This window comes from Mesorhizobium quangtriensis (assembly GCF_040081925.1).
GTDB classification, from domain to species: domain Bacteria; phylum Pseudomonadota; class Alphaproteobacteria; order Rhizobiales; family Rhizobiaceae; genus Mesorhizobium_K; species Mesorhizobium_K quangtriensis.
On record NZ_JBEBMF010000004.1, the window covers coordinates 112046 to 169716 of the forward strand.

At 60.1% G+C, this 57671-nt stretch carries 47 protein-coding genes and 3 tRNA genes (2 of these 50 running past the window's edge); 24 read left to right on the forward strand and 26 right to left on the reverse strand.

Going from position 1 to position 57671, the window contains the following annotated elements; genetic code table 11:
- A protein-coding gene (locus ABMA32_RS20160) for an ArsR/SmtB family transcription factor (RefSeq protein ID WP_349015598.1) crosses the window boundary here: on the forward strand, positions 1 to 41 show its end. Its footprint begins 289 nt before the window's first position; only the last 41 of its 330 coding nucleotides appear in the window; its start codon lies off the left edge, out of view; its stop codon occupies positions 39 to 41.
- The gene (locus tag ABMA32_RS20165; RefSeq protein WP_349015599.1) at positions 38 to 490 is read left to right on the forward strand and encodes an SRPBCC family protein; all 453 of its coding nucleotides are present in this window, start codon (positions 38 to 40) and stop codon (positions 488 to 490) included. Before ABMA32_RS20160 ends, ABMA32_RS20165 begins: the two co-directional genes overlap by 4 nt.
- Positions 491 to 497: 7 nt before the next feature.
- On the opposite strand, the gene ABMA32_RS20170 is transcribed toward ABMA32_RS20165, so the two are convergent.
- The gene (locus ABMA32_RS20170; protein ID WP_349015600.1) at positions 498 to 1562 is read right to left on the reverse strand and encodes a LacI family DNA-binding transcriptional regulator; all 1065 of its coding nucleotides are present in this window, start codon (positions 1560 to 1562) and stop codon (positions 498 to 500) included.
- Positions 1563 to 1753: 191 nt separating this feature from the next.
- Here ABMA32_RS20170 and ABMA32_RS20175 point away from each other — a divergent pair, with 191 nt between their 5' ends.
- From ABMA32_RS20175 to ilvD, 3 genes are all read left to right on the forward strand, one after another.
- The gene (locus ABMA32_RS20175) at positions 1754 to 2080 is read left to right on the forward strand and encodes a MoaF-related domain-containing protein (protein WP_349015601.1); all 327 of its coding nucleotides are present in this window, start codon (positions 1754 to 1756) and stop codon (positions 2078 to 2080) included.
- Positions 2081 to 2127: 47 nt separating this feature from the next.
- Positions 2128 to 2565 (forward strand): hypothetical protein, encoded by a 438-nt coding sequence (locus ABMA32_RS20180; RefSeq protein WP_349015602.1) that lies wholly within the window; start codon positions 2128 to 2130, stop codon positions 2563 to 2565.
- A 254-nt stretch (positions 2566 to 2819) separates the two neighbouring features.
- A complete protein-coding gene (gene ilvD, locus ABMA32_RS20185) occupies positions 2820 to 4655 on the forward strand; it encodes a dihydroxy-acid dehydratase (RefSeq protein WP_349015603.1) in 1836 nt (611 codons plus the stop codon).
- A 51-nt stretch (positions 4656 to 4706) separates the two neighbouring features.
- Here ilvD and ABMA32_RS20190 read toward each other — a convergent pair whose 3' ends face one another.
- The 4 genes from ABMA32_RS20190 to ABMA32_RS20205 all read right to left on the reverse strand — a co-directional run bounded on the left by ABMA32_RS20190 (position 4707) and on the right by ABMA32_RS20205 (position 8486).
- The gene (locus ABMA32_RS20190; RefSeq protein ID WP_349015604.1) at positions 4707 to 5633 is read right to left on the reverse strand and encodes a heme-dependent oxidative N-demethylase family protein; all 927 of its coding nucleotides are present in this window, start codon (positions 5631 to 5633) and stop codon (positions 4707 to 4709) included.
- 64 nt (positions 5634 to 5697) lie between these two features.
- Positions 5698 to 6354, reverse strand: coding sequence for an aminotransferase class IV family protein (locus ABMA32_RS20195; protein WP_349015605.1), 657 nt, complete (start codon positions 6352 to 6354; stop codon positions 5698 to 5700).
- Positions 6303 to 7481 carry an aminodeoxychorismate synthase component I gene (locus tag ABMA32_RS20200; protein WP_349015606.1) on the reverse strand — a complete coding sequence of 393 codons (1179 nt, stop codon included), beginning with the start codon at positions 7479 to 7481 and terminating at the stop codon, positions 6303 to 6305. The genes ABMA32_RS20195 and ABMA32_RS20200 overlap by 52 nt, the downstream gene beginning before the upstream one ends.
- Before the next feature lie 6 nt (positions 7482 to 7487).
- Positions 7488 to 8486 carry a KpsF/GutQ family sugar-phosphate isomerase gene (locus ABMA32_RS20205; protein WP_349015607.1) on the reverse strand — a complete coding sequence of 333 codons (999 nt, stop codon included), beginning with the start codon at positions 8484 to 8486 and terminating at the stop codon, positions 7488 to 7490.
- A gap of 149 nt (positions 8487 to 8635) precedes the next feature.
- On the opposite strand from ABMA32_RS20205, the gene ABMA32_RS20210 reads away from it, so the two are divergent.
- Positions 8636 to 10207, forward strand: a complete 1572-nt coding sequence (locus ABMA32_RS20210) for an outer membrane beta-barrel protein (protein WP_349015608.1) — start codon at positions 8636 to 8638, stop codon at positions 10205 to 10207.
- Positions 10208 to 10209: 2 nt separating this feature from the next.
- Here the strand turns inward: ABMA32_RS20210 and galU are convergent, their stop codons facing one another.
- On the reverse strand, positions 10210 to 11112 hold the full coding sequence (gene galU, locus ABMA32_RS20215; protein ID WP_349015609.1) for a UTP--glucose-1-phosphate uridylyltransferase GalU: 903 nt from the start codon (positions 11110 to 11112) through the stop codon (positions 10210 to 10212).
- 199 nt (positions 11113 to 11311) lie between these two features.
- Between galU and ABMA32_RS20220 the strand changes: the two genes are divergently transcribed.
- Complete coding sequence (locus tag ABMA32_RS20220) at positions 11312 to 12532, forward strand: lytic murein transglycosylase (protein ID WP_425475569.1); 1221 nt, start codon at positions 11312 to 11314, stop codon at positions 12530 to 12532.
- Positions 12533 to 12541: 9 nt separating this feature from the next.
- Positions 12542 to 15127 carry an SGNH/GDSL hydrolase family protein gene (locus ABMA32_RS20225; protein WP_349015610.1) on the forward strand — a complete coding sequence of 862 codons (2586 nt, stop codon included), beginning with the start codon at positions 12542 to 12544 and terminating at the stop codon, positions 15125 to 15127.
- 9 nt (positions 15128 to 15136) lie between these two features.
- Here ABMA32_RS20225 and ABMA32_RS20230 read toward each other — a convergent pair whose 3' ends face one another.
- Both ABMA32_RS20230 and gltB read right to left on the reverse strand, forming a co-directional pair.
- On the reverse strand, positions 15137 to 16591 hold the full coding sequence (locus tag ABMA32_RS20230; RefSeq protein WP_349015611.1) for a glutamate synthase subunit beta: 1455 nt from the start codon (positions 16589 to 16591) through the stop codon (positions 15137 to 15139).
- A gap of 115 nt (positions 16592 to 16706) precedes the next feature.
- A complete protein-coding gene (gene gltB, locus ABMA32_RS20235; RefSeq protein ID WP_349015612.1) occupies positions 16707 to 21431 on the reverse strand; it encodes a glutamate synthase large subunit in 4725 nt (1574 codons plus the stop codon).
- A gap of 346 nt (positions 21432 to 21777) precedes the next feature.
- Here gltB and ABMA32_RS20240 point away from each other — a divergent pair, with 346 nt between their 5' ends.
- The gene (locus tag ABMA32_RS20240; protein WP_349015613.1) at positions 21778 to 22827 is read left to right on the forward strand and encodes a threonine aldolase family protein; all 1050 of its coding nucleotides are present in this window, start codon (positions 21778 to 21780) and stop codon (positions 22825 to 22827) included.
- A gap of 67 nt (positions 22828 to 22894) precedes the next feature.
- Here the strand turns inward: ABMA32_RS20240 and ABMA32_RS20245 are convergent, their stop codons facing one another.
- The gene (locus ABMA32_RS20245) at positions 22895 to 23359 is read right to left on the reverse strand and encodes an Hsp20 family protein (RefSeq protein WP_349015614.1); all 465 of its coding nucleotides are present in this window, start codon (positions 23357 to 23359) and stop codon (positions 22895 to 22897) included.
- A 456-nt stretch (positions 23360 to 23815) separates the two neighbouring features.
- Between ABMA32_RS20245 and ABMA32_RS20250 the strand changes: the two genes are divergently transcribed.
- Entirely contained in the window at positions 23816 to 24781 is a 966-nt protein-coding gene (locus ABMA32_RS20250) for an alpha/beta fold hydrolase (protein ID WP_349015615.1), read from the forward strand.
- Between the two features lie 9 nt (positions 24782 to 24790).
- Here the strand turns inward: ABMA32_RS20250 and hisN are convergent, their stop codons facing one another.
- Both hisN and ABMA32_RS20260 read right to left on the reverse strand, forming a co-directional pair.
- Positions 24791 to 25597 carry a histidinol-phosphatase gene (gene hisN, locus ABMA32_RS20255; RefSeq protein ID WP_349015616.1) on the reverse strand — a complete coding sequence of 269 codons (807 nt, stop codon included), beginning with the start codon at positions 25595 to 25597 and terminating at the stop codon, positions 24791 to 24793.
- A 260-nt stretch (positions 25598 to 25857) separates the two neighbouring features.
- Complete coding sequence (locus tag ABMA32_RS20260) at positions 25858 to 26748, reverse strand: N-formylglutamate amidohydrolase (protein ID WP_349015617.1); 891 nt, start codon at positions 26746 to 26748, stop codon at positions 25858 to 25860.
- 190 nt (positions 26749 to 26938) lie between these two features.
- Here ABMA32_RS20260 and cpdR point away from each other — a divergent pair, with 190 nt between their 5' ends.
- The 6 genes from cpdR (at position 26939) to ABMA32_RS20290 (ending at position 32283) form a co-directional block, all read left to right on the forward strand.
- Positions 26939 to 27301 (forward strand): cell cycle two-component system response regulator CpdR, encoded by a 363-nt coding sequence (cpdR, locus tag ABMA32_RS20265; protein ID WP_121580006.1) that lies wholly within the window; start codon positions 26939 to 26941, stop codon positions 27299 to 27301.
- 139 nt (positions 27302 to 27440) lie between these two features.
- A tRNA-Val gene (locus ABMA32_RS20270) sits at positions 27441 to 27515 on the forward strand.
- A 100-nt stretch (positions 27516 to 27615) separates the two neighbouring features.
- The gene (locus tag ABMA32_RS20275; RefSeq protein ID WP_349015618.1) at positions 27616 to 28599 is read left to right on the forward strand and encodes a site-specific integrase; all 984 of its coding nucleotides are present in this window, start codon (positions 27616 to 27618) and stop codon (positions 28597 to 28599) included.
- A 243-nt stretch (positions 28600 to 28842) separates the two neighbouring features.
- On the forward strand, positions 28843 to 30411 hold the full coding sequence (locus ABMA32_RS20280) for a hypothetical protein (protein WP_349015619.1): 1569 nt from the start codon (positions 28843 to 28845) through the stop codon (positions 30409 to 30411).
- A 346-nt stretch (positions 30412 to 30757) separates the two neighbouring features.
- Entirely contained in the window at positions 30758 to 31627 is an 870-nt protein-coding gene (locus ABMA32_RS20285; RefSeq protein WP_349015620.1) for a hypothetical protein, read from the forward strand.
- A gap of 104 nt (positions 31628 to 31731) precedes the next feature.
- Positions 31732 to 32283 (forward strand): recombinase family protein, encoded by a 552-nt coding sequence (locus tag ABMA32_RS20290; protein WP_349015621.1) that lies wholly within the window; start codon positions 31732 to 31734, stop codon positions 32281 to 32283.
- A 20-nt stretch (positions 32284 to 32303) separates the two neighbouring features.
- On the opposite strand, the gene ABMA32_RS20295 is transcribed toward ABMA32_RS20290, so the two are convergent.
- The 3 genes from ABMA32_RS20295 to ABMA32_RS20305 all read right to left on the reverse strand — a co-directional run bounded on the left by ABMA32_RS20295 (position 32304) and on the right by ABMA32_RS20305 (position 36098).
- A complete protein-coding gene (locus ABMA32_RS20295) occupies positions 32304 to 33128 on the reverse strand; it encodes a DNA adenine methylase (protein ID WP_349015622.1) in 825 nt (274 codons plus the stop codon).
- Positions 33128 to 35425: a DGQHR domain-containing protein gene (locus ABMA32_RS20300; RefSeq protein WP_349015623.1), complete on the reverse strand. Its 2298-nt coding sequence runs from the start codon at positions 35423 to 35425 to the stop codon at positions 33128 to 33130. The genes ABMA32_RS20295 and ABMA32_RS20300 overlap by 1 nt, the downstream gene beginning before the upstream one ends.
- Positions 35426 to 36022: 597 nt before the next feature.
- Positions 36023 to 36098, reverse strand: a tRNA-Val gene (locus tag ABMA32_RS20305).
- A 205-nt stretch (positions 36099 to 36303) separates the two neighbouring features.
- On the opposite strand from ABMA32_RS20305, the gene ABMA32_RS20310 reads away from it, so the two are divergent.
- Both ABMA32_RS20310 and ABMA32_RS20315 read left to right on the forward strand, forming a co-directional pair.
- Positions 36304 to 36380: transfer RNA gene (locus tag ABMA32_RS20310), tRNA-Asp, on the forward strand.
- Between the two features lie 123 nt (positions 36381 to 36503).
- On the forward strand, positions 36504 to 36968 hold the full coding sequence (locus tag ABMA32_RS20315) for a hypothetical protein (protein ID WP_349015624.1): 465 nt from the start codon (positions 36504 to 36506) through the stop codon (positions 36966 to 36968).
- A gap of 59 nt (positions 36969 to 37027) precedes the next feature.
- On the opposite strand, the gene ABMA32_RS20320 is transcribed toward ABMA32_RS20315, so the two are convergent.
- Together ABMA32_RS20320 and ABMA32_RS20325 are read right to left on the reverse strand one after the other, a co-directional pair.
- Entirely contained in the window at positions 37028 to 38938 is a 1911-nt protein-coding gene (locus ABMA32_RS20320; protein WP_349015625.1) for a L,D-transpeptidase family protein, read from the reverse strand.
- A gap of 197 nt (positions 38939 to 39135) precedes the next feature.
- Positions 39136 to 39789 carry a glutathione S-transferase gene (locus tag ABMA32_RS20325; RefSeq protein ID WP_349015626.1) on the reverse strand — a complete coding sequence of 218 codons (654 nt, stop codon included), beginning with the start codon at positions 39787 to 39789 and terminating at the stop codon, positions 39136 to 39138.
- Between the two features lie 102 nt (positions 39790 to 39891).
- Here ABMA32_RS20325 and ABMA32_RS20330 point away from each other — a divergent pair, with 102 nt between their 5' ends.
- Positions 39892 to 41106, forward strand: coding sequence for a polyhydroxyalkanoate depolymerase (locus ABMA32_RS20330; protein ID WP_349015965.1), 1215 nt, complete (start codon positions 39892 to 39894; stop codon positions 41104 to 41106).
- Between the two features lie 139 nt (positions 41107 to 41245).
- Positions 41246 to 41596, forward strand: coding sequence for a DUF423 domain-containing protein (locus ABMA32_RS20335; RefSeq protein WP_349015627.1), 351 nt, complete (start codon positions 41246 to 41248; stop codon positions 41594 to 41596).
- 5 nt (positions 41597 to 41601) lie between these two features.
- Here ABMA32_RS20335 and ABMA32_RS20340 read toward each other — a convergent pair whose 3' ends face one another.
- Positions 41602 to 41745 carry a hypothetical protein gene (locus ABMA32_RS20340; RefSeq protein ID WP_349015628.1) on the reverse strand — a complete coding sequence of 48 codons (144 nt, stop codon included), beginning with the start codon at positions 41743 to 41745 and terminating at the stop codon, positions 41602 to 41604.
- 150 nt (positions 41746 to 41895) lie between these two features.
- On the opposite strand from ABMA32_RS20340, the gene ABMA32_RS20345 reads away from it, so the two are divergent.
- A complete protein-coding gene (locus tag ABMA32_RS20345; RefSeq protein WP_349015629.1) occupies positions 41896 to 42960 on the forward strand; it encodes a LacI family DNA-binding transcriptional regulator in 1065 nt (354 codons plus the stop codon).
- Positions 42961 to 42968: 8 nt separating this feature from the next.
- Here the strand turns inward: ABMA32_RS20345 and ABMA32_RS20350 are convergent, their stop codons facing one another.
- The 3 genes from ABMA32_RS20350 to sthA all read right to left on the reverse strand — a co-directional run bounded on the left by ABMA32_RS20350 (position 42969) and on the right by sthA (position 45867).
- On the reverse strand, positions 42969 to 43400 hold the full coding sequence (locus ABMA32_RS20350; protein WP_349015630.1) for a VOC family protein: 432 nt from the start codon (positions 43398 to 43400) through the stop codon (positions 42969 to 42971).
- Positions 43401 to 43484: 84 nt separating this feature from the next.
- Positions 43485 to 44465 carry an MBL fold metallo-hydrolase gene (locus tag ABMA32_RS20355; protein ID WP_349015631.1) on the reverse strand — a complete coding sequence of 327 codons (981 nt, stop codon included), beginning with the start codon at positions 44463 to 44465 and terminating at the stop codon, positions 43485 to 43487.
- A 13-nt stretch (positions 44466 to 44478) separates the two neighbouring features.
- Positions 44479 to 45867: a Si-specific NAD(P)(+) transhydrogenase gene (gene sthA, locus ABMA32_RS20360; RefSeq protein ID WP_349015632.1), complete on the reverse strand. Its 1389-nt coding sequence runs from the start codon at positions 45865 to 45867 to the stop codon at positions 44479 to 44481.
- 187 nt (positions 45868 to 46054) lie between these two features.
- Here sthA and ABMA32_RS20365 point away from each other — a divergent pair, with 187 nt between their 5' ends.
- The 3 genes from ABMA32_RS20365 to ABMA32_RS20375 all read left to right on the forward strand — a co-directional run bounded on the left by ABMA32_RS20365 (position 46055) and on the right by ABMA32_RS20375 (position 48360).
- Positions 46055 to 46519: an RDD family protein gene (locus ABMA32_RS20365; RefSeq protein WP_349015633.1), complete on the forward strand. Its 465-nt coding sequence runs from the start codon at positions 46055 to 46057 to the stop codon at positions 46517 to 46519.
- Positions 46520 to 46648: 129 nt separating this feature from the next.
- Complete coding sequence (locus tag ABMA32_RS20370) at positions 46649 to 47404, forward strand: arginyltransferase (RefSeq protein ID WP_349015634.1); 756 nt, start codon at positions 46649 to 46651, stop codon at positions 47402 to 47404.
- A gap of 50 nt (positions 47405 to 47454) precedes the next feature.
- Positions 47455 to 48360, forward strand: coding sequence for a DMT family transporter (locus ABMA32_RS20375; RefSeq protein ID WP_349015635.1), 906 nt, complete (start codon positions 47455 to 47457; stop codon positions 48358 to 48360).
- Between the two features lies 1 nt (position 48361).
- Here the strand turns inward: ABMA32_RS20375 and ABMA32_RS20380 are convergent, their stop codons facing one another.
- From ABMA32_RS20380 to ABMA32_RS20405, 6 genes are all read right to left on the reverse strand, one after another.
- A complete protein-coding gene (locus tag ABMA32_RS20380; RefSeq protein ID WP_349015636.1) occupies positions 48362 to 48850 on the reverse strand; it encodes a CAP domain-containing protein in 489 nt (162 codons plus the stop codon).
- A gap of 29 nt (positions 48851 to 48879) precedes the next feature.
- Positions 48880 to 50073 carry an AI-2E family transporter gene (locus tag ABMA32_RS20385; RefSeq protein WP_425475576.1) on the reverse strand — a complete coding sequence of 398 codons (1194 nt, stop codon included), beginning with the start codon at positions 50071 to 50073 and terminating at the stop codon, positions 48880 to 48882.
- Between the two features lie 117 nt (positions 50074 to 50190).
- On the reverse strand, positions 50191 to 53325 hold the full coding sequence (locus ABMA32_RS20390; protein ID WP_349015638.1) for an efflux RND transporter permease subunit: 3135 nt from the start codon (positions 53323 to 53325) through the stop codon (positions 50191 to 50193).
- Positions 53322 to 54524, reverse strand: a complete 1203-nt coding sequence (locus ABMA32_RS20395) for an efflux RND transporter periplasmic adaptor subunit (protein WP_349015639.1) — start codon at positions 54522 to 54524, stop codon at positions 53322 to 53324. The genes ABMA32_RS20390 and ABMA32_RS20395 overlap by 4 nt, the downstream gene beginning before the upstream one ends.
- 7 nt (positions 54525 to 54531) lie before the next feature.
- Positions 54532 to 55236, reverse strand: a complete 705-nt coding sequence (locus tag ABMA32_RS20400) for a TetR/AcrR family transcriptional regulator (protein ID WP_349015640.1) — start codon at positions 55234 to 55236, stop codon at positions 54532 to 54534.
- A 271-nt stretch (positions 55237 to 55507) separates the two neighbouring features.
- Positions 55508 to 57671 carry the 3' portion of a DNA topoisomerase IV subunit A gene (locus ABMA32_RS20405; RefSeq protein ID WP_349015641.1) on the reverse strand. The gene runs 191 nt beyond the window's last position, so the window shows 2164 of its 2355 coding nt (coding positions 192-2355); the start codon falls outside the window, past its right edge; the stop codon is at positions 55508 to 55510.

The window sequence follows — 57671 nt, forward strand, 5'->3', positions numbered from 1 at the left end:
TTGATATGCTTGGGCAGTTTCTTGAAAGGGACACGCAATGACCTCGCCAACGCACGACAGTTTCACCATCGAGCGCATCTATCCCAACTGCCGCGAACATGTCTGGTCGGCATGGTCGACAGCGGCCAAGAAGGCGAAATGGTTTGGCGGCGAAACTCACAGCATGGACTTTCGCGTGGGAGGCCGCGAAAGCGCCGCGTTCAATGACAAGATGGGCGAGCATGTCAATGAAACCCGCTATTTCGAGATCGTCGAGAATGAGCGGATCGTCATGGCCTATTCCATGGCCATGAATGGACGCGTCCACACTGTCTCTCTCGCCACCGTCCAATTCGCAGACAGGGATGGCGGCACCCGCCTCATCTTCACCGAGCAGATGTGCGTTATTCCACCGAGCGACGGCGTCGAAGGTCGCCGTCACGGCTGGGGCGAGCTTCTGGGCGGGCTGGAAAGCTTTCTCGTTTCCGACCGGCGAGAAACCTCGGCCTAGATACCTTTTAGCATGACCGAAAAGCTGTCAGGCGCGAGCGTGGCTCGCCCGTCGAGCCGCGCACCACCAGTTCCACCGGCATCACCATCTGGCGCGGCTTTCCGTTTTCGAGCACCATTTCGGCGGCCAGCCGCGCCTTGCCGGCGATATCGTGCGCGACCGTTGTCAGCGGGGGCATAGTGCGTGCCGCTTCGGCTGTTCCATCAAAGCCGACCACCGAAACATGGCCCGGGATAGCGATGCCGCGCCGCTGTGCCTCGTCGAGCACGGTAATCGCCTGCCAGTCGGACATGGTCATGATTGCAGTGGCTTCCGGGCAATGATCGAACACCGCCGCCCCTGCTGCCGGGTCGCCCGGTGTCGTCTCGATGACGGGCACGTCCTCAATCGAAAGACCTGCCTCCGCCAACGCTTCGTCGAAGCCTTGCAGCCGCTGGTGGTCGAGCGCGAAACCGGCCAACAGCGCACGATCGGTCACACCAGGCATATGCACGATCGCAGGTCCGACCGTGCGGCGGATCGAAAGAATCACGAAGCGCTTATGGCCCAAACCGGTGAGATGGCGCACGGCAGCAACCGCACCGCTGCGGGCATCGATCCTGATCGAGTTCACATCCGGCCCCGCGTCGCTCTCGAGGATCGCGAATGGCAAGCGGCGTCGCTTTACGGAAGCGATTACGTCGATGTCGACGACATTGCCGAGGATAAAGCCGTCCACCAGCGCTTCGCGGATACTCGCCGCGCGCGTCTCATCGGTCCCGTTGACGAGGCTCAGCGTCGCGCCTGCCGCATCACACGCGCTGGCCGCCCCCATCAACAACTCGCGCCCGTAGGGGCTGCGCACCATTTCGGCAATCGCATAGGCGCCCGGCGGCATGAAGCCGATCGCGTTGAACTTGCCTTCCTTGAGCAGCCTTCCCTTTGGGTCAGGGCCGCCGTAGCCCAGCGAGCGAGCAGCCTCCTGGACACGTTCGCGCAATTCCGGCCGCACCAGTTCCGGCCGGTTGAATACGTTTGACACTGTCCCGCGCGACACTCCTGCGGCGCGGCCTACGTCATCGAGAGTTGGCATTCGGCACCTGTCATCAGCCAGTCTTAGACCGCTTTTTGGAGCGCTCCAATATTTTTCTTGACTTCGCCGCGAAATCGCTCAATTGTAGCGTTGGAGCGCTCCAATCTTGGTTTTAACACTTCGCGTTCCTGAAACTCGCATGCATTGATTCTTGATGAGATGTGCGGCCCGGCCGTGCACAAGGAGGATTTATGGAAGCGACAGTCACCTCGCCGGCAGGACTTGTCGGCAAGACCTTCGATTGCGATTTCGGTTCGTTTGTCCCGCGCCTCACATTCCGGACGGCCGACGAAATTCGTGTCCAGGCGAAACTCGGTGACGTGAACATCGACCAGACCGTCCGCGCTGATGTGTCGGGCGTGCGTCAGGACGTTTTCATCGTCAGTTGGGTGGAAGACAACGGCAACTTTGTCGTCCAACTGCAGGACCATGCAAATGGCGTCGTGCACAATCATGCTCGGCTTGCCGACGGTCAGGTCTTCCGTGCCGAAGGCCGGCTGCAACCAGTTGGCGCCTGAGCAACCTGCGTCCACCAACCTGCTTTGACCAGACAGGGGCAACCTCAATGGAAATCGCTTACGAGAGCCATCTGCTTGCACGCGTTCTCCTGACCGTCGCAACGCTCGGATATGGTCTTGTCACCATGAAAGCGGATTTCAACGCGACCCATGCCACCAATCCGCTATGGACACCGCACGCGCGGTTCCATGTCGTCTGGCAGGTCCTGAGCTATTCCGGGGTCGGCCTGATCGCGCTCGGACTGATCTGGATCGGCGGGCCGATGCAGACAGAGCGGCTTTACCTTGCCGGTCTGCTGGGCGTCGCGATGTACGGCGCATTCTTCGCCGCACTCTTTTCGCGACCGGTCTATGGCGGGCTGCTTTATGACGACAACGGATACCCGCCGTTTAAGGCGCCAGTCGGTCCCGGCAAATGGGACGTCAACGTCACCGCTTTCACGCTGATGACCACCTTCTTGGTACTTGGATTGATCGCCATCTAGCCATGGAGCTCAACCGGAACCGTGAGCTGATCGGTAACGGTGCCCATCCGGCGAAGAAGCCCAGCTGGGAATGCCTCTCCGTACGGTCTGGGCTGTTTTGCAAGGCATAACCTCTCCCGGTGCCTCGCGGTATTGTGAACCGTACCGTACCGTACGGTACGGTTTTTGGTTGCCCCTGGGGTGCTTTCGTATTAATTACGCCTCAACAGCCGAAGGCATAAACCGCCGAGAAGCCAGTATCCGAGGAAACGACAATGCCCGCCTATCGTTCACGCACCACCACCCACGGCCGCAACATGGCGGGCGCGCGCGGCCTCTGGCGCGCCACCGGCATGAAGGATGGCGACTTCGGCAAGCCGATCATCGCGGTGGTGAATTCCTTCACCCAGTTCGTGCCGGGACACGTCCACCTCAAGGATCTCGGCCAGCTGGTGGCGCGCGAGATCGAGGCGGCAGGCGGCGTCGCGAAGGAGTTCAACACCATCGCCGTCGACGACGGCATCGCGATGGGCCATGACGGCATGCTCTATTCGCTGCCGTCGCGCGAGGTCATCGCTGACGCGGTCGAATACATGGTCAACGGCCACTGCGCCGATGCCATGGTCTGCATCTCCAACTGCGACAAGATCACGCCCGGCATGCTGAACGCCGCGATGCGCCTGAACATCCCGGCAGTCTTCGTCTCCGGCGGGCCAATGGAGGCCGGCAAGGCGCTGGTGCGCGGCAAGCTGCAGGCGCTCGACCTCGTCGACGCGATGGTCGTCGCAGCCGACGATAAATACACTGACGAGGAAGTGCAGACGATCGAGGAAGCGGCGTGCCCGACCTGCGGCTCGTGCTCGGGCATGTTCACGGCAAACTCGATGAACTGCCTGACCGAGGCGCTCGGCCTGTCGCTGCCCGGCAACGGTTCGACGCTCGCGACCCATTCGGACCGCAAGCGGCTGTTCGTGGAAGCCGGCCACCTGATCGTCGATCTCGCCCGCCGCTACTACGAGCAGGACGACGAGACGGCCCTGCCCCGCAACATCGCTACCAAGAAGGCGTTCGAGAACGCCATGGCGCTCGACATCGCCATGGGCGGCTCTACCAACACCGTCCTCCACATTCTCGCCGCGGCCTATGAGGGCGGCGTCGAGTTCACGCTGGACGACATCAATGCGCTGTCGCTGCGCGTGCCGGTTCTCTGCAAGGTCGCGCCGGCCAAGAATGACGTGCACATGGAAGACGTCCACCGCGCTGGCGGCATCCCCGCGATCCTCGGCCAGCTCGATCGCGCCGGGCTGATCAACCGCGAGGAACCGACCGTCCATGCGGTCACCATGGGCGACGCGCTGGACCAGTGGGACATCTCGCGCACCAACAGCGACAACGTCCGCGAATTCTTCAAGGCGGCGCCCGGCGGCGTGCGCACCACGCAGGCTTTCTCGCAGTCCAGACGGTGGGAAGAACTCGACCTCGACCGTAAGAGCGGCGTCATCCGCTCGGCGGAGAACCCCTTCTCAAAGGATGGCGGCCTCGCCGTGTTGAAGGGCAACATCGCGCTCGACGGCTGCGTCGTGAAGACGGCAGGCGTTGATGAATCCATCCTGAAGTTCACCGGCCCGGCGGTAGTCTATGAAAGCCAGGACGCTGCGGTGAAAGGCATCCTGTCCAATGAGGTCAAGGCCGGGGACGTCGTCGTCATCCGTTACGAAGGCCCGAAGGGCGGTCCCGGCATGCAGGAGATGTTGTACCCAACCAGCTACCTGAAATCGAAGGGGCTCGGAAAGGCTTGCGCGCTTCTGACCGACGGACGGTTCTCCGGCGGCACGTCCGGTCTCTCTATCGGACACGCCTCGCCTGAAGCCGCACTCGGCGGCGCGATCGGTCTGGTCCGCCAGGGCGACATGATCGAGATCGACATTCCCAACCGCACGATCAATCTTCTGGTCGACAAGGACACGCTGGACGCCCGGCGCGCCGAACAGGACCTCAAGGGCTGGAAGCCTGCCGAAAAGCGCAAGCGCAATGTCACGACGGCGCTACGCGCCTACGCTGCTTTCGCCACCAGCGCCGACAAGGGTGCAGTCCGCGTCGTGCCGGAATAAGGGCACCACTTCATTGGAGCTTGGAAAAGGGCCAGATTTTCCGGCCCTTTTTTATGAACGTGCGATCTCTCGCAGAAGATCGACAAGCCGGTCGCGATCCGCAGTCATGCCCTTGTAGTCGAGCTGCTCCTCACTGAGCGCAAGAAGCTGATCTGCAAAGGAGGCCGCGAGGACCGCCCGATCCGTCCGCCCCCTCAGCAGCGCGATCGGGTCCATGTGAATGCGGATCGTAAACAGGATATCGCCCGACGCAGGGAGTTTCCGCAGCGTCTGCCGCTCGACACGGATGAAGGCGCGCGCAGCATCCTGCTTTTCTGGAAAGCGCGCCGGCCTGCCCGTGACATGATCGATCCGTGCAGTATTCGACAACGGATGATAGAGCGCGTCGCCCGCCTGTATCGACCAGTTGAACCGCTCGACCGGCTGGACGACCTGCAACCTGTCGAACATGCGATCGATCAAATCGGCGTTGCGTGTGCCTGGGCCGAAGCCCGGTACCGGCTGGTGGATGGTCGACATCGGCTTGCCGAACTTTTCCGTGAGCACCCAGGACGACGGGAAGCACAGCGCGCCGGCGGCGAGCCGCCAGCCGTCCTCACCCCTGCGCATCAGGATCAGGTCTTCCTGTACCAGCAGGGAGGCCTTCTGAAGCGGCGTCAAATCACTCGCTAAAACTACGTCCAATTCCGGATGGCCAGCGACCGTCAGAACATCGCCGCCCCATCGGTAGCGACGCGGAAAGCGCGCCGGCAGATGATCGGCCAGTAGGGCAAGCACCTCGGCCTGCGCGTCGCCGGTATCGACCTCCTGCACGAAAACTTTCGGACCATGCACGGCATGGATCCGCCGTTTTTCCGCAAGCTGGAAATCGAAGGCGTCGTCGATCTCGATCCAGCTAGCAAGATCGAGCTGCTTCAACCCGATGGCGAAGAGCTTTGACGAGCCGTCATAGGGCGTATGGAGCGGATATTGAGACAAGGCCGGCCTTCAGTTTTGTACGGTCGCGATAGCGCGGAAGATGGTGCGCTTCAACGGCCGACCGCTAGGCCAACCGCGCACGGACAAGTCCTCGTAGCGAATTGCCGACGAAAATCGTCTGCGCTGAGCGCAGGTCGGCTTCGGTAACCGCAACCTCACGCGCGGCGCCCGCGTCCAGCATCGAACCACGAAGCACGCCCGCGAGCAGACCAGAGGTCAGGGGCGGCGTAACGAGCACCGGATCGCCAACACTGATGAAGAGGTTGGTGATGGTACCCTCGCATATCTCGCTGCGCTCGTTGAGGAGCAGAACCTCGTCGGCCAGTTCGCGTGGAAATTCAGCGCGCGCAGCGTCGTAGATATGTCTGCGCGTCGTCTTGTGGCGAAGCAGAGGATCGGTCGAATCGAGCCTCGTCTGTGCAATCCGCAAGGTCCATACGGCGTCCTTCGCCAAAGGCTCGAGCGGCGTTATCGTCGCTTCCGCGGCGCCGTCGCGTGACAGCGCGAGCCGGACGCGGAGCGCAGCATCGCCCCGGCATTTGCCCAACGCCCCACCGATAGCATCAGGATCAGCCGCGAAGCCCAGGGCGGTGGCCGACGAATAAAGCCGCTGCAAGTGGCGGTCGAGGCGCACGAAGCCATCGGCGGGTTGCCAGCGCAGCGTCTCGATCAGGTCGAAGTCGGCGGTCGTCCCGTCGCGTATCGCGCCTTCAGCAGGCATTCGGCGTATTCCTCCTCGGCCGTGGAATCGAACACCACGCCGCCGCCCACATTGTAGACCGCTTCGCCATCAGGAAAGAGCGTGATCGTGCGGATGGCGACGTTGAAGCGCATCCTACCGGATGGGGCGATCCAGCCGATCGCGCCGCAATAGGCATTTCGCGGCGCGCTTTCGAGATCTCGCAGGATTTCCATTGCGCGGATTTTTGGCGCTCCGGTGATCGAGCCGCATGGGAACAGCGCCGTGAAAATGTCGCGAATTGTCAGGCCAGGCAGCAGTTTCGCACGGACCCTGCTAACCATCTGGTGTACGGTGGCAAAGCTCTCGATCCGAAAGAGCTCGGGTACGTCCAGCGTACCAACTTCCGAGATCAGCGAGATGTCGTTACGCAGCAAGTCGACGATCATGCGATTCTCGGCCTGGTTCTTAGGGTCGTTGGCGAGAAAACGCTTTTGCCCTTCGTCTTCTTCCGGCGTCGCGCCTCGGGGAGCGGTTCCCTTCATCGGGTGTGTTTCGATCCAGCCGTCCCCGTCTATCTCGAAGAAGAGTTCCGGCGACCGCGATAGAATGACCGGCCCACCAAGAGCGGCCAGCGCGCCGTATTTCACCGCCTGCCGAGCGCCCAGTGCATCGAAGGCCGACAGCGGATCGCCCGACCACTTGGCCTCCACCGGAAAGGTGAGGTTCGCCTGATAACAGTCGCCCTGCCTCAGATGCTGGTGCACCTGATCAAAACGGGTCTTGTAGTCTTCATATGACCATGTCGCGCGCACACCAAAGATGGGCCCGTTGGTCGTCGGCCGCTTCCGCTCAAGCCTCTTATCGGAAGGACCGTCGAACACGCCCATGATCATCAGCGGCGTGCGCCGCCCCTCGGGAAGGATGCCTCTGAGCTTCGGTTCCAGAAGATAGCCTGCTTCGTAGGAGAAGTAGCCGGCCAGCCACTTTCCCTCATCATGAGCCCGCTGCACGATTTCCAATGCCGGAAAGAAATCATCCGCCTGTTCGGCGACGACAATTTTTTCCGCTAGGTCGAAAAGCGTCTCCTCGCCCGAGAAATCGTCGCGAAAGAGAACGAAGGGCGACGGGGCCGCCCCGTGCGAGTCAGGGCTGTAGGGCGGCGCCATTTCGGTTCAGGCCACCCCGACCTTGAGAAGATCGTGGAAGTGGACGATCCCGACTGGCCTGTCTGCCTCGACCACGACAAGGGCGCTGATCCGTTTTTCGTCGAGGATTGCGATCGCCTCGCCGGTCAGCGTCTCCGGATCGATCGTCTTCGGTGTCTTGGTCATGATGTCATCCACGACCAGCGTGCCGAGATTCCTGTCCAGGTTGCGGGCGAGATCGCCGTCGGTGACGATGCCGGCAAGCCTTCCGTCGTTATCGACGACACAGACGCAGCCGAAACGCTTGTTCGACAAGGTAACGATGGCGTCCCTGAGCGAACTGCCGGCAGTCGCCAGCGGGAGCCGATCTCCCTTGTGCATGATGTCGCGCACTTTCATCAGCTTGGCGCCAAGCTGGCCACCGGGATGAAAGGTGCGAAACTGGTCCGGCGTAAACTCACGCGCTTCCAGAAGTGCTATCGCAAGCGCGTCGCCAATGACCAGTTGCAGCAGCGTCGAGGTGGTGGGCGCGAGCCCGTGCGGGCAGGCCTCGGGCACACGCGGCAACGCCAGCACCACGTCGGCTTCACGCGCCAGCGCCGAGTTCTCGCCGGCGGTGATCGCAATAAGCGGTATGGAGAAGCGCCGCGAATAGGCAACAATGCTGTTCAGTTCAGCGCTCTCGCCAGACCATGACATCGCCACGATGACGTCGTCCTTGGCGATCATGCCAAGGTCGCCATGATTTGCTTCTGCCGGATGCACGAAGAAAGCCGGTGTGCCCGTCGAGGCGAGCGTGGCGGCGATCTTGTTACCGATATGCCCGCTCTTGCCGACGCCGGTCACGATGACGCGGCCGCGAATGGCAGAAAGCACGTCGATCGCCTGCGCGAAAGCAGCGGAAAGCCCATTATCAAGCGCAGCCCCAAGTGCGGCCAAACCGGCCTGTTCGGTCGTGACCGTGCGCAGGGCGGAGGCTATGGACGCGGCCGCGTCGGGCTTTGTTTTCAAGGGCAGGCCATGCATGACCAAGCGATTAGCGCTTTGGCGGCTTCCTGTCCACTTTCGTGCGGACTGAAAGCGGCCGCTTTCAACTCTCCATTAACCATAGGCCTTTACGGTTCAGTAAGCATGGCGCCACGCGCCTTTAAATCGTTCTAGTCGAGATACAGCGGGTGCGAACCTACAGTAAGATATGTGCCGGTTCGGGTTCGCTGAGGACGCTTCTGCTTGCCAGCGCGGCCGTCGGACTTGCCCTGACGGCTCAGGCTGTCGCGCAGCAAGCCGCTGGCCTGCGGGGCGGATTGTCTGCGGGAACTCCCGAATCGATCCTCGTACCGGACAACGGACTGCCGTCCCCGACCTACGTGCCTGTCAGCCCGGGCGCAGTGCCGGACGGAGCTGCAATACCCGATACGTTTGACGAAGGGCCGACCGCTGCAGAACGTCCGCCATCGCAGGCCAACGCACAGCGCCAAACGGCGGAAGAGACCGACGATACAACGACCGGCACCGTTCGGACTCCAACTGTCGACTCGCAGGGAAACCTGCCTATCGATCCCGGCGCCCAGGCCGCTCAGCCAATCGAGGGACTAAACAAGCCGGCCGACGACAATCCCTTCGCGGCCGTCGGCATTCGTTGGGGTACTTTCATCCTGAAACCCACCCTGGAAACCGGCATCACCGCGACGACGAACGCCGATTCCTCAGTCGATGGCTCTTCAGCCTTGCTCTCTGAGACGACACTGCGCCTCAACGCCGTATCCGACTGGGCAAGCCACCGCGCCTCGATCGATGCCTTCGGCACGTTCACCGACACTCTGTCCGGCGAAGAGGTCGATCGCTTCGAAGGTGGCGTGGACGCTGAACTTGAACTCGAACTTGGTACCGAGTACCGCGCAAAGAGCACTTTCACCTATTCCGCAGAACCCGAATCCGCAGCCTCGCCGGTCGTCACCCCCGATACCATAGAGGAGCCTATGACCCAGACGGTGGGGGGTACGCTCGGCCTGGAAAGGGACGTCGGCAAGGCGACCTTCGGGGTCACCGGAGGCATTTTGCATGATACCTACGGCGACGCCGATCTGGTAGGCGGCGGCGTGCTTTCCCAGAAAGATCGCGACTCGACGCTCTACAGCCTGTCTCTGCGCGGCGGCTACGAGATGTCCCCGACCCTGACCCCGTTCCTGGAAACCGAGATCGGGCGCAACCAATACGATCAGGAAGTCGACAGCGCCGGCTACCAGCGCTCGGCCGACCTCTACGCCGTCCGCGCCGGCCTGGAATTCGACATGGGCGAGAAATTGTCCGGAGAGGTCGCGGCGGGCTGGGTCAGCGAGAGTTTCGACGACGCGAGGCTGGCGACGCTCTCGACGCCGACCTTCGAAGGAAATGTCCTATGGTCGCCGCTGCGTGGCACGAACGTGCGACTTTCGGGGTCGACGGAACTGGAAGGAACGACCACCCCCGGCGAAAGCGGTTCGGTACTCTACTCGACCGGCCTTGCAATCGAGCGCCAGATGCGCGCCAACCTCACAGGCGACGCGATCCTGGGTTACGGCTACCGCAACTACGCAGAGTCGGATGGCTACGACGTCATCTGGAACGCGTCTGCAAGCCTGACCTGGTGGTTGAACCGTTATGCCGGCGTCGTCGGGCGGGTGAGCTACGAAGACGTGTCGAGCAACCTGCCGGATCGCGACAGCGACAGCAGCAGCGTCTTCCTCGGTCTGAAGCTGCAGCGCTGAGCCTACCCGGCGCTGGGGGCCTTGCCGGAAGACCTGTCCCCCAGCAGTTCCTCGATCGCGCCTGCCATTTTTGCGGAGAGGTCGTGGCGGGCGAGCGCGAAGGCGACGTTGGCCTCGACAAAGCCCTCCGGCGAGCCGCAGTCGAAGGTCCGGCCCCGGTAGTGATAGCCGAAGAAGCGCTGGTCCTGCTCAAGACGCAGCATCCCGTCCGTCAACTGGATCTCGTTGCCCGCACCGCGCTCTTGGCTTTCCAGGATCGCGAAGATCTCCGGCTGCAGGATGTAGCGGCCGTTGATGAAGAGGTTCGACGGCGCCGTGCCCTGCTTCGGCTTCTCCACCATCGACGTGATGCGGAAGCCGTTGTGTGTCTCCTCGCCCCGGCCCACGATGCCGTATTTATGCGCCTCGGCCGGATCGCATTCCTGCACCGCGATGATGTTGCCGCCGGTGTGGTCGTAAAGCTCAACCATCTCCTTCATGCAGCTCTTTTCAGACTGCATGATCATGTCGGGCAGCAGAAGAGCGAACGGCTCGTCGCCGACCAGTTCGCGCGCGCACCAGACCGCATGGCCCAAGCCCAGCGGCTCCTGCTGGCGGGTAAAGCTGGTCTGCCCCGGCAGCGGCTGCAGCCGCTGCAGCTTGGCAAGCTGGTCGTCCTTGCCGCGCTGGGCGAGCGTGTGGTTCAGCTCGAACTGGATGTCGAAGTGATCCTCGATGACGGCCTTGTTGCGGCCGGTCACGAAGATGAAGTGCTCGATGCCAGCCTCGCGCGCCTCGTCGACCACATACTGGATCACCGGGCGATCGACGACCGTCAGCATCTCCTTCGGGATCGCCTTCGTCGCAGGCAGAAACCGCGTCCCCAATCCTGCTACCGGAAATACCGCCTTGCGGACTTTTTTCATTTCGCCTCACCCCACGCTGGGCTACCTGACGCCAGGTCATTTTGATGCCGAATTTCACAATTAAGGAAAAGGCTCACGGATTCGTGTCCGGCATAAAAGCCACATATTGCATTTTCGTTCCAACGGTGGGGCATGGTAAACCAATTCATAACCGGCAGAGGCGATGAATCGTCTTCCTGAAAATTCCAAGGAGGAAATGATGCGTCCAACTCCAGGCATCCGGCGCCTCGCAAGCGTTGCCACGGCAGCGATCTTCGGCCTCGGTCTTTTTGTGTCCCCTGTGCTCGCCGAACCCGGCTTCGAGCGCTGGGTCGCAAGCTTCCGTCAAACGGCCGCAGAAAACGGCATTTCGCGTTCGACTTATGACCGCGCCTTCAAGGGCGTCGATTCGATCGACCCGGAAGTGCTTGAAAAGGCACGCTTCCAGCCAGAATTCACGGCCCCGGTCTGGGATTATTTCGACAACCGGGTGCATGAGGACTCGGTCGCGAACGGCCGCGCCATGGCGAAAAAATACAAGGCTACGCTGGACAGGATCGAGAAGCGCTTCGGCGTCGATCGCTACATCCTGCTCGCCATCTGGTCGATGGAATCCAACTACGGTGAGATTCTCAAGAACGACAAGGTTATGCGCAACGTCGTGCGTTCGCTGGCGACGCTCGCCTATGCGGACCAGCGCCGGGCCAAGTTCGCGCGCACGCAGCTCATCGCGGCCCTGAAGATTCTTCAGACCGGCGACATTGACGAAAGCCACCTGACCGGCTCGTGGGCCGGCGCGATGGGACACACCCAGTTCATCCCCACCAGCTACCAAGCCTATGCGGTCGATTTTGACGGCAATGGCAAACGTGACATCTGGAATTCGATACCGGACGCGTTGGCCACCGCCGCCAATCTTCTGCGCAAGAATGGCTGGCAGGCCGGAAAGACGTGGGGTTACGAGGTCGATCTGCCGTCAGGGCGCAAGTTCCCGAGCGGCTCCCTTACGCTGTCCAAATGGCAGGGTATTGGCGTTACCCGCGCCAACGGAAAGCCATTCCGGCACGGCGGTGACAAGGCCGAGTTGAAGGCGCTTGACGGACGCAATGGCCCCGCTTTCCTCGTGACCAAGAACTTCTTTGTGTTGAAAGCATACAACAACGCCGACAAATACGCGCTCGCGGTCGGCCTTCTTGCCGACGAAATCGCCGGCTACGGCGGCCTTGTACGCGACTGGAATCGTCCCTTCACAAAGCTGTCTTTCGTGGAAAAGCAGGAATTGCAGGAGCGTCTGTCTACGCTCGGCTATTATGACGGCAAATTCGACGGAAAGATCGGCGAAGGTTCGAAGACGGCGATAAGGGCCTTTCAGGCTCAGGCGGGGTTGACGCAGGACGGTCATCCAAGCATGGAAGTCCTTTCCAGGCTGAGAAAGAGATAGGAGTATGGATTGACCGCGAGGACGGGCCATGGGTTCAACTCATCCCGATTTGCAGTTTCCGTCCTTGCGCTGGCCGCTCTCTTAGCGGCCTTCTCCTTTGTCTCGTCATCCACCGGCTACGCCCAGGAACAGGAGCGGATCGGTCTGTTGAACCGCCTGTTCGGCTCCAAGAAGGCCGAACGGGAAGAGCCGAAAGCCCAGGTGGTCAAACCGAAGACCCAGCGCAAGAAGGCGCCCCGCGCGCCAGCCGAGGGCGAAGAAGCGCCTCAAGTCGCCGTCGTCACCAAGCACCCCAACGCCCATGTCGTTTTGGTCGTCGGCGATTTCCTGGCGAGTGGCTTGGCCGAAGGCCTTACGACCGCCTTTACCCAAAACCCCAATGTAAGGATCGTCGATCGCAGCAGCGGATCGTCCGGGTTCGTTCGTTCGGATTTTCACAACTGGGCGGAGAAGGTCAACGAATTGATCACGTCGGAGAAGCCGGCCGCTGTGGTCGTCATGATCGGCGCCAATGACAGGCAGCAGATGCTCGTCGACGGGGTGCGCGAGACAGTCCGCTCGGAGAACTGGAACAGACAGTACGCGGACAGAGCCGAGGAATTGGCCAAGGCCATCGCAGCCCGCAAGGTGCCGTTCCTCTGGGTAGGGACGCCGCCCTTCAAGTCCCAGAAGATGATGCTCGACATGCTCGCCTTCAACGAGATGTACCGCACGGCGGCGGTCGGCGCGGGCGGGGAATTCGTCGATGTCTGGGACGGTTTCGTCGACGAGAACGGCGCCTATGTCGCCAGCGGCCCCGACATAAACGGGCAACCCGCACGCCTGCGCGCCAACGACGGCATCAACCTCGCACGGCCCGGCAAGCGAAAGATCGCCTTTTACGCGGAAAAGCCGCTTTACCGCATCCTTGGCGAAGACCCCGCCGCGCAAGGGGCGGCAACCGCCGACCTTGCTGCCCGGCCAGCCTATCGCATGTTTGGTCCGTTCGGGCCTTCCGATCCTCTGGACCAGGCCGAACTTGATGTCGCGGTCGACCCGAACGAGGCTGGCCCCGTAAACGCCGCCCGTCCGGTTGCGCTTCGCACGCCAGGCCTCGACGGCGGCGTCGAACTACTCGGTGCGATTGCGGAGCCGCGCAGGGAAGCGAAAACCCCAGCAGAGAAGCTGGCGATCGAGGGCTTTGCGCCGGCGGCACCGGCCGGCCGCGCCGACCAGTTTGGCTGGCCGCAGCTTGCCTCTGCAGCGGGAGCGATGCGTGAACTGAGCGTGGATACGACGCGCAATAAGGCGTCGGTACCCGCCGAGCCCCGGGAGCCCGTGGTGGACAAGGCTGCGATCCGCTCCGTCCGCGCGAATGTGCTCAGTGTCCCGGAACTGCCCATGCCCGGGCGGCTGCCGCCGGACATCGTGCCGGATCGCATCGAAGAAGTTTCGCCGCTCCAGGCCGCGCCGGACGTGGCCGCAGCAGAGCCGCCGATGACGACGCCGAGCACCATGAATAAGGGCTCCGTCCCGGATTTCGCACGCGGCGATCCGCTCGATCTGTCGCCAGTACGCAACACGGTTCCGCGTCAGGCTATCAAGCGTCCGACGTCCATTGGTCCTGAACCGAACCGTGCACCGACTGCGGTGCCCAAGCCAGTCCAAGAATTCTTCGAACCTGCGGAAACGGGCGAAGAGATTCCGTCTGCCTCGCTCGACGGAAGCGTGCTGGACGCCGGGGAAACAAAACCTGCCCTGCCGGACACGGCCCCGCCGCGAGCACCGGCACCTTCCATATTACCAGAAGCCACATACGACGGACTGGGCGCTGCGCGCATGGTGCCGATAAAGGCAGACCCGGTACCCGTTGCGTCCTTGCCGGGAGCAAAGGATGCTCCTTCGGAACTGCTTCCTGCGTCGAAAGCGCCACTGGTCGTCGCGCCAAATGCTCCTGTCGAACCGGCAGCCGATCTCGCCACCGCCAAGGCGGTTCCGGCTATCGAAACCGGGGAAGTGACAGGCAGCGCGCCACTTCGGTCTGCTCCGCTTTCAGAGGCCGTGTCCCCGGCAACCGCTCCCGAGCGGGCAGCGCCAAACAACGAATCCGAGGCTACAGATGAGGCGCCGACGGCTGCCCCTGTAGCGGCGCGCCCCGAGCCTGTTGCGACAGAAGGCGCTCCATCGCCGCTGACTGAGTCCGGTCGTCCCGCCGACGCCGACACCGCGGCGATGCCGTCAGCACCGCGGAACTCCGCAACGCCCGTCGCACCGGCACCACCAACCATCCTGGCTGAACAGCCCGAAAGCGGCAGCGGTTCCACCACCGCGCCCGATGCTGTCACCTCGCCTGCTGACAGCGCCCCGCCGGCGCAGGCTCCCGAACCGGCTGAGCGTGAACCGGCAGCCACGCCGCCTGCTCCGGCAACGCCATCCACGTTGCCAAAAAATGCGGACAACTCAGCGCCGGTTTCAGCACCGGATCAGAACGCAGTACGCTCAATCGAGCCATCTGCTCCAGCAGCCATCGCGCCGTCGCCGAGCGAGACGAAGGACGAGAGCCTCACCTCGATTACCGCAGCTCCTGCGTCTTCGGGCGCGATCGCTCGACCCTGAGCGCGGCGGTCAGCGCGGTAGGACGGAGCTTCCCATGAGGGCTTCGTCAATGGACTGCGCTGCCTGGCGTCCCTCGCGGATCGCCCAGACGACGAGCGACTGGCCCCGCCTGATGTCGCCAGCCACCCACAGCTTATCGACGCTGGTGCGGTAGTCGCGGTCGTTGGCCGCGACGTTGAGCGAGCGACGGCTGTCGGTGATGAGATTCAGCTTCCCCTCCAGCTCTTTCGTCACGCCGCCGGCGATGGGTCCGGCAAAGCCGATGGCGATGAAGGCGAGGTCGGCGCGGATGACGAACTCGGTACCGGCGATTGGCTTGCGCTTGTCATCCACCTCACAGCACTTCACGCCGGTAAGCTGGCCTTCCTCGCCGATGAATTCGAGCGTCGCCACCTGAAATTCGCGTTCTGCGCCCTCCGCCTGGCTGGAAGAGGTCCGCATTTTGGTCGCCCAGTAGGGCCAGACCGCGAGCTTGTTTTCCTTTTCCGGTGGCTGCGGACGTATGTCGAGCTGCGTGACCCTCACCGCGCCCTGGCGGAACGCCGTGCCGACGCAGTCGGACGCGGTGTCACCACCGCCGACGACCACGACGTGCTTGCCGGATGCAACGATCGGCTCTTCCGGCCACGCGACTGACTGGATGTCCTCGCCACCGACCCGCTTATTCTGCTGCACGAGGTAGGGCATCGCGTCGTGCACGCCCTCGAACTCAGCGCCCGGAATACCCGCCGGTCGCGGTGTCTCGGAGCCACCACAGTAGAGAACTGCGTCGTACTCTTCCAGCAACTCGCTGACCGGCTTGTCCACACCGACATTGACGCCGCAATGGAAGGTGACGCCCTCGCCTTCCATCTGCTTCACGCGCTTGTCGATGTAGTGCTTCTCCATTTTGAAGTCCGGGATGCCGAACCGCAGCAGGCCACCCGGCTTCGACTCGCGCTCGTAAAGATGGACGTCGTGACCAACGCGGCCAAGCTGCTGGGCGGCAGCCATTCCGGACGGACCGGAGCCGATGACGGCCACGCGCTTGCCGGTCTTCTGCTCAGCCGGATAAGGCCGCACATACCCAGTCTCGTAGGCCTTGTCCGCCAGAGCCTGCTCGACCGTTTTGATGGCTACCGGGATATCCTCCAGGTTCAGCGTGCAGGCTTCCTCGCAAGGCGCGGGGCAGACGCGACCGGTAAACTCCGGGAAGTTGTTGGTGGAGTGCAGGTTGCGGATCGCCGCGTCCCAGTCACCATTGTAGACAAGGTCGTTCCAGTCCGGGATCTGGTTGTGGATGGGGCAACCAGTCGGGCCGTGGCAAAACGGAACGCCGCAATCCATGCAGCGCGCGGCCTGTTTCTCGACCTCTTTATCGGACATCGGCAGCGTGAATTCGCGGAAATGCCTGATACGGTCGGACGCCGGCTGGTACTTGTGCACCTGCCGGTCAATCTCGAGAAAACCTGTTACCTTGCCCATTCTTCTACTCTCGTGACGTTACCAGGCGCACTGCCTGGACGAGTATCTCGATCTTTGTTGTGGCATCAGGCGGTCGCCGAAGCAAACAGGCGACCGCCTATCAAGAGCGTCAGGCCTACTCGGCCGCTACACCCACGCGCATCCGAGCCATTTCCTCCAGTGCGCGACGATACTCGACCGGCATCACCTTCCTGAATTTCGGCCGGTAGTCGGCCCAATTCTCCAGGATTGCCTTTGCCTTGGCCGAACCGGTGAAGTGCACATGGTTGGAGATCAGCTGGTAGAGCCGCTCCTCGTCGTGGCTGGTCATGTCGCCCGAGACGTCAACACGCCCCTTGTGCGCGATGTCGCCGCCATGATGGTGGAACTTCTCGAGCAGGTAATCCTCTTCCGGAACCGGCTCCAGCTCGACCATCGCCATGTTGCAGCGCTCGGCGAAATCGCCTTCCTCGTCCAGCACATAGGCGACGCCGCCCGACATGCCGGCCGCGAAGTTGCGACCCGTCTTGCCGATGACGACGACGATGCCGCCGGTCATGTATTCGCAGCCATGGTCGCCCACGCCCTCGACAACGACCGCGGCACCCGAGTTACGCACCGCGAAGCGTTCACCGGCGACGCCGCTGAAGTAGCATTCGCCTTCGGTGGCGCCGTAGAGAACGGTGTTGCCGACAATGATCGACTCCTCAGCGACAATCCTTGCGTCATCCGACGGACGGATGACGATGCGGCCGCCGGAGAGGCCCTTGCCGACGTAGTCGTTGCCGTCGCCAATGAGCTCGAAGGAAATGCCGCGAGCGAGGAAGGCACCGAACGACTGTCCGGCGGTGCCACGCAGCTTGACCGAGATCGTATCCTCACGCAGGCCCTTGTGGCGGAAGCGCTTGGCCACCTCGCCCGAAAGCATCGCGCCTGCCGAACGGTCGACGTTGCGGATCGGCACCTCGATCTGGACAGGCTGGCGTGCTTCCAGGGCCGGCATCGCCTGTTCGATCAGCGTGCGGTCCAGCACGTCGTCGATCGGATGCTTCTGCCGCTCTGTCCAGTGGACGGCCGAGCGCGGCGCATCGGGCTTGTGGAAGATGCGGCTGAAATCCAGTCCGCGCGCCTTCCAGTGCTCGATGACGGCGCGCTTTTCCAGCAGTTCGGTATCGCCGATGATCTCGTCGATGTGGCGGTATCCCATCGCTGCGAGCAGCTCGCGCACTTCCTCCGCAACATAGAAGAAGTAGTTGATGACGTGCTCCGGCGTGCCCTTGAAGCGCTTGCGCAGGACCGGGTCCTGCGTCGCCACGCCGACAGGGCAGGTGTTGAGGTGGCACTTGCGCATCATGATGCAGCCGGCCGCGATCAGCGGCGCGGTCGAGAAGCCGAACTCATCTGCGCCGAGCAAAGCACCAATGACCACGTCGCGGCCAGTCCTGAGACCGCCATCGACCTGCAGCGCCACACGCGAGCGCAGTCCGTTCAGCACCAGCGTCTGGTGAGTCTCGGCGAGACCCATCTCCCAAGGCGAGCCGGCATGCTTCAACGATGTCAGCGGCGAAGCGCCGGTGCCACCATCATAGCCGGAGATCGTGATGTGGTCGGCGCGCGCCTTGGCGACGCCAGCCGCAACCGTACCGACGCCAACCTCGGACACCAGCTTCACCGAAACGTCCGCTGTCGGGTTGACGTTCTTCAGGTCGTAGATGAGCTGCGCCAGATCCTCGATCGAATAGATGTCGTGGTGCGGCGGCGGCGAGATCAGGCCGACGCCGGGCGTGGAATGGCGCGTCTTGGCGATGGTGGCGTCGACCTTGTGGCCGGGCAGCTGTCCGCCTTCACCGGGCTTTGCGCCCTGCGCGACCTTGATCTGCATCATGTCGGAGTTGACGAGGTATTCCGTCGTCACGCCGAAACGACCCGAGGCGACCTGCTTGATCGCCGAACGTTCCGGGTTCACACCGCCGCCGGGCAGCGGCAGATAGCGGTCGGGCTCCTCGCCGCCTTCGCCCGTGTTCGACTTGCCGCCGATCTTGTTCATGGCGATCGCAAGCGTGGTATGGGCCTCGCGGCTGATGGAGCCGAAGGACATGGCACCCGTCGAGAACCGCCTGACGATGTCGGCAGCCGGCATCACCTCGTCCAGCGGAACCGGCGCGCGGCCTGTTTCTTCCGCAAGCTTGATCTTGAACAATCCGCGAATGGACTGCGCACGCGCGCTTTCGCTGTCGATCTGTGTCGAGAACTCCTTGAAGGTTTCCCATGATCCCTTGCGCACAGCGTGCTGGAGCGTCGCGACGGAATCGGGCGACCAGATATGCGCCTCGCCGCGCATGCGGAAGAGATACTCCCCGCCGACTTCCAGCGCATTGCGCAATACCGGATCGTCGCCGAAAGCGTCAGCGTGGCGGCTGACCGTTTCCGCTGAGATTTCATCAAGCCCGACACCTTCGATCTGTGTCGCGGTGCCGGTGAAATACCGGTCTACGAAATCGGTCTTAAGGCCGACGGCGTCGAATATCTGCGCACCGCAATAGGACTGGTAGGTCGAGATGCCCATCTTGGACATCACCTTGAGAATGCCCTTCCCGATCGACTTGATGTAGCGATAGACGACCTCGCCGGCATCAACCTCGGCCGGCATCTCGCCGCGCTTGTGCATGTCGGTGAGCGTGTCGAAGGCGAGATAGGGATTGATCGCCTCCGCGCCATAACCCGCGAGGCAGCAGAAATGATGCACCTCGCGCGGCTCGCCGGATTCCACGACAAGACCAACAGACGTACGTAGGCCCTTGCGCACCAGATGATGATGCACGGCCGCCGTCGCCAGCAGCGACGGAATGGCGATACGGTCCGGACCCACCTGCCGGTCCGACAGGATGATGATGTTGTAGCGTCCCGCGACCGCCGCTTCAGCGCGCTCGCAAAGCCGCTCCAGCGCACCCTGCATGCCGGCCGCGCCTTCGGTCGCCGAGTAGGTGACATCAAGCGTCTTGGTGTCGAACGCATCCTCGGTGTGGCCGATCGAACGGATCTTCTCCAGATCGCCGTTGGTGAGGATCGGCTGACGAACCTCCAGCCGCTTGCGCCGTGAGGTGCCGACGAGATCGAGGATGTTCGGACGCGGGCCGATGAACGAGACGAGGCTCATCACGAGTTCCTCGCGGATCGGATCGATCGGCGGGTTGGTGACCTGCGCGAAGTTCTGCTTGAAATAGGTGTAGAGCAGCTTCGACTTGTCCGACATCGCCGAGATCGGCGTGTCGGTGCCCATGGAGCCAACGGCTTCCTGACCGGTCGTCGCCATCGGCGCCATCAGGATCTTGGTGTCTTCCTGCGTGTAGCCGAAGGACTGCTGGCGATCGAGCAGCGAGACGTCCTTGCGCAATGCGCGCGGCTCGACCGGCTTCAGGTCCTCGAGGATAAGCTGCGTGTTGGCCAGCCAGCTCTTGTAGGGATGCTTGCCCGCGATCTCGGCCTTCACCTCCTCGTCGGAGATGATGCGTCCCTTCACGAGGTCGATCAACAGCATCTTGCCGGGCTGCAGCCGCCACTTGGTGACGATCTTCTTTTCATCGACCGGCAGCACGCCAGCCTCGGATGCGAGGATCACGCGATCGTCGTCGGTGACGATGTAGCGCGCCGGACGCAAGCCGTTGCGGTCCAGCGTCGCGCCGATCTGGCGGCCGTCGGTGAAGCAGAGCGCTGCCGGACCATCCCACGGTTCCATCAGCGCCGCGTGGTATTCGTAGAACGCCTTGCGGTCGGCATCCATGGTCTTGTTGCCGGCCCATGCCTCGGGAACCAGCATCATCATGGCATGCGCGAGGCTGTACCCGCCCTGGAACAGGAACTCCAGCGCGTTGTCGAAGCAGGCGGTGTCAGACTGCCCTTCATAGGAGATCGGCCACAGCTTGGAGATGTCGTTTCCGAACAGGTCGGAATCGACGGACGCCTGCCGCGCGGCCATCCAGTTGTTGTTTCCGCGCACCGTGTTGATCTCGCCGTTGTGGGCGATCATGCGGTAGGGGTGCGCAAGCTTCCAGGACGGGAAGGTGTTGGTCGAGAAGCGCTGATGCACTAGGATCAGCGCGGTCTCGAAGCGCGGATCGGAGAGATCCTTGTAATAGGCGCCCACCTGATAGGCGAGGAACATGCCCTTGTAGACAATCGTGCGCGCCGATAGCGATACGCAATAGGCGCCGATGTCCTTGTTGTTATTCTCTGCGTAGAGGCGACCGGAAATGACCTTGCGCAGCAGATAGAGGCGCGCCTCGTATTCCTCGTCGTCGGTGATCTCTTCCGGACGGCCGACGAACACCTGGCGATGGTACGGTTCCGACGCGACGATCTCCGGCGCCTTCGACAGCGAAGAGTTGTCGACTGGAACATCGCGGAAGCCCAGGATCGGCAGTCCCTCGGACTGCGCCGACTCCAGGATAACATCGTTGACGTGCTGGCGCAGGGCCTCATCTTGCGGCATGAACCAATGGCCGACGCCATACTGGCCGGCCGGCGGCAGCGTCACACCCCGCCCTGCCATCTCCTCACGAAAGAAGCGATCCGGTATCTGGACGAGTACGCCGGCACCGTCGCCCATCAGCGGGTCGGCGCCAACCGCGCCGCGATGCGTCAGGTTCTCGAGCATGAAGAGCCCGTCCTTGACGATCTGGTGCGACTTCACGCCCTTCATCTGTGCGATGAAGCCTACGCCGCAGGCGTCATGTTCGTTGCGCGGGTCGTAGAGACCCTGCGCAGGCGGCAGGCCGAAAGCCGAAGCGACACGTTTGACGGACGCGCTCTTCGTCTGGGCGGGCGTGATCTGCTCCGTCACAGATGGAGTAAGGTCCGTCATCTCCATATCCTCCGTTTCCTGGCCCTGGCGGGCGGGGTCGCCTCGACAGCACATTTCGCGCGTAAAGGCGGCAGGCGTGCACCATACGCCAAACCGGCTGTCATTTGCGCGGATAAATACGACAGTATTACTGTCCTAAATTCTTATTGCAGAAAAGCCGGCCGCAGACAAGACCGATTCGGAAAAAATGCGCCAAGTCCACGAAAGAAAATTGCGCGAGATCGCATTCTAGGCTGACCCGCAAGGCACGTGGCAAAACCCTGACGCAATCGAAAGCACAGAGTTGCCCTTGAAGTAGGCAGCAAAAAGCCGGAAGGGTCGCATAGGCAACAGCGGAAAGACCAACGTGTTTTTTGCATCAGACAATTGGGCAGGCGCGCATCCGAAGATCGCCGCGGCGCTATCCACCCACGCAGGCGGATACGATGCCGCCTACGGCAACGGATTGCTCGACGCAAAGGTGCAGCGGCGATTTTCGGAAATTTTCGAGCGCGAGGTGGCCGTTTTCTTCGTCGGCACCGGCACGGCGGCGAATTCGTTGTCGCTGGTTTCAGCCGACAAGCCGGGAGGCCTGTCCTTCTGCCATCGCGGATCCCATGTCATGGACGACGAATGCGGCGCACCGGAATATTTCATGGGCGGATCGCGTCTCTTCCCGGTGGACGGCGAGCTCGGACGGATCGACCCGCAACTCCTTTCGGCCGCTGTCGAACGTTTCGCGGGCGACAATGTTCATGCCGGCCGGCCGGCAGCCATCTCGATCACTCAGGCGACGGAAGTCGGAACGGTCTACAACCCGGAGCAGATCAGGGCGATCTCCGCCATTGCGAAGAAACACCGTCTGCCGCTCCACATGGACGGCGCGCGCTTCGCAAACGCGCTTGTCTCGCTCGAAGTCTCGCCAGCCGAGATGACCTGGAAAAGCGGCGTCGACATGCTCTCCTTCGGCGGCACAAAGAATGGCTGCTGGTGCGCCGAGGCGGTGATCCTGTTCGATATCGACCGCGCGAAGGATTTTGCGTTCATCCGCAAGCGGGCAGCCCAGCTATTCTCGAAGTCGCGCTTCATCGCAGCGCAATTCGAAGCCTACTTCGAGGACGGGCTTTGGCTGGATAGCGCATCCCACGCAAATGCCATGGCGGCGCGACTTGGCGGATACATCCGCCAATCGGCCAAGATAAGGCTGGCTTGGGAGCCACAGGCCAACGAAGTGTTCGCGGTGATGCCGATCAAGCTGGCCAAAGCGCTGCAGGCACAGGGCGCGCGCTTCTACGACTGGCACACGCCACACGGTTTCGGCGCCAACATCGCGCCCGGCGAAAAACTTTGGCGTTTCGTCACCAGCTTCGCGACCAGTGCAGACGAGGTCGATCGGTTCGGCGAACTGATCGTGTGATTCTTCCAACTACATGAAAACGGCGCCTTTCGGCGCCGCTTCCGTCTCGGAGGAAAGACGATTTACGTCAGGCAGCTTTCGCCTCGATCTGCGTGGCGCTGCCGCCATTGGCGATCTCGATCTTGCGCGGCTTCAACTGCTCGGGGACCGTGCGCTTCAGATCGATATGCAAAAGGCCGTTCTTGAGTTCGGCGCCCAGCACCTCGACGTGGTCGGCAAGCTGGAAGCGGCGCTCGAAGCTGCGGGCGGCAATGCCGCGGTAAAGCACCTCGGAGCCTTCGCCGTTGGCCTCATCCTTGCGCTCGCCCTTCACGGACAGAACGTTGCGGTGCGCCTCGATGGCGATATCCTTGTCGGAGAAGCCGGCAACAGCCATGGAAATCCGGTAGGCATCCTCACCGGTACGCTCGATATTGTAGGGCGGATAGGTCTGGCCGCCATTATCTGGCTGAGCCAGCGAGTCCAGCATCGTGAAAAGCCGGTCGAAGCCGACGGTCGAACGATAGAGGGGGGAAAAATCAACGTGACGCATATTTGTTCTCCTGTTGAGCAACATCGGTTTTGCGTGTGGCCCTCCTGCCGAACCCTTCTGGCGTTCGGATCGGACCAGCGACCCCGGTTTCGGCGGCCGCAACCCTGATTTGGGGAGGCAAAAACGTCGTTTCAAGGTGCATTGAAGGCGGTTTTCCCGGACATGCTGGATGAACCGCACATGAACCAGCGCTTCGGACCGCGTTCAGCACGCACGGAATAGTGTCTACCTGCAACTAAGCGAGGCGGAAACGCACCGCGAAGGGCCGGGCCGGGTGTCAACGTCCCTTCCACCCGGATCGACAGGGGCCGGAAGACCACCATCTTCCGGCCCCGCGTGTTTCGATATCTCCGCCCAAGGAAACTCGTTCCTTGCTTTCTCCGTGACGCCTTTCTATCACCGCACGGCGGGCGCCCTTGCGGCTGCCCGCACCTGTCCCGGACGCGAAACCGCCACATGACGGAAATCTTCCACGAAATCCCGAGCAACCCAACGCCTGAAAAGGCGACGGGCGGATTTTTCACGGGGTTCGACGGAAGGAAGCTACGCTATGGACGATTTCCCGCCGTCGCACGTCCGCTGAAAGGCACTGTCATCCTGCTTTCGGGCCGAAACGAATGCATCGAGAAATATTTCGAGACGGCACGCAACCTCGCCGAACGCGGCTTTACGACGGCCACCTTCGACTGGCGTGGACAGGGCGGCTCCGAACGCCTGTTACGCGACCCCCAGCGCGGTCATGTGCGGTCTTTCTCCGACTACGTGAAGGATCTCGACCGCTTCTTCGAGGAAGTCGTGCTGCCCGACTGCCGGGGTCCCTACTATGTGTTGGCGCACTCCACCGGCGCGCTGATCGCGCTGCTTGCGACGCCATCGCTCGTCAATCGCGTGCAGCGCATGGTCCTGGCTGCACCCTTCCTGACCTATACCGGCTTCCGGCTCTCGAGGGGCACGATCGGACGCCTCGCGGGCATCCTCTACTGGATGGGACTTGGCCGCATGTATGGCGCGATGGGACCGAGGCCCCGCCGGTCGCCTCCCTTCGCCACAAACAAGGTGACGACCGACATCGGCCGATACCGCCGCAACATGGAAATCTACGAGACCTACCCAGCGCTGGCGCTCGGCGGGCCTACTGTGTCCTGGATCCGCGCCGCCTGCCGCGCCGTCGACATCGTCGAGAACCCCGAATTCATGCAGCGGATCAATATCCCCATCCTGTTCGTCGGGGCGGGCAATGACGAGATCGTCTCGACGCGCGCCATCGCCGACTATGCCAGGCGTTTGCGTGGCGGCTCGATCCTGACGATCGCGGGCGCACGGCACGAACTCTTGCAGGAGGCCGATATTTTCCGAGAGCAACTACTAGCTGCCTTCGACGCCTTCGTGCCAGGCAACGACGTGAGCGTTTACAGCGACTGAAGCGCCACTTTAGCCCGACGGATCAGCACGCCCGGCGTGCAGCATGTCCATCGCAGCAGCGTGAAGCTCAGGCGTCGCTGCTGCGACGATCCCGCCACCCTCCTCAGCCGGCCCGCCGTTCCATTCCGTCATCACCCCGCCGGCAGCCTCTACAATGGGGATGAGCGCGGCTACGTCATACGATTGGAGACCGACTTCCACGACGAGGTCGATGTTGCCTGCGGCCAGCATCACATACGCGTAGCAATCCGTTCCGTATCGTGGCAGCTGCACCGCCTTCTCCAGGCGATCGTAGGCAACGCGCCGGTCGCCCTGGAAGAGCGCCGGCGTCGTTGTGCAGAGCGTGGCATCGCCAAGCGACGTCGTCTTGCGCGTGGTCAGCCGACGCGCCCCTCCCGCCGCCCCATGGGGTCCCTCAGCCCAGGCTTCCCCGCCGATCGCATAAAACAATTCGCCCGTAAACGGTTGCGCCATCATGCCCGCGATCGCGTCTCCCCGCTCGGTCAGGCCAACGAGTGTTCCCCACAGCGGAATACCGGAGATAAACGACCGCGTTCCATCGATCGGATCGATAATCCAGACGTGGTCGTTGGACGCGTTCTCAGCTCCGAACTCCTCTCCCAATATGCCATGGTCGGGATATTCTGCCCGGATGAGCGCACGTATTGCCTTTTCGGCTTCGCGGTCGGCCTCGGTAACTGGATCGAACCCTCCGTCAACCTTGTTGGCAACGTCACCGGACTGCCGGAATCGTGGCAGTGTTTCAGCGGCTGCCGCTTCAGCTATACGCCGGAAAAACTCGACTTTTACCGTCAAACGACCGCTCCTCGATACAAAAATGGTGCAGAAATGCAACTATCGCATCGCTTCACCGGAATTTTTCACTTTGCCTGACAAAAGCTGTTAGGCAGTTGTTGACATTTGTGCATCGCACCATAATCTCTTCATCGGACAGGTTCTCCTGTCCATGCCCTCCTTGGGCGTTTCCTCCCTAGACTTCGACCGCGTCGGCAACGATGCGGTCTTTTTTTAACCGCCTCACGGACCAGTTCCCTGGGACGACGCGGCGTGAAGACTTATTCGGCGGCAAGCGGGAGGTCGAGGAAATTGTCATCGGGCATCGCCATGAGTTCGGCGATCAGACGAGTCATGTCGTCCGCCAAGGCATTGAAGCGTGACAGTTTTCGCATCGTCCGCTCATCCATGTAGAGGCCACGATTGACCTCGATCTGAAGCGCGTGCAGCCTTTTTGCCGGACGGCCGTAATGCTCCGTGATGAAGCCTCCCGCATAAGGCTTGTTGTGCGCAACCGAGTACCCCAGCGACAGCAGGACTGAGATGGCAGTGTCTGTCAGCGCCCGCGCGGCCGATGTGCCGAAGCGATCGCCGACGATGAAGTCGGGCCGTGCGCCGTTTTCACCGATGCGTATGTTCGCGGGCATCGAGTGGCAGTCGATTAGCACCGCGTAGCCGAAGCGCGCGTGGGTCCGCGTGAGCAACAGCTTCAGCGTGTCGTGATAGGGCTTGTAGATGGACTCGATCCGCCCGACCGCCTCCGCCAGCGGCAAACGCCCCGCATAGATATCGAGACCCTCGCCGACCAGTTTCGGCACCGTGCCAAGTCCTCCGGCTACGCGCGCCGACCGGATGTTGGCAAATGACGGCACCGGCTCGGCAAACATGCGCGGGTCGAGTTCCCACGGTTCGCGGTTCACATCGAGATAGGCTCGGGGAAAATTTGCGGCCAGCATGGGCGCGCCGAGGGGGACGGCGGCACCGAACAGATCATCTACATAGGAATCCTCCGACCGTCGGATTTCCATCGCATCGAGCCTGGTCAGCGCCAGAAAGCGTTCGGGATAATGACTTCCGCTATGAGGCGAGTTGAACACAAACGGGACACGCTGTTCCGCGCTTTCGCGAACCTCGAAGGGCGGCACGATCGCAAAATCGTCCGCTGGCGTCATGCTCGGACCCTGAACTGCTGCATCGGACGAAACTGACATCTGGAGGCGTTGCTGTCCAGCACCGAGCCAAGTTGGTTCGCATGCATGCGTTGCAACATTCACTTGATGTTTACACTCCAACCTACATATAGAACATGGTTAATGGGCTCGCTTGGGAACAAGCCCCGAGGGTGATTCGGACGGAACTGGCATGGCACGCATACTGCTTGCGGAAGACGATGACGATATGCGTCGGTTTCTGGTCAAGGCGCTTGAGCGCGCCGGTTACGATGTCAGCGATTTCGACAACGGCGCGAGCGCCTACGAGCGTCTGCGGGAAGAACCGTTCTCGCTGCTGCTGACCGACATCGTGATGCCCGAGATGGACGGTATCGAACTGGCTCGCAGGGCAACCGAGATCGATCCGGATTTGAAGGTCATGTTCATCACAGGCTTCGCCGCCGTGGCCCTGAATCCGGATTCTAAGGCTCCCAAGGACGCCAAGATTCTGTCGAAGCCCTTCCATCTGCGCGACCTCGTCAACGAGGTGGAGAAGATGCTGCAGGCCGCCTGACAAAGCAGTCGACTGCACGCTTTTGCCATGTTCCGGCAGAGCCAACGCTTGGTTTCCCCATAAGTCGTATGTAGGCCGAGATAGCCGCAAACCGCTATTGACGCGCTTTTGCAAAAATGGTGTATGCGCGGCGTCGGATGGGCGTGTAGCTCAGCGGGAGAGCACTGCATTGACATTGCAGGGGTCACAGGTTCAATCCCTGTCACGCCCACCATCCAACAGATTGAAAACAAATAGTTTTTTGATCTGACGCTTCCTTCGAAAACTGACCGATTTGGCTGCTGTCACAACTCTGTCACAGTGGATCAAAAGCTATGGCTGCAATTCGGAAGCGTGGAGACAACTGGCAGGTGCAGATTCGCCGTCAGGGAATGAGCCCTCTTTCAAAGACATTTTCTAGGAAATCCGACGCACTCACGTGGGCACGATCTACCGAGGTCAAAGCGCAGGAAAACGAACTGCCACCCGATCGAAGGATTCTGAACAGCCTGACGCTGAGCGACCTGGTCGAACGGTATCTGAGCGAGATCGTGACAACAAAGAAAGGGGTCGAGGTAGAGACGATCGTTTTGAAGCGTTTCCTGCGTGAGTCGCTGTGTCAGAGGAAGCTGGCGACAATCTTCCAATCTGATTTCGCTTCGTACCGGGACCGACGTCTCACGGAAGTCACCGCAAAGACAGTAGCAAGGCAGTTGGCCCCTATATCAAATATGTTTCGGATCGCTCGCCTTGAATGGGGAATTCCCGTCCATAACCCGCTCGCTGGCCTTAAGCTGGATTCCAACGGTAACAGGCGGGAACGACGCCTCAGAGATGGCGAACAGGAAAGGCTGCTCAAGGCAGCGACAACATCTAGAAATCCCTATCTGCTGCCAGTCGTATTACTTGCTCTGGAAACAGCCATGCGCAGGGGTGAAATCCTTTCCATGCTCTGGGACCATGTGGACCTCAATCGTCGCTCGGTGACGATTCCTGAGGCGAAAAACGGGCATTCCAGGACGATCCCTCTGAGCATCGAAGCAAAACGAATTCTGAGCGAACTCAAGCGTGAGGGAGCTGAGATTTTCCCGATATCACCGTTGGCTCTAAGATTGGCTTGGGTTCGATTGGCCAAGAGAGCGAAAGTTGACGATCTGCATTTCCATGACCTTCGGCACGAAGCCATCAGTCGATTTTTTGAGAAGGGGCTGACCGTCCCGGAGGTTGCGTCGATCAGTGGCCACAAGGATGTGAGGATGCTCCTTCGGTATGCTCACGCGGACAACAGCAGAGTGATCTCCAAGCTTGATAACATCTAGTATATAGAAGGACCATTGGGACCGCATGGACGGCTCTTATTGGAATTAATTTATAGGAAATTTCTATAAATATAAAATATTACTTGACTTTTGTATTACAATATGCTATCATGCAACAAAGAAGTAGGATTTTACCTGCCTTCTTTATCTCCACAATAGCTGGCAATGCGTCCTATGTGTCCAAAGTGACCGTGGGTGTGGAGAAATTTTATTTAATTTGATATTTATAAAAGGAAATTATTTATGAGCAATATAATTATACAAAATAATAGTCTAATTTTGAACAGACCAATACAGATTGTCGGAAATAAATCGTACTCCGCATCCAGAATTTCTTTCAAAGACAGTAAGGGAAAGGTGTCAGAGTGTTGGGTTGTGACGAGTGGAGATTTCGAAGAGCGTTATTCGGAAGTTCCTCTTTCTGGGCATCGAATTTTCAGTGAGAGCCCTTTCTCCATCGATCTCGCTGGGATTCCTCGCCCTGGGTCAACCTTAAGTCCCGCCGCCTATCAGAAGTACGTATTAGACGGGACGGCCCCTCCCCCTATTGCGAGGCTGTTTGTGTATGCTTCTGCAGCGATAAGCTCATTTGTTGCGTTTGACGGATCGTTCGCAGATCAGGCCGATATGTCTGATTTCTTGGCTTGCTGGGCCATTTCCACCTATGCGACCAGCGCATTCGATACCATGGGGTACATCTGGCCTAATGGTGAAAGAGGCTCCGGCAAAACACAGCTGCTCAAGGCGGTAATGAATCTTTCCTTCATGGGACTGACCGTAGCGAGCAGCTCGTCCTTCGCTTCCTTTCGTGACCAAGCGGCACTTGGAGCTACTATCGGATTAGACGACTGCGAAGAAGTCCGCAGGATGGAGAACAGCAAGCGAGAGCTGCTTCTTGCAGGCAACACCAAAGGCGCGGGCTTCATGTTCAAGGAACCCGGAAAACGAGAGGGCTCTTGGACGACGCGCTACATTGACGCTTTCGCACCGCGAGGGTTTACGTCGATAGGTCTTCCTGACCCCGTCCTTGCCTCAAGAGTAATTCTGATACCGTTGGTCGCATCAGGTGATTTGACGAAGACGCGAAAGAAGCCAACCAATCATGCTGATTGGAACGTACCTCCGCACGATATCCGGGATGGGATTTGGCTGAGCGTTTGCAAAGAACTCCTTTCCATCAGAAAGGCGAAGGCAGATGTTGATAGCTCATCGGAGATCAGCGGTCGTGATTACGATATCTTTCAAGCTCCGCTGACGATCGCTTACTGGCTAGATCGGACCCACAACATGGATGGGCTGTTCGATCGAATGCTTGGCGTGATGAGCGCTTACCACGAGGTGAAGCAGCAGAATAATCTACCTAGCTTCGAACTCCTACTGCTTCAGGCCCTCATAGACCTCCTTTCAAAGGCTGGAGCTGTGACGGATTCCATCAGCACGGCTGACATCATGTTTCGCGTTCAGGAGATCTGTCACGAACGAGACATCACAGACGAGGAACTACTTTCGTCAGATGTCCAGAAGATAGGAATGGCACTCGGCCGTCTGGGTTTCGTGAAATCGAAGTCTCACGGTCGGCAACGCAAATGGCAAATCACCAAAAGCGTAGTTTTGCAAAAAGCCAAGGCCGCAGGATTTACGCTAGAGCTGCCAGACCCGGTTGAGAGCCCTCCAATTGAAATTGCTATTTTACCGGAGAGTGATCGGCCGATGGGTTGGGGTCATCTAGGACCCAGAATTCCTTGGAATCCAGATGGTGAGAGCGACGACTCCAACCAGCCGGCAACGTCTACCAAGCGCGCTCCTTGGTAATTAAAGTTCTGCAATTTCAGAATACCCAAAGCTTGCCGGTAACCTGATTTTCTAAAGGTTTCCATTTGCGGCTTTAAGCGACGCGGGGTCCGGTATCATAACGGTTCTGGGCTCCGCTTCCCTCGCTATTTCAAGTAGTGAGGAATGTGCTGAGCGATATATCTGTCGTGCTTGCCCAACGATCAAGGCTGAGGTTGTCGTAAAGCTTTCCAAGCATTTCTGCCGAAAATTTCTCTGGGCTGTAAGCGATATGGGTACACCCACCCCTGGCTCCCGCCTCCCCTCCCCTCCCCTTGCGGCTCAACTCGGTTTGCATTGAGATAGCGGCCCTGGGAGGGAACACCTGATGCAGCAGTCCCGTAAGCTTAAGCGGCAACGTGCCGTTTCGTCTGCTCTGGCAACGCTCATTGTTTTCATCCCTTACTCAAGCATCGGGGGCGAGTATGACGGCTGGTGTTTCCCGGCCAATGATTGCACAGGCGAACCTAGCCCTATCAGGGACGGCAAATTCTCCACTTGTGAAGAACTCTGCGAGATGACCAACCCTACGAAGATTGGAGGTTTGGACGCATCAATCTATTCGGTGAGTTGCGATGGTGATCATCTAGAGCAGCCGTCAATCAGCAACCGCATTTTCACGCGGTACAAGGATTCCAACGGCACCGAGAAGGTTCTGGCATTGGATGGGACTGGCGTCACGGAACTGACGAAATGTACCGAAACAGGCCTTGCCACTCCAGATGATACCCTGCCCAATCAGACCAAGGCCTGTCCTCTGGAGAATTCTGTGTGGAGATCCGGAACGGCAAGTGACAACATCACCCTTAGATATACGAGCAAGCCATTTTTCTTCCTCTCCGGCCCTGTCTCCTTTGAACGATGGATTGACGACATCAAGCAGTGGACCGTAACGGCCTCGATTGAGTGTTCGAACGGAGTACCCTTTTGCCACCTCATTCTGCCACTTGCTGGCAAAGACAAGCCACAGTTGATTCCATTGGAAATGGTCACCCCTGATGGACAGGAGTTGATCCAGGCAGGCCCTGCGGCTGCAGCTTCATTTGCGGTCTTTCCTCATTTGCGTCTCTCGACATACCGTTGGATCAATTACAGCGTAGAGCCCATCAGGGTAGCTTCGCAGTTTGAGGCTGAGGTTGACCAGAACGGTGATGTGATCCTGCCAAGCATTTACACGCTGTCGGATTGCGCAAGATGAGTACTGTCCACAAAGGTATACCTTTTTAGTACGCCCTCGTTGACTGTACCTTTTGCGTCCAATAAATATGCGTCTGTATCTCTCTTACATGAAAGGGTACAGATATGGGCACCGTCGTTGGGTATGCACGCGTCTCAACAGGACAACAGGACTACCAGGCACAGCTTGACCGGTTGAAGGCAGCAGGCGCTACGAAGGTCTTTTCGGAGAAGCGATCCGGTCTGGATGGTCAGAGGCCACAACTAGCCGAGTGTCTACGGTACGTCAGAGAAGGCGACACGTTGATCGTGACGAAGCTCGACCGTCTAGCCCGCTCTACAGCCGACCTCTACCGGATCGTCACCGACCTCAACGACAAAGGCGTCGGTTTCAAGGTGCTGGACGACACAGCCGTCGATACCACGTCGAGAACGGGCAAGCTGGTAATGGGCATACTTGCTTTGATCGCAGAGTTCGAAACCGAGATACGCCGAGAGCGTCAGATGGAAGGCATCGCTAAGGCGAAAGCTGAGGGAAGGATAGGAGGACGCCCCAAGCTTATGACCGATAATGTCGAGGCCGAGATACGGAAGCTGCGGAAAGAGGGTATCAGCATCCGTAAAATCGCAGCTCAAATCGGCTTTTCGAAGGCTACTGTTCAGAAGATTTTGGCATAGGCAGCGAGGAAATCAGGACCTTACCCCAACCATGTTCGGATTGCGAGTTCTTCAACGTTAGCTCGAAACGTAGCACTAGCCGCTAGCACACTGGCACGCTTAATAGGCAGGTGTTCACCTATATCAGCATACAACTCCCGAATTGATTGGTGATTTGCGTTGGTGACCATAACAAGTGCACCCCGTCTTGTAGCTCGTACGACCGCGTCGCGAAGCCTCACCTGATCAGACCAAGAGAATATCTTATCGTTGTATTTTACAAATCCATTCATATTGTGCTTAACGGTATATGGAGGGTCCACAAATATAAAATCATCTTTCTCTGCCAAATCAATCGTTTCTTCAAAGTCGCAACATTTAATAACTGTAGACTGAAGTCTCTCAGATGTTACAGCGAAACTATCCGTAGAAAGAGTAACGTCAGTTTTGGTTCCGATAGGTACATTGAACTCATTATACCTATTAACTCTGTACAAACCATTCCAACAAGTTCTGTTGAGGTAGATAAACCATGCAGCAAGTTCTACTTTATCTGATGGTTTATTAGAGCGGACTTCATAATAGAAATCGCGGCAATGCCGACCATGATATTCCAAAAGCATGGATGCTAAGGAAGTCGGCTCGTCTCGAATAACTTCGTAAGTGCTTATCAGGTCAGCGTTCACATCGGACACAATCCCCTCATTCGGTGCTATCGCGAAATATACGGCTCCACCTCCAAGGAAGGGTTCCAAATATCGCCGATAGCTTTTGGGCAACAAGTCTGTATGACGATCCGCAAACCAGCGTTTGCCACCTGCCCATTTGAGGAAAGGGATTACCTTTGTATTGTGCGCCTCAGACATTACAGCAGCACTTCCGTCCGCTTCTGTAACTCTGCGTCGAGCCAGCGCAAAAAATCTATGTCGTCAGGCTTGTACTGTCTGCCTGCAGGATGGGCGGCGATACGACGAAGAGAGTTAAGGACCTCCATCCATCTAAGATTGAAGGCTAACCCCTTATCGCCTTTCATTTCGATATCGAAAATTTCCTTGAACAAATGTTTATTCTGCTTATGACCAACAATGTCTTTGAAATCTAGAAGATCAAAATACACGTCAAGTTCTTTTTGTTCGTCCTTTTTTGCATCTTCAAGCTGGCGGGGATATGCTTTCTTAAGTATCTCATCGTTAGAGACTCCCTTGATAAGGTACTTATCACCATACTCCTTCTTAAGGACCATTATTGCCGCATCATGGACCAAAGTTTGAAGCCGCTTGACGGCATCATCTGCGTACTTCGTGTCGTCTTCGGACGCTTTCTTGCGCCATTCAGATAGGCCTGGGGGTGAGAAGGAAGGAGCGGCAGATGAAACCAAATCAGACAGACGATAGAAATGCTCTGGAATACCGCCAGAACCAAATTGCGGCTTAAACCGCTTTGAATAATCGTCGTCGGTAGCAGTGGATATATAGGCGATAACCGGAGCTAGATAACTCTCAATCTGCTCGACAAGCTCCATGCCCTCCAGTTGCAAAGGGTCTTGACCTGTTTCCTTCGCCATGTGAGCGATCAATGCAGCGAGTAACCGGATGTTACCTCCGACAGAAATGTTCGAGCAAAGGTAGCCCTGCTTTCCTCGCGCCCATCGCTCAGGGCTTGCCTCAGCTAACAGGCTGAAATATGCGGTCAGCGCATCGCTGGCTTTGTCTAAGGTTGATTTATCGTCCGAGTCGCACAACGGCCCAAGACCATATTGCGTGCCCTTAAATATCGGTTGCCCGATCAGCCCCGATGAAACTAGTGCGCCCTTCACTTCTGGCATGGTCAATGGGACATCCTCGGTCTGCTTGAGACCGGGTGTAGCTACTCGACCATAGAACGGGCTCCCGTTATCGCCATTTAGTAGGGACCAAATGCGGGATCCAATTGCACTAATCCGCTCCTTGGGATTTGACGACCCCCATTTCAGTTCTCCCTCAAGTTCATCGAGCAGATTCTTTGGAACCCGCTTCTGCTCGTGATTGATCGTGACGAAGAGATTTGCCTCTGCCGCGTCCCCTAATTTCTCGAATGCAACAACGATCAGATTATCGTTTGATCGCTTCTTATCGAGGTCACCGTAAGCGTATAGTCTGTGCTGGCCGTCGATTATCCAGGCAGACTTCAGTTTGCTTGGCAGATAAAGGGTTCCAAACTGGACGGGCCAACCATCCTTGTTCTCAAGGAGATCGAAGCGGACTTTCTCCTTGAAATTCATAAGAATGCTGTTGGGGAAATAACCTCCACCACCGAGGAATTTAGCAATTTGCTTTAGGCGACCTTTCTGAATTAGTCTCTGATAAGCAGGAGCTCCCTCAGGATCGTTTAACGCACGATGATTCACAAACGCGATTTTAATGAGCTGCTCTGGCGTAGCCACAAATGCATAGAAACGATTGCCTCCGAGTGTTCCCCGAATTGCCGGTGTTGTTACTCCTTCCATTTCAGCAATAGACGTCCCTCGCAAATATTCGGCCAGAAACTGCGGACGTGCACCCGGTCCAAGATGGTCGACGATCTGGCTAAAATACCGATATTCGCTTTCCTTCATTACCTGAATCTGTTCCTGCCGAGCGCGCTCGAGATCAGGCTTTGACCAGATCACGTTTTCCGTAACGAACATCCATATTATTTTTGGCTTGAAGCCTGGGTAATGCTTCTTTACCGCCGTCGCCATTGCACCCTTTAAAGCAATGAACTCATTCAAGTCTTTCTGGAGCGATCTCTTTTTCGGCGTAGAACATGACTTGCACTCTGCTATTATTATAGTCTCGCTATCCTTTGCAAAAACATCGACTTGCTTATAAAGCGGTGGCTCATTTTTCTTTGAAACTAATATATTAAAAGTTCTGTTTGGGCTGAGCTCGTCATATCCCATTTTGTAAAGGGCACACCAAAAGCGATCTTCAAGCCTATCCCCTATAGCTTTTCGTTTACGGACAACAGCACGTTTCCCATCATCGCGCTCTGCGGACCAGCCCTCGTCAATGAAGGTTTGCACCTCTCCAAGTGGAACACGCTTTTCGATGTATTCTTTTCGTCTTAGGTTATATTCTTTGACGAGATCCGAACGCGGCTTTGGTGGCGGCAAAACGGATTCTGGCTCATTTGGATCCGGCACTTCCCCCTCCAGTTGCAGTCCCCTTCTAAAGCTATGCGATTAAATCGCTGGAAGGAGAAAAACTAGAGGGTATCAACCGATATTTTGGCTACTTGCTGCAAATCTTTGGAGCACAAGCAAACCAACGCTCGGCACGCTGCGCACTTCATGATCGAAATGCCCTTCGTTTTTGTCACACTGGTGTCACAGTGAGCGCCGTTTTTGGGGTATAAATGGCGTCGGATTGCGTGTTGCTTAGAAACATCGTAGACTGCGCAAGCAGCTGAATTTATTCAGTGTTTCGTTTAGGAGCGAAGGCGACGTCACGGCGAGGCACTGCATTGACATTGCAGGGGTCACAGGTTCAATCCCTGTCACGCCCACCATTCGCACCAAAATCATGGCGTTGTCTTGCGGTTTCGTCGGTAGGACATGCAAGCGAGGCATGTCGCCTTTGGTGCGCCACCTATCTCAAGCACTTCCGCCACTGGACTCTATAGCTCCGTTTCCCGATGCAGTGCGGACGGAGAGCAAGTCTCGGAGTTATTGGCTGCGCAGGACTGCTATGCCGTCATGCGACTTTCAAGTTCCCAGCAGTTGAGACAAGGGGGAGTTTTCTGGTGGGCGATGACGGGCTCGAACCGCCGACATCTTCGGTGTAAACGAAGCGCTCTACCAACTGAGCTAATCGCCCCAAAACAGGCCCGGACGTTTAAGGGTTTCAGTTTTCATCCGCAAGTGGAATCGGGCATCAGCATCGGTTTGCAACTTGATTTGGGAGGAATCCGCGATTGGTTCGCTGACCGGCCCGGACTCCGCGAAACCGACGCTTGACACTCCCGATTGAACCCCTTATCCAGCCGCCAACGACGCAACACGCAGTCACGTGCGCGTCATGCGCGGGTGTAGCTCAGTCGGTTAGAGTGCCGGCCTGTCACGCCGGAGGTCGCGGGTTCGAGCCCCGTCACTCGCGCCATTTTTTCCTCGCGCAATCCACAGCGTACGCGCTGCTTGAGCGGCCTATGGCGGCAGATGATGCTCGCTCTTTTTCCCAATCGCCTTATTGTGACGCGATAGCGGACGCATGGGGAAAGTGACATTGAAAGCGTCTTTCTTCGCCGTCCTCGCAATGGTTGTCCTCCCTACCGACCTGGCCGCACAGGAACGGACGTCGATCGGCCACAGCTATGAGGATGGCGCGGCATTGGTCTACGGTGTGCCGGATAGCCGAGACATGACGCTCTCCTTCGACTGCGCGACAAATTCCGACACCCTTGCCTTCGTCTATGCATTCGAGCCGCAGAACGCGTCTGACGGGATGAAGGTCGAAGTCCTGCTGCGGTCGGGCGACGTGGCGGTGCCGGTCGCGACCGTCGGTTCACGGCTGGAAATGGACGACATTTTCGTTCTGGAGGGCGAACTGAAATTCGACTCCAGAACGGCCGGAATCATCACTTCAGCCGGCTTCCTGCAGATTTCGGTCGGAGAGCAGTCGGAAGGGATTCCGCTTGCAGGCTCCCGCGCGGCTGCAACATCCCTGCTGGACGCCTGTATCCAGTCCTGAATTCGAGCGGTCAGAACGACACAAGCAGCCGCAACGCTACCTGATCGAGCGCTCTGGATTCAACTGCTCGGGACGCGAACCTCGTCGGTCTTCTCCAAGGCCAGCTTGACGCGAGAATCCCGATCATAGACGTCGCCGAAATACTCGACCTTGCCGTTCATGTCGGGCCAGGCAGTGAAATAGGCCACATAGATCGGAATCTTGAGCGTATTTTCCCTTGAATGTCCCTGCTTCAGCTTGTCGGCCACGTGCTCCCGAGTGCTGCCCAGGACAGCAGCAGCCATGCCGCGCGGGTCGTGCAGGCGAACGCAGCCATGGCTGAAGGCACGCTGGTCGCGATCGAACAGGCTCTTCTGCGGCGTGTCATGCATGTAGATGGCGTGTTTGTTCGGGAACATGATCTTCAGTTCGCCGAGCGCATTGGCTTCGCTCGGTGACTGCCGAATGCTGTACGGTACCCGTGAGCCGTAAGCGCTCCAGTTGATGGCCGACGATGGAATACGCTTGCCCTTGGCGTCTGTCACCTCATAGCCGGCGCGATCGAGATAGCCGGGATCGCCGCGCAGGCGGGGCAGCATCTCGTTGACGATGATCGACTGCGGCACGCCCCAATAGGGATTGTACTCGATATAGCTGATCTCGTCGTAGAAGAAACTCGTCTGGTTTGACGGCTTGCCAACCACCACACGCATGTTCAGTTTCTCGACATTCTTGTCGATGAACTGCGCCGTGAAGGCGGGCTGGTTTATGAAAACACGCGTCTCGCCCAGTTCATGGGGCAGCCAACGCAACTGCTCCAGCGCAACGAGGACCTTGTCGATGCGATCGGCCTTGGAGGTGCCGGCCAGCGCTTCCACCGTGCGAGGGCCTACGACCCCATCCGGCTTCAGTCCGGCTTTGGTCTGCGCAGCCTTGACCACCGTGACCAGTTGATCGCCGTAGGTCTCGGTGTCTCCGGCCCGGTAGAGCAACTCGCCAAAGTCGCCGCCCATTTCGTCGTCCAGATCGCGCGCGATGAGGTGTAGCAACTTCGGCAGTTCGGCATTCGTCTCGCCGGGCTTGAGCAGCAGCTTGGGGTCGACAACGATTTCGTTCTCGGCGCTGGCGCGCAGCGCCTCCAGTTCCACGCGCAGCGCCCTGTAGGCGTCGCTGTCGGGATGGCGCGCCTCGAGCCAACCCTTTGCGTCCGTGGCGTTGGACAGAATCTTCAGGGCGCCGACCATATCGAACGGCTTCTCGGGAAAATCGTGATAGCCTGAAAGCTTGTTGGGATCGATGCGACCGCTTTCCGCGTCTCGCGCGTAGCGCAGGACGCGCGCAGACAGCGCCATTTCAAACCGAATCTGCTCCGCTTTGCTGGCTGCCGAGGATGGCACCGCGACGGCGTAATCGGCAGGCGACAGGCCATGGCTAGCAGCATCGCCTAACACGCGCAGCGCGTCGCGAGCGCGTTCACTCACCGCCCCATCTACAATCCAGATGAAGTCGGGATTAGCGGAATAGTATTCCACCAGCGCCTTGGCGATAGCCGGCTCGGCGAAGAGCTCGTAGTCAGCCAAGCCTACAACCGACTCACGGAACGTGGTGCCTGCGGCAGCTTGATCCAGCGAGGCCGATTGGCCGATTGCGGCAAGGGATGAGAAATCGACTCGCTGCAGCGCCGCAGCCTTGTAGTTGTAATAGGAAGGTGCGCTGATTTTCGCGACCTGCGCAGTCTTACGCGGAGCCGTCTGCTGTCTAAGAGCCTGCGGCTGTTGAGAGAGCGGTTTCCTGATTGAATTGGAATTGTACCCGCTGCTGCTGGCGCGATCACTGTCTGGTCCGCGCCGCGCTTCCACACGCTGCCCGCGCGCACCCCCTCCAAACAATGCATCGAACAGTGTCTGCGCTTCCGCAGCGGGCGCTCCCAACACCATCGCAACAGCCGTCAAAGCGGGGAAGAAGCCGGCTTTCCTCGCGAAACGTATCATCGATGACCCATTTCCATTGTTCATGCGAAGTGCTTCGTGCGACCGCACGGCAGATGTAAGGCGAACACACAGCCGATTCATACCGATAACGTTAAGGTCCCACAAATTTCGCCTGCCGTGTTGCCAAACCGCTTCACATCCGCGTGAGCCACGGTCAAAGCTTCGCCAAGGATTCTTTTAGGAAGAGGTTGCGCCGGTCAGAATTCGACTTCGAGTTCGACGATCTCGTCGGGTTCGGCAACTGCGCCTTCGGTCCATTCAAGCATCAGCGGCCATTCGAAGATCCGCTCGCAATAGGCTACAAGCGACGGATCGAGATCGACCGCATAGGTCCGAAACCGCGTGCAGACCGGCGCATACATCGCGTCGGCAAGCGTCAGCTTCGATCCGAACAGGTAGGGACCGCCGTAGGTCTCCAGGCATTCAGCCCAGATCGCCCTGATCCGTTCGACATCCGGCCGCGCCCCGGAGAATATCTTGAACCTCTCGTGGCGGGCCTTGAGATTCATTGGCAGCGCCGACCGCAGGTTGTGGAAACCGGAATGCATTTCGCCCGAGATGGCGCGGCAGTGGGATCGCGCAGCCTTGTCCTTCGGCAGCAAGCCGGCCTTGGGAAAGGTCTCGTTGAGATATTCGGCGATGGCCAGCGTATCCCAGACGGTTACGTCGCCGTTCGTAAGACGCGGCACCAGCACTGAGGGGCTCAGCAGCAGAAGTTCCTGCCGCTGGTCGTCATCAATCTCGACAAGCTTTTCCTCGAAATCCAGCCCGGCCATCCGGCAGAGCAGCCAGCCGCGCAACGACCACGAGGAATAGTTCTTCGAGGAAATCGTCAGTGTTGCCCGTGCCATGTATCTTCCCGCCAGCGGCCGCAGCACAATCCTCTCGCAATGCAGCAAGAATTGCACTAGCTTTTTTTGCAGTGCCACATCCGTCCGGCCAGGAGCGCCCCAATTCTCTACCAGACCTACCAGTTTCAGGACGATCTCATCGCTCCGATGCGGCTGATGGCGCGAGGCATGCAGGCTCTGGCAAGCACGACGCTGTGGGGACCAGCGGCGGACATGGCCGCGCAGATGGCCGCGGCCATGGAGATGATCTCTCGTTTCGAACTGACTCACGCGAGGCCAGACTTCGCCATCAAGCCCGTCCGGGTTGGCAACCGGGACGTCGCGGTGACGGAGGAGGTCGCGTTCGAACTGCCCTTCGGCAAGCTCTTGCATTTCGTCAAGGATATTGACACGCCACAACCCAAGGTACTTGTCGTCGCCCCTCTGTCGGGGCATTTCGCGACTTTGCTGCGTGGCACCGTGCAGACGCTCCTGCGCGATCACGACGTCTACATCACCGACTGGACAAACGCCCGCGACGTGCCGTTGTCGGCCGGAAGCTTCGGTGTCGACGACTATGTCGACTACCTGATCCGCTTCATTGAATATATCGGACCGGGCGCCCACCTGCTGGCCGTGTGCCAGCCTTGCGTCCAGGCTCTGGCAGCGGTGGCGGTGATGTCGGAGGACAGGCATCTGGCGACGCCACGCTCGATGACGCTGATGGCGGGTCCCATCGATCCGCGCGAAAGCCCGACCGAAGTCAACGAATTCGCGGTGGCCAAATCGCTGTCCTGGTTCCAGAACTCGGTCATCTCGCGCGTGCCGTGGCGACATGGCGGCGCAGGGCGAAAAGTCTATCCCGGCTTCCTGCAACTCACCGCCTTCATGGCGATGAACATGGAGCGCCACCGCACGGCGCACGAAAAGCTCTTCAAGCATCTGGCGGCCGGAGAAACCGCCGAGGCGGAAAGGATCAAGATCTTCTACGACGAGTATTTCGCGGTCCTCGACCTGACCGAGGAATTCTACATCGAGACGATCGACCGCATCTTCCAGAAAGCGGAACTGGCGACGGGCGATTTCACCTATCGCGGCCAGAAGGTTGATCCCGGAGCAATCCGCCACACGGCCTTGTTGACCGTCGAGGGCGGCCGCGACGATATCTGTGCGCTCGGCCAGACGGCGGCTGCGCACGACCTTTGCCGGTCGCTGCGGCCACATCTCAAGCGCCACCACCTGCAGGCCAATGTCGGTCACTATGGGGTCTTCAACGGCAAGCGCTGGGAACGGGAAATCTATCCCGTGGTCCGCAACGTCATCCTTTCCATGGAATAGCTGCCCACCAGGCTAGCCAGCCGCTGTGGAAATCCTGCGCCGTCAGTGTAAGTTCCCTTGGGGGAACTTGATCCCACGCCGATTCGTCAGCCAGAGGCGCTGCTTCCTGCGTTCGCCTCCATTCACCGCGCAGGTCGCCATGCCGAGCCGCTTTCTGATCTTTGTCGCAGGTCTCTTCGGGGTCCTGGGAGTCGGTTTATCCGCGGCTGCGGCGCATGGCGGCACGCCGAACACCGCTACAGCGGCCACCTTTATGGTCGTCCACGCCCCTGCCCTGCTCGTCATCGGGCTGACCAGCTTCAATTCGATCATACGATGGGCCGCCGCCGTGCTGCTCGTGGGCGTCGCCCTTTTCGCCGGCGATCTGGTCAGCCGCGATTTCCTCGACGACCGCCTCTTCGCAATGGCCGCGCCGACAGGCGGCGCCTTGATGATGCTCGGCTGGCTGGGCGTCGCCGTGTCAGCACTATTCCCCCGCAGGCTTCTCTAATCGGGTCAGGTCCGGGCGTCTTCCTGCAGGAAGCGAGGCAAGCGCCATGCTGGACGCTGGCGATGCTTGCGTGACGCACGCTCCGGCCGAGGCGAAAGACCCCAGTAGTCGCGGTTGATTTCATCAAACAGGAACTTGACGGGATGCATGACGATTTCCTTTGGATCGATTCAAAATAGGACCGTACCGCTCGATTGGATCGATTCAACAATAAGCGCAACTACGGATTTGGTCAAGCCAAATTTGAACCGATCCAATCCTGTGCTAACATGGGCGCCGTCATTCACGAGAGGCTTTCAGTGGAGACCAAAATCCGCCCCGTCAGGCTTGCTGACGTCGCCAAGGCGGCAGGCGTGTCGCACGGAACCGCGTCCAATGTCTTCTCCCGCCCGGAGATCGTTCGCGACGAAGTTCGTGAACGGGTGAAGGCGGCAGCTGAAAAGCTCGGCTACGGCGGCCCCGACCCGCGCGGCCGCATGCTGAGAGCAGGAAAAGTCAACGCCATCGGCGTCGCGACAGCCGAACCCCTCTGCTATTTCTTCGACGATCCTTTTGCGCGCGTCGTGATGGCAGGCATCAGCGAAGCCTGCGATCGGACCGGTGCGGGCATTTCGTTGGTATCGGCCGCAAATGACGAACAATTGGCGTGGAATATCCGGAGCGCGCTGGTTGATGGTTTCATCGTGTTCTGCCTCGAAGGCGGTTCGAGGCTGGTGGAACTGACCCGTGAGCGCGGCCTGCCTTTCGTGGCCCTGGACTTTGGCTTCGATGACGAGACGATAGCTGCGCTCGGCGTCGATGATGTCGCCGGCGCCCGCCTCGCCGCAGCCCATCTGACCGGGCTCGGCCACAGGTGCTTTGCGGTCCTGTCGCTCGAGTTCGACGAGGGCGGACACGGCCCTGTTTTTCCCGACCGCGCAAGGACCGCTGGATATGCCGGCACCCGTGACCGTATAGCGGGCTATCTCGGCGCGATTGCCGAAGCAGGCATCGACCCGGCGTCAGTACTTATCTACGAAACGCTGAACGACGAAGCCACCACGCACGCGGGGCTAGAATTTTTGTTCGCGTCAGAGACACCGCCGACTGCAATCCTCGCCATGTCGGACAAGGTCGCGCTGATCGCCCTGAAGTGGCTCGCAGGGCACGGCATCACGGTGCCCCGCGACGTGTCTGTCATCGGCTTCGACGGTGTGCCGGAGGGCGAGATCTCGATGCCGCCACTGACCACCGTCGTCCAGCCCATGGCGGAAATGGGCCGCCGTGCGGTCGAGATTATCCTGTCCTTCGATGGCGCCGTGCGCCGCGAGACGCTCCAAGTCGAACTCGCAATCAGGAAATCGACGGCGCCCCCACCCCGCTGATTTCAGTTTCACGCAGCAGACGAGTGATCGCCGCCCGCAGTTGCTGCCTCGACGTCCATCCAGAAGATTTCCCAGATATGACCATCCGGGTCTTCGAAGCTGCGGCCGTACATGAAGCCGAAATCCTGCGTCGGTGTCGGATCGATGGTAACCCCCGACGCCTCCGCCCTTTTCACCATGGCATCGACGTCCTCGCGGCTGTCCGCAGACAATGCGATTAATACCTCGCTGGAAGACCGGGCATCGACGATCTTCTTCGCGGTAAACTGGCCATATTTTTCATGGGTCAGCAGCATCACGTAAATGGTCTCCGAAACGACCATGCAGGAGGCCGTATCGTCGCTGAATCGCGGATTCTTAGTTGCGCCGATCGATTCATAGAAGGCAGTGGCGCGCTTCAGGTTGGCAACCGGCAGATTGACGAAGATCATCTTGGCCATGGGTCTGTTCTCCTTGCTTTCGCACAGAAGGACGATCTGGGACGACGAAGTCCGACATCAAGCCGAAAAAATCGCAGGGATCGCTCAGGAAACGTCCCAGGACTGCCCGGGAAGCAAAGGGCGAAATCGGTCTTCTTCTACGCCGGCGGGTGCGAGAGAGGAAAGCAGATCGTCGCGCGGTTGCTCGATCGGCTCGTTCGTCAGCTGGAAAGTGCCCCAGTGATGTCCCACGGCGTGTTCGGCACGGCAGAGCTTCATGCCCTCAACCGCCTCTTCGGGATTCTGGTGCTGAGAGCGCATGAACCATCGAGGCTCGAATGCGCCTATAGGAAGCGCGGCAAGCCGGAATCCGCCGTGCCTGTCGGCGGCCGCCCGATAGTTGATGCCGTCGTGAAAACCGGTATCGCCGATATGGTAGATCGCGCCGGCTCCCGTTTCGATCACGAAGGCCGACCAGAGCGCCATGCGCCTGTCGTTCAACCCGCGTGCCGACCAATGATGCGCCGGTTCACAGTGGATGCGCGCGTCTCGGAATTCGAGGACGTCGCCCCAATCCTGCGCGTGAATGCGCATTTGGGGAATGTGCCGAAGGATCAGCCGGTCATTGCCCAGAGGCGTGACGACAAGCGGATCATGGACCGCCTGAAGGCGCGCCAGTGTCCGGACGTCGAGATGATCGTAATGGTTGTGCGTGACGAGAACGACATCGATCGGCGGCAGGTTCTCGAACGCGATGCCGGGTTCGTTGACGCGCCTCGGCCCGACATTCCTGAAGGGCGAGGCGCGCCTAGAATAGACAGGATCGGTTAAAATGTTCAGGCCTGCAAGCTGGAACAGCAGGCACGCGTGACCCACCATCGTGACACGCAGCCCACTGCCCTCCACACGGCTATCGGGAATGGTTAACGACGGCTCGGGCGGCCATGAGCGAGGCCAGCGGCTGCGCTTTCCGTCGAACTGCCAGCGCAGAAGGTCAGCAAAGCCGGCTGGCTCCGCGCCACCGGGATTGAAGAACCGGGTGCCGTCGAAATGCGGGCTTTCCGGTCCGTCGTAGTATCGGTTCATCCGACCAAACCTCTCAATGCCCCATGCGGTTCCAGGCGTCGAGACCGGCGATCTTGTATGCTTCGGCGAGCGTCGGGTAGTTGAAGGTGTTGTTGACGAAGAAATCGACCGTACCACCAAGGTTGATGACAGCCTGACCGATGTGGATGAGCTCCGTCGCGCCCTCGCCTACAATATGCGCACCGAGCAGGCGGCGTGTCTCGATCGAGAAGATCAGCTTCAGGAAACCGGAATCCACGCCCATGATGTGGCCGCGCGACGTCTCGCGGAAACGCGCAACGCCGACCTCGTAAGGCGTGTCGGAATTGCGGACCTGTTCCTCCGATTGCCCGACCGTGGAGATCTCCGGCACCGAGTAGATGCCATACGGGAACGTCTCCGGCGGCGGCGGCAACATCACGCCGAAGGCATGGCAAGCTGCCACCCTTCCCTGTTCCATCGCAGTCGAGGCAAGGCTGGGGAAGCCGATGACGTCGCCGGCTGCATAGATGTTGGGGACCGTTGTCTGGAATGTCTCGGGATCGGCCTTGATGCGCCCGCGACTGTCAACCTCTATGCCAACCGTCTCCAGACCGAGGCTGCCCACATTGCCGCTGCGTCCGGCGGCGTAGAGCGCGATCTGGGACCGCACCGTACGGCCATCGCCAAGGGTGATTTCGACCGACCCGTTCTCGACCTGAATCTCCTTGACAGTGCTGCCGAGCCTGATCGCCATGCCGCGATCGCGCATCTGATGGAGAAAGTCATCGACGATCTCGCGATCCACGAAGTCAAGGATTGTCTGGCGCGACTCGATCAGCGTGACCGGCACGTCCAGCGCCGAGAAGATCGTCGCGTATTCGACGCCAATTACGCCGCCGCCGATCACTGTCAAAGTCCGCGGCAACTGCTCGAGCGACAGCATCTCGTCGCTGTCGAAGACGTGCTTCCTGTCGAAGGGCACATTGTCCGGGCGGTACGGCCTTGTACCGACCGAGATCATCGCATGGGAGAAGCCGACGTCGCTGGTATCGCCATTCTCGTTAGTAAGTTGTAGCCGGTCGGAGGCGACGAATTTGGCCGTCGCCCGCGTGTGACGAACACCATTGCGCATGAACTGGTGCTGCAGCACCTCGACCTCGTGGTCGAGCGTTTTGCGCAGGCGCTGGATGAGATCGCCTATCGAGATATCCTGCTTGACGCGATAGCCGCGCCCATAGAAGCCGCGCTCGCGCCATCCTGAGAGGTTCAGCACCGTTTCGCGCAGGGTCTTGGAAGGGATCGTTCCCGTGTGGACCGAGACGCCACCAAGCCGGCTGCCCTTGTCCACCACCAGCACGGACTTGCCGAGCTTTGCAGACTGGATGGCGGCACGGCGTCCGGACGGACCGCTGCCAATGACAACCATATCGTAGTGCTGCATGTGGCTTCCCCGATCCCCCGGCTTTCGATCCCCGCCGGCTATTGCTGCAGTGCAGCGTAGTTAACGTCATCACGCGGACGAACTCAACCGATGTCGTGATCGAAGCGTTTCAACCGCTTGAATCAGCCCCGACACTTCACCATGTTCACTGACAGGCGCATGACAAGCCGCGCCTCAGGAGAAAAGATTGGCTATTCTGGACGCAGATATCACCGCAAGCAGGCTGGACGATGTTCGCGCCTATTCCGGCGTGCGCACAAGGCGCATACTCGCCTTCTGTTTGGATTACCTGATCGTCGCGTTGCTGCTCATACCGTTTGCGATGCTGGTCCTTCTTCTTGGCCTGCTCACATTCGGCCTCGGATGGGGGCTTTTCGCCATCCTCGTACCGCTGGTAGCCCTGATCTATGTCTGGAACACGCTTGGTGGACGTAACCAGGCGACAGTCGGCATGCGCATGATGGGCATTCGCCTTGATCGCCTCGACGGCCGGCCGGTCGACGGCATGCTGGCGGTGGTGCACTCCGTCTTCTTCTGGGCCGCGAACGTGGTTTTGACGCCTTTCGTGCTGCTGGTTTCCCTGTTTGCCGACCGCAAGCGTACCCTTCACGACCTGCTGCTTGGAACAGTCGTTACCCGAACGGATCGATAGCCATTTTAAGGCCGGCGGGCACAAAAAGCCCGCCTATCGATTCATGGCGCTCACAATCCAGTTGAATTTTTTGCGACAGGCTTCAAGGTAGAGCGACTCACACGGAGCAGCAGTTTCCTCCAGACCGCGATGACGCACCATCCGACACAGTCGCCGCAATTCTTCCTGACAGCGCCATCGCCCTGTCCGTATCTGGAACGTCAATACGAACGCAAGGTGTTCACTCATCTGGTCGGCGACAGAGCGCCGGAGATGAATGACCTGCTGACGCAGGGCGGTTTCCGCCGTTCCCAGAACATCGCCTACCGGCCGGCCTGTGAGAGTTGTCGCGCCTGCATCTCGGTCCGCATCCTGGCCAGTGAATTCCAGCCTACCAAGAACATGCGCCGCGCAGCGCAACGAAACGCCGACCTTGTTGGCCAGATGCGTGACGCCGAACCCTCCACCGAACAGTATTCTCTGTTTCGCTCCTATCTCGACGCGCGTCACCGCAGGGGCGGCATGTCGGACATGACAGTGCTCGACTACGCCATGATGGTCGAGGACACCCATGTCGACACCAAGGTCATCGAGTACCGCAGGCGCGGGCCGGACACGTTCATCACGGGGCGTGGCGTCGGCGAACTCATCGCCGTTGCGCTGACAGACAAGATGGCCGACGGCCTGTCCATGGTCTATTCCTATTTCAATCCGGAGTTTGCCGACCGCTCGCTCGGCACCTTCATGATCCTCGACCATATCGCGAGGGCGCGGGCGGCGGGCCTGCCCCATGTCTATCTCGGCTACTGGGTCAACGGCTCGCGCAAGATGGATTATAAGGTCCGCTTTCTTCCGCAGGAGCACCTTGGCCCAAAGGGCTGGGAACGCTACGACGGGCAACCCTGACCAACCGGCCCGTACTTTAACGCTGCCGTTGAAGATCGACGGAGCGGAATGTGACGGCGCACAGCCCCGACCACCTCAAAGGATTGGTGATTACCGGCATCGGCGGCCTGGCGCTGACCGTCGACATCCCGCTTATCAGGTTGGCGAATGGAGAGTCCTGGTCGATCCTCATGGCGCGCACCGGCACCACGTTCCTCGCCGCTCTGGTCATCTGGGCAGTATGGCGCGCCATCACGCCTTCGGCCCCAAAACTCGTTCCTGGGCGCGCCGGACTGGTCGTTGCATCGCTCTACGGGCTCGGCTCCATCTGCTTCATCACGGCCGTCTTTCATACGACCACGGCGAACCTCGTCTTCATCCTCGCCTTCAACACTATGTTCGCCGCACTTTTGTCATGGCTGTTCCTTCGCGAACGACCGCGTCGCGCCACGCTCGCAGCCATGGCTGCGATGACGGTCGGCGTCCTGATCATCGTCTGGGACTCGGTCGGCACCGGCAATCTGTTCGGCGATCTCATGGCGGCGTGCTCGGCTGTGGCCGTCGCAGCGGCCATTACCATCTCGCGTTCGAGCGGCGAGGACATGGGCTTCACGTCGTTGATCGGAGTGATCATTCCCTTCACGATCGCGGCCATCATGGTTGGAGGCTCTGACACTGGCTTCCGGATCGAGGAACCCTGGTGGATCATCCTAAACGGAGCGATCATCATGCCGCTTTCGTTCTACTGCCTGGCTACAGGCCCACGCTATATCACCGGCCCGGAGGTCGCCATGTTCTACCTGCTGGAGACCGTGCTGGCGCCGATCTGGGTGTGGATGATCTTCCACGAGGTACCGACCCGCAACAGCCTGATCGGCGGCGCCATCCTCATCGTTGCGCTGGTGGCGCACTCTGTCTGGCAACTCATGGACGGCCGGAAGCGACGGGCCGCAACTTCAGTCAAGCATCCCGTCTGAATTACCTGCCGAGTACCAGCGCCCAGTACTTCTGGCCCTGATCGTCGGTCGCCGACGCAAGCCCGTAGTGGCCGAAGCGCGGGTCCAGCATGTTGCGCCGGTGTCCGGAAGAATCCATCCACATGCGGAACAGCCTCTCGGGCTCCATCCTGCCATGGGCGACGTTCTCGGCCGCAGCGCCCTCGACGCCGTTTTCGCGCATACGGGTCGCAAAGTCTTTCCGCCAGCCGGTGCGGTGCGTCATCTTCGAGGCCCCGGCCATGTAGCCGGCTTGCTGCGCAGCAGCTCTTTCCAGCTTCGCGTCGGGTTTTAGCGGGGGAAGTCCCTGCTCGCGGCGGATCGACGCGAGGTATATCTCGCCGGAGGACGATGCGCCGACACCGCCTGCGCTGGAACCGGGCGACACGCCTTGACATCCCGCCACGGAAAGCAGGATGGCGAGCACGAGAGGTAGGATAGCAGGAGAACAGCGGTGAGGTTTGTCGATCATATGCAGCCCGAGTGTCGGCAGATCAGTCTTCAACCCGAATGTGGTTTTTGCCGGGCCAACTGAGCGATCGGCTCGGCTTCGATCTGAGCAGGCAGCACGTCCGGCTGCGGCACGGGAATATCGTGTGACGCAACGTCCACCTCGTGCAGCCATTCGCGCCAGATCGAGACGAGAATCGCCATCAGCACGGGGCCAAGGAAGAGACCCAGCAGTCCCATCGTCTTCACACCACCGATAAGGCCGAAGAAGGTCGGCAGGAACGGCAGCTTGATCGGTCCGCCGACCAGCTTCGGCCGCAACGTCTTGTCGACGATGAAAAGCTCGATCGAACCCCACAGGAACAGCGCCACGCCGGCAACCGGCGAACCGCTGGCGACCAGGTAGATCGACACCAGCGTGAAAGAAAGCGGTGCGCCGCCCGGTATCAGCGCCATCAGGCCGGTCAGCGCGCCGAGCGTGACGGGGGATGGTACTCCGGCCAGCCAGTATGCGAAGCCAAGAACGATGCCCTCGCCGATGGCGATCAGTGTCATGCCGGTGACGGTTGAGCTGATGGTAGCGGGTACGACACGGGAGATGCGTTCCCAGCGATGCGGCAGGATGCGCTCGCCGATCCGGTCGACCTGCGCGGCGAACGTCTCGCCATCGCGGTAGGTGAAGAAAAGCGCGATCAGCATGAAGAGAAGCGTCAAAAGCAGGCCGAACGCCCCGGTTCCCGCCGCAACCACGCCGCGATATATGCTGCCGATGTTGGCGCCGCTGACAAGCTGGATGATCTCGCCGATCCCACCCGGATGCGCCAGATGCCTGGTCCATTGTTCATCCAGCCATTCGCCGGCGATCGGTAGCTGCGCGATCCATCCTGGCGTCTGCGCGCCCTCGCGGTTGGTTATCAGCGCCCAGCCGACCCATTCCCGGATTTCGGCGATGGCATAGCTGCCGGCCCACATGATCGGCACGATGAGGAATGCAAGGATCAGCAACAGGGCGATGCTGGCCGCGATCGTGCGGCTGCCACCCACCGCCACCAGCAGCCTTCGGTAGAGAGGCCAGCTCGCAAAGGCGATCACGAGCGCCGCGAGCACCGGGACAAGGAAGCTATGGAAGAAATAGACGCCGGCGAGAATGACAAGCAGCAGCAGCCACCGAGCTGCCGACAAGGGTGCGATCACCGCCGTTCTAGGCGCCGTCGAAGCGCCAAACAGCGGGCGCACCCTCTCCACAGCCCTGATCCTCGGTTCCTTCAAGTGCGATTTCCCAGCCGAACTCTGTCCATGACTTATGCATAACAGGCCCGACAAGCAAATGGCAGGTTAATGACGGCCGCGGTTTGACGCAGCCTATTCCGCTGCGACAGGCATATGTCCCGTCGGCGGAGGCAGGATATGCAGGTCCGCTCCGCGATGCTGGGCATCCGGCTCGTCGGCCTTGTTGGGCCTGACGAGCCAATGCCACGCCTTTGCCGTCCAGATCGCCGCGTCGTCCATGATCGTATAGAAGGACGGCACGAAGATCAGCGACAGGAAGGTCGAGACGATAAGCCCACCGATGACGGCGATCGCCATCGGCGCGCGGAACTCGCCGCCGTCTCCGAGCGCCAGCGACGCCGGGATCATGCCGGCAGACATGGCGATGGTTGTCATCACGATCGGCCGCGCGCGCTTCCTGCCCGCATCGATGATCGCTTCCTTGCGCGGAACCCCGGCCTTCACCTCTTCGATCGCGAAATCCACCAGCATGATCGCGTTCTTCGTCACGATACCCATGAGCATGAGGATGCCGATGACGACTGGCATCGAAACCGCCGAATTGGTTAGGAATAGCGCGGCCGCCACGCCACCGATTGCAAGCGGGAGGGAGCCGAGGATGGTGAAGGAGTGGAAGACCGAACCGAAAAGCAGGATCAGCACCACCAGCACCAGCATCAGGCCGGTCGTCATCGCCGTCGCGAAGCCCGCGAACACCTCGCCCATGACCTCGGCATCGCCGGTTTCCTGGATGCGCGTCCCAGCCGGCATGTTCTTGACCGCCGGCAACTGCCAGACGGCGTTGAGGCCGTCGCTCAGTTCCGCACCGGCCGCCATGTCCGCACCGATGACGACGCGCCGCTCGCGGTTGAACCGCGAGATCGAGGACGGTCCCTGTCCGAAGCTGATCTTCGCGACTGAGGACAGCGGCACCACCACGCCGGAAGGCGTCGTCACCGGAAGCTGGCTGACAACTTCGATATTGTCGCGCGCCGCCTCGGCGAGTTGGACCCGGATCGGAATCTGGCGGTCTCCGACGGTGAACTTCGCCAGGTTTTCGTCGATGTCGCCCATCGTGGCGATACGCAGCGTCTGCGCGATCGTCGCAGTCGATATCCCGAGCTCGGCCAGCCTAGGCAGGTCGGGCTCTATGACGACTTCAGGACGGTCGAGCGCGGCATTGGAACTGATAGCGCGGAACTTGCCGGTCGCCGCCATCTCGCTCTGGATCTTGCGGGCTTGCGTATCGAGCAGCGCGCCGTCCGTTCCCATGACGCCGAAGGCAAGCTGGCGCTCTCCGCGGTCGTTGACGAAATAGGCGCGCAGGTCCGGGATCGTCTCCATCTTGTCGAGAAGCGTGGCCTCGATCTGATACTGCGGAATGTCGCGCTCCGACTTGTGCTTCAGGTCGACGGTCACGGTTGCGCGCCGTGTCTCCATCGTACCGGTCGGGCTGGCGCCACCGATGACATAGACGTTCTCGACTTCCGGCACCTCCATGATGAGTTTCGTAACTGCGTCGGTCGTCTCACGCGTATCCTCCAGCCGGCTGCCGGGCGGCAATTCCAGCGAGAAGGTGATGCGGCTGGCGTCCTCGCGCGGGATGAAGCCCGACGGCAGGAAGCCCATTGCGTAGAGCGAACCGGCGAAGAAGGCGATGCCGGCGCCCAGCGTGACCCAGCGGAAGCGAAGCGTCCCGCGCAAGAGAAGCTCGTAGCCGCGCATGATCATGCCGGGCTTCGGCTCCTCATGGACATGGTCGCGCAGGAAATAGGCCGCCATCATGGGCGTGATCAGGCGCGCCACCAACAGAGAGAAGAACACGGCAACGGCAACGGTCAAGCCGAACTGCTTGAAGTACTGGCCGGCGACGCCACCCATGAAGGAGACTGGCGCAAAGACCGCCATGATGGTTGCGGAGATGGCGATGACGGCCAAGCCGATCTCGTCCGCCGCCTCCAGCGCCGCACGATAGGGCGACTTGCCCATCTTGATGTGCCGCACGATGTTTTCGATCTCGACGATGGCGTCGTCCACCAGGATGCCGACGACCAGCGTGATGCCGAGCAGGCTCACCAGGTTGAGCGAGAAGCCCATCATGGAAAGCGCCCAGAATGTCGGGATGATCGATAGGGGCAGCGCGGTCGCGGAAACCAATGTCGCGCGCCAGTCGCGCAGGAACAGGAAGACGACGATGATGGAAAGCGCCGCGCCCTCCATGAGCGTTTCCATCGCGGAATCGTAATTGCCGACCGTATAGCCGACGGTGTCGTCGACCTTCGTGATCTCGACATCGGGATGGGCCTTTTGCAGATCAGCGACCGCCGCCGCGACGCGTTCGTTGACCTCGACATCGCTCTCGCCCTTGCCGCGGAAGATGGCGAAGGAGACAACCGTGCCGTTGTTGACGCGGGCAAAGGATTTCGGTTCGGCCCATGAATCCGTGACGGTCGCGATATCGGACAGCTTGACCTTGCGACCGCCGGCCAGCGGTATCTCCAGCGCCTCCAAATCCGCGATCTGATTGGCGCCGCCAAGCGTCCGGATCGATTGCTCGCGACTGCCGAACTTGGCGTTGCCGCCCGTCATGTCGGCATTGGCCAGCCGCAGCGCACCATTGAGGTCGCCGGCCGAAACGCCGAGCGCGTTCAGCCGATCCGGATCGAGTTCAACCTCGATCTCACGGGTCGCGCCGCCATAGCGATCAACACGCGCGACGCCCTTCAAACCCTGCATCTTGCGGATGATCGTGTCGTCAACGAACCAGGACAGCTCTTCCAGCGTCATCGCAGGCGCGGATACGGCATAGGTCAGGATCGCCTGCCCTTCCACGTCGATGCGCGTGACAAGCGGATCGTCCGCGGTCGCCGGCAGGTCGGCACGGATGCGATCGACCGCATCCTTGACGTCGTTCACCGCCGTCTGCGTATCGACCTCGAGTCGGAACTCGACGACCGTCTGCGAAACGCCTTCGGTCAGCGTAGAGATGACATTCTTGACCCCGGAGATGTTGGCGACCGCATCCTCGACGCGCTTGGTGATCTGTGTTTCCAGCTCGCTCGGCGCGACGCCGGGATCGGTCACGGTGACGTTGACCAGCGGAATGTCGATGTTCGGGAAGCGCGTGACCGGCAGCTTGGAGAATGCCATCAGGCCGAGTGCAACCAGAACGATGAAGAGCAGAACCGCCGGAATGGGGTGGCGGATCGACCATGCGGAAACGTTCATGGCTTGACAGCTCCCGTGGCCTCTATGCGTACAGGCGTCACCAGATCGCCGTCGGCGACAAAGGTACCAGCGCGAGAGACCACCTCTTCACCCTCGGCAAGGCCGGATGTGATCTCGATCAGGTCACCGGATCGAACGCCGAGCTTGACCTTCCGGCTTTTGATCGTGCCATTGTCGACGCTCTGCAGGAACGCTTCAGCGCCCGAATACATGACGGCGGAAGCTGGAATCGCGACACCTGCCCGGCGGACAAGCTCTATCTCGCCACGCGCAAAATTGCCGGCTCTTGCGGGCGAATTCGGAGCCAGCGCGATGCGGATCGCACCGAGTCGAGAGGACTGGCTGACCTCTGGCGAAATCCTGCGGATCGAACCCTCGACCGGCTGTTCGAGGCCGGGAACGGCAACTTTTGCCTTCATGCCGGATGAAAGCCGTGGCAGCGAAGTCTCGGCAACGGCGGCGTCCAACTCGAATTCGCTGCCGATCGCTATCCGGAAAAGTGGCGCGCTGCCCGCCATGACGACACCGCCGAGGGTCGCGTTTCGTGCAAGGATCAGGCCGTCAGCAGGCGCGCGCAATTCCGTCTTGCCGATCTGCACGAGCACGTTCTGCTTTTGCGCATCGATGACCGCAAGCTGCGCTTCGGAAGCGGCAAGAGCCTTCTCGGCCGAGTCGAGTTTCGCGCGGGCGCTGTCCAGCGCATTTACGGCGTTGTCGCGCTGCGCCTCGGTGGCGACCCCCTTCTTCTGCAGGGCGTCCGCACGGTCAAGCGACTCCTGCGCCTGCCGGACCCCGACCTCGGCATCCCCGATCTGCGCGCGCATCTGGGCGATGTTCGCTTCAGCCTGCGCGCGGCTGGCCTCGATCTGTGCCAGTTGCGTGTCGAGCATGGAACGGTCGAGGACGGCAAGGACATCGCCCTTCTTCACAACATCGCCTTCGTCAGCGTTCAGCTCGAGCACCGTCAGGCCATTGAGATCGGTGCCGACGGCGGCTTCCTCGCGAGCGACGATGGTGCCGTTGACCGACAGCGTCTCGACCAGTTCGCGACGTTCAGCGGCAACGACGCGGATGGACGGCGGAACCTGCCGGACTGCAGGCGCGGCTTCGCCGGCCGCGTAGGATGACGGCACGCCACCAAGCATCGTGGCGGACAACAGCGCGGCAACCACGCCTGAACGGAAAGCAATCTTCAGCATGATCAGGTCACCCAAACGAGGAAAACGAACCGGGAGTTGACTGGATGTTGCCATCGGCATCGCCGCCGGTGGGACGAAGCATGCCGACCACCATGGCGCGGATCACCGCTTCCAGCTGGTCGATAGGTACGCCGCGCGACGGCAGATCGTTGATGGCCATGCCTTCCCCGACCGACATGACGACCGCCATCAATGTTCTGATGTCGGCAGGTGGATTGATCTCGCCCCGGTCTATTGCGCCCTGCAACACAGGCAGGATCATCTCCGCGACCTGCTGCTTGTGTCCCTCGATCGTGCAGCGGATGGTCTCGTTGCGCATGGATTCGGAACGCATCTCGGCGAAGAGAGGCGCGCTGCCCTTTTCGTGCGTGTGCAGGATATGAGCCATAGCTGCTTCGACCAATCCCTCGACTGCGGAGTCGGTATGCTTCAACTCGCCAAAGCAGCTCATGTCGTCCTGGCGATCCGCCTCACAGATGGCCTCGACAATTGCCTCCTTTGACGGGAAGTAGCGGTAGAGCGCACCCGGGCTCATCCCGCATTCGAGGCAGATCTGCTGCATCGACGCGCCCTGAAAGCCGGACCGGACAAAGCAGTTTTTCGCGGCCTCGAGGATGCGCTGAACCTGCTGATCGCGGCGCTCGGCACGGGTAAGGCCAGAGCCTTCCAGTGGTTCCGCCTGCGTAGCCTCAAAATAAGCGGTTTCTTCCATCGATTGTCCCACCGTGAGCGAATGTTCGCTCTCACTTAATACGAATGATCATTCTCGATTTATGCGAACGATCATTCGCAGTCAATATGGTGCAGTGCAAAAATCAAAGGAGGGCGAGGCATTGGCTTCATGATGATCTTACGTGGACGCGTGCATGTTCCTACGCAAAGCCAAGAGCGAGCGGCGATCGCCCTGATCGCCGCTCGGATAATGCATTGCAAATCTGTGAGTTAGAATACGTGGATCGGCCTCAAACCGATCCAAGATGACGTCAGCCGAACTTGCCGGTGCGCGGAAAGCCCTTCGGGACCATGCGGCCGGCCGACGCTCGCGCGCCGAACCACTCCGCCAGTTCTTCTTTGCTGCGCGTGAACGTCCTGTCAGCCGAATCCTGCCAGGAAAGACCTTCGCCGACCGAGAACGTCTTCAGGTCGAGCACGCCGCCGTCCTTATATTTCTGAAGGCGCACACCCTTTCCGCGCGTCATCTCGGGAATTTCCGAGAGCGGGAAGATCAGCATCTTGCGGTTCTCGCCAACGATCGCGAGATGGTCGCCGCCAAACGGAACGCAATGCGAAGCCTCGTCGGGCGACTTGACGTTCATCACCTGCTTGCCCTTGCGGGTATTGGCGATGACCTCGCCTTCCGGGACGATGAAGCCGTTGCCGACATGGCTGGCGAGCAGCAGCCTGCGCTGCGGATCGTGCACGAACGCCGTCACGATGTCCTGGTCGTTCTCCATGTCCACAATGATGCGGATCGGCTCGCCATGTCCGCGCCCGCCCGGCAGCCTGTCAGCGCCGATCGTGTAGAACTTGCCGCCGGTGGTGAAGACGAGGATCTTGTCCGTCGTCTGCGCCGGGAATGCCAGCTTGAGGCTGTCACCCTCCTTGAAGGTCAGCGTCGAGAAGTCGGCGAGATGTCCCTTCATCGCGCGCAACCAGCCCTTTTCGGAGACGACGACCGTGATCGGCTCCTTCTCGATCATTGCGTGCTGGATGTCGGCGACGTCATGCTCGGGCGCATCGGAGAACTGGGTCTTGCGTTCGCCGAGCGTGGTCGAGGGACCAAACCTCCTCTGCGTCTCGGCGACCTGATGGCGGATCACCTTCCACTGCTTGGCGGGCGACTCCAGAAGGGCCTCGATCTGCCGCTTCTCGGTAGAGAGGCCGTCGAACTCCTTGCGGATTTCGATCTCCTCCAGCTTGCGCAGGGAGCGCAGCCGCATGTTGAGGATCGCTTCGGCCTGGTTGTCGGTCAGTGACCATCGGGCGATCATGACCTGCTTGGGCTCATCCTCCTCGCGGATGATGCGGATGACCTCGTCGATGTTGAGGTAAGCGACCAGCAGGCCGCCGAGGATTTCGAGACGCTTCTCGATTTCGCCGAGGCGGTGCTTTGAGCGGCGCACCAGCACGTCCTTGCGGTGCTCCAGCCATTCCGACAGCACGCTCTTCAGCGAGAGCACGTTCGGCACCTTGCCGCGCGACAGCACGTTCATATTCAGCGGGAAGCGTGTCTCCAGCTCCGTGAGCTTGAAGATTGATTCCATCATCAGGCCGGGATCGACGGCGCGGCTCTTGGGCACCAGCACGAGACGGATGTCCTCGGCGCTCTCGTCGCGCACGTCCTCCAGCAGCGGCAGCCTGCGCGCCAGCAAAAGCTCGGCGATCTTCTCGATCAGCTTCGACTTTTGCACCTGGTACGGAATCTCGGTGACCACGATGGTCCACGTGCCCCTGCCCTGATCTTCCTGGTTCCACTTGGCGCGCAGGCGATAGCCGCCGCGGCCCGTGGAATAGGATTCGAGGATCGAGGCCCAACTGTCGACGACCGTGCCGCCGGTCGGGAAATCAGGACCGCGCACCTTGCACTCGAGGCGGATCGCCTCGGCGCGCTTCACCGCGTCCTTGTCTTCCTTGCGCAGCTCTTCCTGATGCCGCCGCTCGATGTCGGCCCATTGCTCAGGCGACGTCATCAGGTCGGCGATGGAGGCTTCGCGGTTATCGATCAGGTAAAGCGCCGACGCGCAAAGTTCAGCTGCGTTGTGTGGCGGAATGGAAGTCGCCATGCCGACCGCGATGCCGGATGAGCCATTGGCTAGGATGTTCGGGAATGCGCCCGGCAGGACCACCGGCTCCTCATCTTCCTCATTGTAAGTCGGACGGAAATCGACCGCGTCTTCGGTAATGCCTTCCAGAAGCGCGGTCGCGACCTCGGTCATGCGCGCCTCGGTGTAGCGCATGGCCGCCGCATTATCGCCGTCGATGTTACCGAAATTGCCCTGCCCGTCGACCAACGGGTAGCGGACGGCGAAATCCTGCGCCAGGCGCACCAGCGCGTCGTATATCGACTGGTCGCCATGCGGGTGGTACTTGCCCATCACCTCGCCGACGATGCGCGCGCATTTCGCGAAACCCTGGTCAGGATTGAGC

Bases quoted from the DNA above. Each gene is read 5' to 3' on its own strand.
- ABMA32_RS20230 (WP_349015611.1), bottom strand. From the start codon at position 16,591: ATGGGCAAGGTAACAGGTTTTCTCGAGATTGACCGGCAGGTGCACAAG.
- ABMA32_RS20395 (WP_349015639.1), bottom strand. From the start codon at position 54,524: ATGCTGAAGATTGCTTTCCGTTCAGGCGTGGTTGCCGCGCTGTTGTCC.
- ABMA32_RS20370 (WP_349015634.1), top strand. From the start codon at position 46,649: ATGACGCACCATCCGACACAGTCGCCGCAATTCTTCCTGACAGCGCCA.
- ABMA32_RS20325 (WP_349015626.1), bottom strand. From the start codon at position 39,789: ATGGCACGGGCAACACTGACGATTTCCTCGAAGAACTATTCCTCGTGG.
- ABMA32_RS20165 (WP_349015599.1), top strand. From the start codon at position 38: ATGACCTCGCCAACGCACGACAGTTTCACCATCGAGCGCATCTATCCC.
- ABMA32_RS20290 (WP_349015621.1), top strand. From the start codon at position 31,732: ATGGGCACCGTCGTTGGGTATGCACGCGTCTCAACAGGACAACAGGAC.
- ABMA32_RS20260 (WP_349015617.1), bottom strand. From the start codon at position 26,748: ATGACGCCAGCGGACGATTTTGCGATCGTGCCGCCCTTCGAGGTTCGC.
- ABMA32_RS20335 (WP_349015627.1), top strand. From the start codon at position 41,246: ATGCCGAGCCGCTTTCTGATCTTTGTCGCAGGTCTCTTCGGGGTCCTG.
- ilvD (WP_349015603.1), top strand. From the start codon at position 2,820: ATGCCCGCCTATCGTTCACGCACCACCACCCACGGCCGCAACATGGCG.
- ABMA32_RS20355 (WP_349015631.1), bottom strand. From the start codon at position 44,465: ATGAACCGATACTACGACGGACCGGAAAGCCCGCATTTCGACGGCACC.
- gltB (WP_349015612.1), bottom strand. From the start codon at position 21,431: ATGACGGACCTTACTCCATCTGTGACGGAGCAGATCACGCCCGCCCAG.
- ABMA32_RS20245 (WP_349015614.1), bottom strand. From the start codon at position 23,359: ATGCGTCACGTTGATTTTTCCCCCCTCTATCGTTCGACCGTCGGCTTC.
- ABMA32_RS20285 (WP_349015620.1), top strand. From the start codon at position 30,758: ATGCAGCAGTCCCGTAAGCTTAAGCGGCAACGTGCCGTTTCGTCTGCT.
- ABMA32_RS20200 (WP_349015606.1), bottom strand. From the start codon at position 7,481: ATGGCGCCGCCCTACAGCCCTGACTCGCACGGGGCGGCCCCGTCGCCC.
- ABMA32_RS20180 (WP_349015602.1), top strand. From the start codon at position 2,128: ATGGAAATCGCTTACGAGAGCCATCTGCTTGCACGCGTTCTCCTGACC.
- ABMA32_RS20390 (WP_349015638.1), bottom strand. From the start codon at position 53,325: ATGAACGTTTCCGCATGGTCGATCCGCCACCCCATTCCGGCGGTTCTG.
- ABMA32_RS20195 (WP_349015605.1), bottom strand. From the start codon at position 6,354: ATGCCTGCTGAAGGCGCGATACGCGACGGGACGACCGCCGACTTCGAC.
- ABMA32_RS20220 (WP_425475569.1), top strand. From the start codon at position 11,312: ATGCGTCCAACTCCAGGCATCCGGCGCCTCGCAAGCGTTGCCACGGCA.
- ABMA32_RS20280 (WP_349015619.1), top strand. From the start codon at position 28,843: ATGAGCAATATAATTATACAAAATAATAGTCTAATTTTGAACAGACCA.
- ABMA32_RS20340 (WP_349015628.1), bottom strand. From the start codon at position 41,745: ATGCATCCCGTCAAGTTCCTGTTTGATGAAATCAACCGCGACTACTGG.
- ABMA32_RS20320 (WP_349015625.1), bottom strand. From the start codon at position 38,938: ATGATACGTTTCGCGAGGAAAGCCGGCTTCTTCCCCGCTTTGACGGCT.
- ABMA32_RS20250 (WP_349015615.1), top strand. From the start codon at position 23,816: ATGACGGAAATCTTCCACGAAATCCCGAGCAACCCAACGCCTGAAAAG.
- ABMA32_RS20295 (WP_349015622.1), bottom strand. From the start codon at position 33,128: ATGTCTGAGGCGCACAATACAAAGGTAATCCCTTTCCTCAAATGGGCA.
- galU (WP_349015609.1), bottom strand. From the start codon at position 11,112: ATGAAAAAAGTCCGCAAGGCGGTATTTCCGGTAGCAGGATTGGGGACG.
- ABMA32_RS20380 (WP_349015636.1), bottom strand. From the start codon at position 48,850: ATGATCGACAAACCTCACCGCTGTTCTCCTGCTATCCTACCTCTCGTG.
- ABMA32_RS20350 (WP_349015630.1), bottom strand. From the start codon at position 43,400: ATGGCCAAGATGATCTTCGTCAATCTGCCGGTTGCCAACCTGAAGCGC.
- sthA (WP_349015632.1), bottom strand. From the start codon at position 45,867: ATGCAGCACTACGATATGGTTGTCATTGGCAGCGGTCCGTCCGGACGC.
- ABMA32_RS20400 (WP_349015640.1), bottom strand. From the start codon at position 55,236: ATGGAAGAAACCGCTTATTTTGAGGCTACGCAGGCGGAACCACTGGAA.
- ABMA32_RS20175 (WP_349015601.1), top strand. From the start codon at position 1,754: ATGGAAGCGACAGTCACCTCGCCGGCAGGACTTGTCGGCAAGACCTTC.
- ABMA32_RS20275 (WP_349015618.1), top strand. From the start codon at position 27,616: ATGGCTGCAATTCGGAAGCGTGGAGACAACTGGCAGGTGCAGATTCGC.
- ABMA32_RS20170 (WP_349015600.1), bottom strand. From the start codon at position 1,562: ATGCCAACTCTCGATGACGTAGGCCGCGCCGCAGGAGTGTCGCGCGGG.
- cpdR (WP_121580006.1), top strand. From the start codon at position 26,939: ATGGCACGCATACTGCTTGCGGAAGACGATGACGATATGCGTCGGTTT.
- ABMA32_RS20205 (WP_349015607.1), bottom strand. From the start codon at position 8,486: ATGCATGGCCTGCCCTTGAAAACAAAGCCCGACGCGGCCGCGTCCATA.